Annotated in this window: 59 protein-coding genes (1 of these 59 running past the window's edge); 37 read left to right on the top strand and 22 right to left on the bottom strand. The window is 72.1% G+C overall.

Going from position 1 to position 54,871, the window contains the following annotated elements; translation table 11 throughout:
- Positions 1–203: 203 nt before the first annotated feature.
- Positions 204–1,031: a metalloregulator ArsR/SmtB family transcription factor gene (locus tag AB0C01_RS29400; RefSeq protein WP_357572678.1), complete on the bottom strand. Its 828-nt coding sequence runs from the start codon at positions 1,029–1,031 to the stop codon at positions 204–206.
- 140 nt (positions 1,032–1,171) lie between these two features.
- Here AB0C01_RS29400 and AB0C01_RS29395 point away from each other — a divergent pair, with 140 nt between their 5' ends.
- Genes AB0C01_RS29395 through rnhA form a run of 3 tightly spaced genes read left to right on the top strand, consistent with a single transcriptional unit; the run spans position 1,172 to position 4,262 of the window.
- Positions 1,172–2,443, top strand: coding sequence for an MFS transporter (locus tag AB0C01_RS29395; RefSeq protein WP_357239299.1), 1,272 nt, complete (start codon positions 1,172–1,174; stop codon positions 2,441–2,443).
- 54 nt (positions 2,444–2,497) lie between these two features.
- Entirely contained in the window at positions 2,498–3,778 is a 1,281-nt protein-coding gene (locus AB0C01_RS29390; RefSeq protein ID WP_357239296.1) for a lycopene cyclase family protein, read from the top strand.
- Between the two features lie 10 nt (positions 3,779–3,788).
- On the top strand, positions 3,789–4,262 hold the full coding sequence (gene rnhA / locus AB0C01_RS29385; RefSeq protein WP_357572677.1) for a ribonuclease HI: 474 nt from the start codon (positions 3,789–3,791) through the stop codon (positions 4,260–4,262).
- 7 nt (positions 4,263–4,269) lie between these two features.
- On the opposite strand, the gene AB0C01_RS29380 is transcribed toward rnhA, so the two are convergent.
- The 3 genes from AB0C01_RS29380 to AB0C01_RS29370 form a co-directional block, all read right to left on the bottom strand.
- On the bottom strand, positions 4,270–4,506 hold the full coding sequence (locus AB0C01_RS29380; protein ID WP_357239292.1) for a preprotein translocase YidC: 237 nt from the start codon (positions 4,504–4,506) through the stop codon (positions 4,270–4,272).
- Positions 4,507–4,578: 72 nt separating this feature from the next.
- Complete coding sequence (locus tag AB0C01_RS29375; RefSeq protein ID WP_357572676.1) at positions 4,579–5,463, bottom strand: pentapeptide repeat-containing protein; 885 nt, start codon at positions 5,461–5,463, stop codon at positions 4,579–4,581.
- Positions 5,464–5,536: 73 nt separating this feature from the next.
- Positions 5,537–6,634, bottom strand: a complete 1,098-nt coding sequence (locus AB0C01_RS29370; protein ID WP_357572675.1) for a DUF5919 domain-containing protein — start codon at positions 6,632–6,634, stop codon at positions 5,537–5,539.
- A 179-nt stretch (positions 6,635–6,813) separates the two neighbouring features.
- On the opposite strand from AB0C01_RS29370, the gene AB0C01_RS29365 reads away from it, so the two are divergent.
- Positions 6,814–7,422 (top strand): hypothetical protein, encoded by a 609-nt coding sequence (locus AB0C01_RS29365; protein WP_357572674.1) that lies wholly within the window; start codon positions 6,814–6,816, stop codon positions 7,420–7,422.
- A gap of 15 nt (positions 7,423–7,437) precedes the next feature.
- On the opposite strand, the gene AB0C01_RS29360 is transcribed toward AB0C01_RS29365, so the two are convergent.
- Positions 7,438–8,244, bottom strand: coding sequence for an SDR family oxidoreductase (locus AB0C01_RS29360; protein WP_357239280.1), 807 nt, complete (start codon positions 8,242–8,244; stop codon positions 7,438–7,440).
- Positions 8,245–8,324: 80 nt separating this feature from the next.
- On the opposite strand from AB0C01_RS29360, the gene AB0C01_RS29355 reads away from it, so the two are divergent.
- Positions 8,325–8,927, top strand: a complete 603-nt coding sequence (locus tag AB0C01_RS29355; RefSeq protein WP_357572673.1) for an MBL fold metallo-hydrolase — start codon at positions 8,325–8,327, stop codon at positions 8,925–8,927.
- Here the strand turns inward: AB0C01_RS29355 and AB0C01_RS29350 are convergent.
- The gene (locus AB0C01_RS29350; protein WP_357572672.1) at positions 8,900–9,640 is read right to left on the bottom strand and encodes a phenylalanine--tRNA ligase beta subunit-related protein; all 741 of its coding nucleotides are present in this window, start codon (positions 9,638–9,640) and stop codon (positions 8,900–8,902) included. The two genes, AB0C01_RS29355 and AB0C01_RS29350, sit on opposite strands and share 28 nt — an antisense overlap.
- Before the next feature lie 7 nt (positions 9,641–9,647).
- Positions 9,648–10,259, bottom strand: a complete 612-nt coding sequence (locus tag AB0C01_RS29345; RefSeq protein WP_357572671.1) for a LysE family translocator — start codon at positions 10,257–10,259, stop codon at positions 9,648–9,650.
- A 64-nt stretch (positions 10,260–10,323) separates the two neighbouring features.
- Between AB0C01_RS29345 and AB0C01_RS29340 the strand changes: the two genes are divergently transcribed.
- From AB0C01_RS29340 to AB0C01_RS29330, 3 genes are all read left to right on the top strand, one after another.
- On the top strand, positions 10,324–11,874 hold the full coding sequence (locus tag AB0C01_RS29340; protein ID WP_357239267.1) for a PLP-dependent aminotransferase family protein: 1,551 nt from the start codon (positions 10,324–10,326) through the stop codon (positions 11,872–11,874).
- A 14-nt stretch (positions 11,875–11,888) separates the two neighbouring features.
- Positions 11,889–12,371, top strand: coding sequence for a MarR family transcriptional regulator (locus AB0C01_RS29335; protein ID WP_357239264.1), 483 nt, complete (start codon positions 11,889–11,891; stop codon positions 12,369–12,371).
- Positions 12,372–12,524: 153 nt separating this feature from the next.
- Complete coding sequence (locus AB0C01_RS29330) at positions 12,525–13,433, top strand: LLM class flavin-dependent oxidoreductase (protein ID WP_357239261.1); 909 nt, start codon at positions 12,525–12,527, stop codon at positions 13,431–13,433.
- Positions 13,434–13,533: 100 nt separating this feature from the next.
- On the opposite strand, the gene AB0C01_RS29325 is transcribed toward AB0C01_RS29330, so the two are convergent.
- The 3 genes from AB0C01_RS29325 to AB0C01_RS29315 are packed head-to-tail and all read right to left on the bottom strand — an operon-like array spanning position 13,534 to position 16,623.
- Positions 13,534–14,955 carry a DUF6297 family protein gene (locus AB0C01_RS29325; RefSeq protein WP_357239258.1) on the bottom strand — a complete coding sequence of 474 codons (1,422 nt, stop codon included), beginning with the start codon at positions 14,953–14,955 and terminating at the stop codon, positions 13,534–13,536.
- Positions 14,952–15,569, bottom strand: a complete 618-nt coding sequence (locus tag AB0C01_RS29320; protein WP_357239255.1) for an ABC transporter ATP-binding protein — start codon at positions 15,567–15,569, stop codon at positions 14,952–14,954. Before AB0C01_RS29320 ends, AB0C01_RS29325 begins: the two co-directional genes overlap by 4 nt.
- A 46-nt stretch (positions 15,570–15,615) precedes the next feature.
- Positions 15,616–16,623: a WYL domain-containing protein gene (locus AB0C01_RS29315; RefSeq protein WP_357572670.1), complete on the bottom strand. Its 1,008-nt coding sequence runs from the start codon at positions 16,621–16,623 to the stop codon at positions 15,616–15,618.
- 44 nt (positions 16,624–16,667) lie between these two features.
- On the opposite strand from AB0C01_RS29315, the gene AB0C01_RS29310 reads away from it, so the two are divergent.
- The 4 genes from AB0C01_RS29310 (at position 16,668) to AB0C01_RS29295 (ending at position 20,102) form a co-directional block, all read left to right on the top strand.
- On the top strand, positions 16,668–17,147 hold the full coding sequence (locus tag AB0C01_RS29310) for a hypothetical protein (protein ID WP_357572669.1): 480 nt from the start codon (positions 16,668–16,670) through the stop codon (positions 17,145–17,147).
- Positions 17,147–17,605, top strand: a complete 459-nt coding sequence (locus AB0C01_RS29305; protein ID WP_357572668.1) for a hypothetical protein — start codon at positions 17,147–17,149, stop codon at positions 17,603–17,605. The genes AB0C01_RS29310 and AB0C01_RS29305 overlap by 1 nt, the downstream gene beginning before the upstream one ends.
- A 65-nt stretch (positions 17,606–17,670) precedes the next feature.
- Positions 17,671–19,173: an NAD(P)/FAD-dependent oxidoreductase gene (locus AB0C01_RS29300; protein ID WP_357572667.1), complete on the top strand. Its 1,503-nt coding sequence runs from the start codon at positions 17,671–17,673 to the stop codon at positions 19,171–19,173.
- 23 nt (positions 19,174–19,196) lie between these two features.
- Positions 19,197–20,102: an SDR family NAD(P)-dependent oxidoreductase gene (locus AB0C01_RS29295; protein WP_357572666.1), complete on the top strand. Its 906-nt coding sequence runs from the start codon at positions 19,197–19,199 to the stop codon at positions 20,100–20,102.
- Positions 20,103–20,114: 12 nt separating this feature from the next.
- On the opposite strand, the gene AB0C01_RS29290 is transcribed toward AB0C01_RS29295, so the two are convergent.
- The 3 genes from AB0C01_RS29290 to AB0C01_RS29280 form a co-directional block, all read right to left on the bottom strand.
- Complete coding sequence (locus AB0C01_RS29290) at positions 20,115–21,566, bottom strand: cryptochrome/photolyase family protein (RefSeq protein ID WP_357239237.1); 1,452 nt, start codon at positions 21,564–21,566, stop codon at positions 20,115–20,117.
- A 78-nt stretch (positions 21,567–21,644) separates the two neighbouring features.
- The gene (locus AB0C01_RS29285; protein ID WP_357239234.1) at positions 21,645–22,823 is read right to left on the bottom strand and encodes a low temperature requirement protein A; all 1,179 of its coding nucleotides are present in this window, start codon (positions 22,821–22,823) and stop codon (positions 21,645–21,647) included.
- 20 nt (positions 22,824–22,843) lie between these two features.
- Positions 22,844–23,263, bottom strand: coding sequence for a hypothetical protein (locus AB0C01_RS29280; protein WP_357239231.1), 420 nt, complete (start codon positions 23,261–23,263; stop codon positions 22,844–22,846).
- A 185-nt stretch (positions 23,264–23,448) separates the two neighbouring features.
- Here AB0C01_RS29280 and AB0C01_RS29275 point away from each other — a divergent pair, with 185 nt between their 5' ends.
- Together AB0C01_RS29275 and AB0C01_RS29270 are read left to right on the top strand one after the other, a co-directional pair.
- Entirely contained in the window at positions 23,449–24,534 is a 1,086-nt protein-coding gene (locus AB0C01_RS29275; protein WP_357239227.1) for an S-(hydroxymethyl)mycothiol dehydrogenase, read from the top strand.
- Complete coding sequence (locus tag AB0C01_RS29270; RefSeq protein WP_357239224.1) at positions 24,534–25,163, top strand: MBL fold metallo-hydrolase; 630 nt, start codon at positions 24,534–24,536, stop codon at positions 25,161–25,163. Before AB0C01_RS29275 ends, AB0C01_RS29270 begins: the two co-directional genes overlap by 1 nt.
- Positions 25,164–25,190: 27 nt before the next feature.
- Here AB0C01_RS29270 and tsaA read toward each other — a convergent pair whose 3' ends face one another.
- Positions 25,191–25,619: a tRNA (N6-threonylcarbamoyladenosine(37)-N6)-methyltransferase TrmO gene (tsaA, locus tag AB0C01_RS29265; protein WP_357239221.1), complete on the bottom strand. Its 429-nt coding sequence runs from the start codon at positions 25,617–25,619 to the stop codon at positions 25,191–25,193.
- A gap of 58 nt (positions 25,620–25,677) precedes the next feature.
- On the opposite strand from tsaA, the gene AB0C01_RS29260 reads away from it, so the two are divergent.
- From AB0C01_RS29260 to AB0C01_RS29250, 3 genes are all read left to right on the top strand, one after another.
- Complete coding sequence (locus AB0C01_RS29260) at positions 25,678–26,133, top strand: VOC family protein (protein WP_357239218.1); 456 nt, start codon at positions 25,678–25,680, stop codon at positions 26,131–26,133.
- Entirely contained in the window at positions 26,117–27,229 is a 1,113-nt protein-coding gene (locus tag AB0C01_RS29255; protein WP_357572665.1) for a DUF3626 domain-containing protein, read from the top strand. The genes AB0C01_RS29260 and AB0C01_RS29255 overlap by 17 nt, the downstream gene beginning before the upstream one ends.
- 232 nt (positions 27,230–27,461) lie before the next feature.
- Complete coding sequence (locus AB0C01_RS29250; protein WP_357572664.1) at positions 27,462–28,181, top strand: hypothetical protein; 720 nt, start codon at positions 27,462–27,464, stop codon at positions 28,179–28,181.
- A gap of 65 nt (positions 28,182–28,246) precedes the next feature.
- On the opposite strand, the gene AB0C01_RS29245 is transcribed toward AB0C01_RS29250, so the two are convergent.
- Together AB0C01_RS29245 and AB0C01_RS29240 are read right to left on the bottom strand one after the other, a co-directional pair.
- Entirely contained in the window at positions 28,247–29,875 is a 1,629-nt protein-coding gene (locus tag AB0C01_RS29245) for an alkaline phosphatase D family protein (RefSeq protein WP_357239210.1), read from the bottom strand.
- Between the two features lie 94 nt (positions 29,876–29,969).
- Positions 29,970–31,340 carry a hypothetical protein gene (locus tag AB0C01_RS29240; protein WP_357572663.1) on the bottom strand — a complete coding sequence of 457 codons (1,371 nt, stop codon included), beginning with the start codon at positions 31,338–31,340 and terminating at the stop codon, positions 29,970–29,972.
- Positions 31,341–31,554: 214 nt separating this feature from the next.
- Between AB0C01_RS29240 and AB0C01_RS29235 the strand changes: the two genes are divergently transcribed.
- From AB0C01_RS29235 to AB0C01_RS29220, 4 genes are all read left to right on the top strand, one after another.
- A complete protein-coding gene (locus AB0C01_RS29235; RefSeq protein ID WP_357239204.1) occupies positions 31,555–31,866 on the top strand; it encodes a MazG-like family protein in 312 nt (103 codons plus the stop codon).
- Positions 31,867–32,488: 622 nt separating this feature from the next.
- Positions 32,489–33,052: a hypothetical protein gene (locus AB0C01_RS29230; RefSeq protein ID WP_357572661.1), complete on the top strand. Its 564-nt coding sequence runs from the start codon at positions 32,489–32,491 to the stop codon at positions 33,050–33,052.
- Between the two features lie 500 nt (positions 33,053–33,552).
- Positions 33,553–34,527 (top strand): pirin family protein, encoded by a 975-nt coding sequence (locus AB0C01_RS29225; protein ID WP_357239198.1) that lies wholly within the window; start codon positions 33,553–33,555, stop codon positions 34,525–34,527.
- Positions 34,528–34,580: 53 nt separating this feature from the next.
- Entirely contained in the window at positions 34,581–35,246 is a 666-nt protein-coding gene (locus AB0C01_RS29220) for a hypothetical protein (protein WP_357572660.1), read from the top strand.
- Positions 35,247–35,516: 270 nt separating this feature from the next.
- Here AB0C01_RS29220 and AB0C01_RS29215 read toward each other — a convergent pair whose 3' ends face one another.
- The gene (locus AB0C01_RS29215; protein ID WP_357572659.1) at positions 35,517–36,197 is read right to left on the bottom strand and encodes a DUF1345 domain-containing protein; all 681 of its coding nucleotides are present in this window, start codon (positions 36,195–36,197) and stop codon (positions 35,517–35,519) included.
- A 42-nt stretch (positions 36,198–36,239) separates the two neighbouring features.
- On the bottom strand, positions 36,240–36,512 hold the full coding sequence (locus AB0C01_RS29210; protein ID WP_328654669.1) for a DUF2795 domain-containing protein: 273 nt from the start codon (positions 36,510–36,512) through the stop codon (positions 36,240–36,242).
- Between the two features lie 156 nt (positions 36,513–36,668).
- Between AB0C01_RS29210 and AB0C01_RS29205 the strand changes: the two genes are divergently transcribed.
- From AB0C01_RS29205 to AB0C01_RS29185, 5 genes are all read left to right on the top strand, one after another.
- Entirely contained in the window at positions 36,669–37,079 is a 411-nt protein-coding gene (locus AB0C01_RS29205; RefSeq protein ID WP_357239188.1) for a DUF2267 domain-containing protein, read from the top strand.
- A 204-nt stretch (positions 37,080–37,283) separates the two neighbouring features.
- Positions 37,284–38,309, top strand: coding sequence for a TerC/Alx family metal homeostasis membrane protein (locus AB0C01_RS29200; protein ID WP_357572658.1), 1,026 nt, complete (start codon positions 37,284–37,286; stop codon positions 38,307–38,309).
- 76 nt (positions 38,310–38,385) lie between these two features.
- Positions 38,386–38,985 (top strand): sulfite oxidase-like oxidoreductase, encoded by a 600-nt coding sequence (locus AB0C01_RS29195; RefSeq protein WP_357572657.1) that lies wholly within the window; start codon positions 38,386–38,388, stop codon positions 38,983–38,985.
- A gap of 7 nt (positions 38,986–38,992) precedes the next feature.
- A complete protein-coding gene (locus tag AB0C01_RS29190; RefSeq protein WP_357240634.1) occupies positions 38,993–39,757 on the top strand; it encodes a ferredoxin reductase in 765 nt (254 codons plus the stop codon).
- A gap of 35 nt (positions 39,758–39,792) precedes the next feature.
- Positions 39,793–40,086: a DUF6510 family protein gene (locus AB0C01_RS29185; protein ID WP_357239179.1), complete on the top strand. Its 294-nt coding sequence runs from the start codon at positions 39,793–39,795 to the stop codon at positions 40,084–40,086.
- 18 nt (positions 40,087–40,104) lie between these two features.
- Here AB0C01_RS29185 and AB0C01_RS29180 read toward each other — a convergent pair whose 3' ends face one another.
- Positions 40,105–40,821: an MBL fold metallo-hydrolase gene (locus AB0C01_RS29180; protein WP_357239176.1), complete on the bottom strand. Its 717-nt coding sequence runs from the start codon at positions 40,819–40,821 to the stop codon at positions 40,105–40,107.
- Positions 40,822–40,931: 110 nt separating this feature from the next.
- Here AB0C01_RS29180 and AB0C01_RS29175 point away from each other — a divergent pair, with 110 nt between their 5' ends.
- Positions 40,932–41,486, top strand: a complete 555-nt coding sequence (locus AB0C01_RS29175) for a WHG domain-containing protein (protein ID WP_357239174.1) — start codon at positions 40,932–40,934, stop codon at positions 41,484–41,486.
- Positions 41,483–41,905, top strand: a complete 423-nt coding sequence (locus AB0C01_RS29170; protein ID WP_357572656.1) for a hypothetical protein — start codon at positions 41,483–41,485, stop codon at positions 41,903–41,905. The genes AB0C01_RS29175 and AB0C01_RS29170 overlap by 4 nt, the downstream gene beginning before the upstream one ends.
- Before the next feature lie 66 nt (positions 41,906–41,971).
- On the opposite strand, the gene AB0C01_RS29165 is transcribed toward AB0C01_RS29170, so the two are convergent.
- Positions 41,972–42,721: an SDR family oxidoreductase gene (locus AB0C01_RS29165; RefSeq protein ID WP_357239172.1), complete on the bottom strand. Its 750-nt coding sequence runs from the start codon at positions 42,719–42,721 to the stop codon at positions 41,972–41,974.
- Positions 42,722–42,759: 38 nt separating this feature from the next.
- Positions 42,760–43,677, bottom strand: a complete 918-nt coding sequence (locus tag AB0C01_RS29160; RefSeq protein ID WP_357239169.1) for a TIGR03620 family F420-dependent LLM class oxidoreductase — start codon at positions 43,675–43,677, stop codon at positions 42,760–42,762.
- A gap of 132 nt (positions 43,678–43,809) precedes the next feature.
- Here AB0C01_RS29160 and AB0C01_RS29155 point away from each other — a divergent pair, with 132 nt between their 5' ends.
- Entirely contained in the window at positions 43,810–44,418 is a 609-nt protein-coding gene (locus AB0C01_RS29155; RefSeq protein ID WP_357572655.1) for a TetR/AcrR family transcriptional regulator, read from the top strand.
- A gap of 108 nt (positions 44,419–44,526) precedes the next feature.
- Positions 44,527–45,264: a VOC family protein gene (locus AB0C01_RS29150; RefSeq protein ID WP_357572654.1), complete on the top strand. Its 738-nt coding sequence runs from the start codon at positions 44,527–44,529 to the stop codon at positions 45,262–45,264.
- 52 nt (positions 45,265–45,316) lie between these two features.
- On the opposite strand, the gene AB0C01_RS29145 is transcribed toward AB0C01_RS29150, so the two are convergent.
- Positions 45,317–45,991: an NAD(P)H-binding protein gene (locus AB0C01_RS29145; RefSeq protein WP_357239160.1), complete on the bottom strand. Its 675-nt coding sequence runs from the start codon at positions 45,989–45,991 to the stop codon at positions 45,317–45,319.
- Between the two features lie 97 nt (positions 45,992–46,088).
- Between AB0C01_RS29145 and AB0C01_RS29140 the strand changes: the two genes are divergently transcribed.
- The 7 genes in view from AB0C01_RS29140 to AB0C01_RS29110 are tightly spaced (at most 43 nt apart) and all read left to right on the top strand, a layout consistent with a single transcriptional unit that may run on beyond the window.
- Complete coding sequence (locus AB0C01_RS29140; RefSeq protein ID WP_357239157.1) at positions 46,089–46,478, top strand: helix-turn-helix domain-containing protein; 390 nt, start codon at positions 46,089–46,091, stop codon at positions 46,476–46,478.
- On the top strand, positions 46,475–46,996 hold the full coding sequence (locus tag AB0C01_RS29135) for a GNAT family protein (RefSeq protein WP_357572653.1): 522 nt from the start codon (positions 46,475–46,477) through the stop codon (positions 46,994–46,996). Before AB0C01_RS29140 ends, AB0C01_RS29135 begins: the two co-directional genes overlap by 4 nt.
- 43 nt (positions 46,997–47,039) lie before the next feature.
- On the top strand, positions 47,040–48,716 hold the full coding sequence (locus tag AB0C01_RS29130; protein ID WP_357572652.1) for a serine protease: 1,677 nt from the start codon (positions 47,040–47,042) through the stop codon (positions 48,714–48,716).
- Complete coding sequence (locus AB0C01_RS29125; RefSeq protein ID WP_357572651.1) at positions 48,713–50,989, top strand: tetratricopeptide repeat protein; 2,277 nt, start codon at positions 48,713–48,715, stop codon at positions 50,987–50,989. The genes AB0C01_RS29130 and AB0C01_RS29125 overlap by 4 nt, the downstream gene beginning before the upstream one ends.
- 30 nt (positions 50,990–51,019) lie before the next feature.
- Positions 51,020–52,444 carry a vWA domain-containing protein gene (locus AB0C01_RS29120; RefSeq protein WP_357572650.1) on the top strand — a complete coding sequence of 475 codons (1,425 nt, stop codon included), beginning with the start codon at positions 51,020–51,022 and terminating at the stop codon, positions 52,442–52,444.
- Complete coding sequence (locus AB0C01_RS29115; protein WP_357572649.1) at positions 52,441–53,595, top strand: hypothetical protein; 1,155 nt, start codon at positions 52,441–52,443, stop codon at positions 53,593–53,595. The genes AB0C01_RS29120 and AB0C01_RS29115 overlap by 4 nt, the downstream gene beginning before the upstream one ends.
- A 2-nt stretch (positions 53,596–53,597) precedes the next feature.
- A protein-coding gene (locus tag AB0C01_RS29110; protein WP_357572648.1) for an extracellular solute-binding protein crosses the window boundary here: on the top strand, positions 53,598–54,871 show its 5' portion. Its footprint extends 127 nt past the window's final position; only the first 1,274 of its 1,401 coding nucleotides appear in the window; the start codon lies at positions 53,598–53,600; its stop codon lies beyond the right edge, outside the window.

Raw genomic sequence — 54,871 nt, 5'->3', positions numbered from 1 at the left:
CCCCACGATCAGGTGAAAATGAGAATTCTTCGTTGCCGTCACGTGTCCACCCGAAGGCGGGGAGAGCTGCGCAAAGGCCCGGACGGGCCGACCGGCACCGGTGCTCCGATCGATGTCCGCTGCGGCCGGGCTGTCGTCGCTGGGCCGATGGCGAGGTATTTCCGGCCACGGCGGAAATGCACCCCCTGGCCGGTGGGTCAGGGTCAGTGGGCCTGGGACGGGTCGGGCATCGGCTCGCCAGTCTCCAGCAGGGTTTTGAGGCTGGCCAGCAACTCCGGCCAGCCTCCGCTGCCGTCGAGCTGGCCGCTGATCGCCCGGTGCATCTCGCTGTCCGGGGAGAAGCCGTCATGGATGACGGTCAGCCGGACGGTCGACCCGCTGTGCGGCTCGATCTCGAAGGTCACCGTCGACCGGCGCTCGCCGAGCCGGGCGGCCAGCTCCTCGGCGGACCAGCCGAAGTGCTCGGCGTGCTCGGGTTGGAAGCCGTGCCAGCTGTACGACAGGCGACGGTACGGCTCGGCGACGAGCACCCGCTGACCGAGATCACGTGGCTCGCCGTCCGGCGTGTCCTGCCACAGCACCGGAGACCCGACCTGCCAGTCGGACGCCAGGGCGACCCCGCCCCAGTAGCGGCGGGTGAAGGCCGGTTCGGTGAGCGCGGCCCAGAGCCGCTGCGGGGTGGTCCTGACGTAGGTGGTGTAGACGAACGCGGGACTCTCCATGGGCTGTCGCTCCAATGCGGTGCTCAGGTCGGCGAGCGCGGCGGCTCGCTCGCGGTCGTATCGGCTGAGCCATCTGTCGGCGATGGCGTTGATCGGCGCGGCGTTCAGGTAGTGCACCTTCTCCCGCCCGCGCCGAATGCTCGTGACGAGGTGGGCCGCCTCCAGCACCGCGAGGTGCTTGCTGACCGCCTGTCGACTCGTCGCCAGCCCGTCACAGAGTTCCCGCAGGGTCTGGCCATTGCGGTCGTTGAGCCGGTCGAGCAGTCGACGCCGGCTGGGATCGGCCAGCGCCCGGAACGCGTCGTCCATCGGCCCTCCGTAAAAAAGCAACCAAGCGGTTGCCTGTCAACATAGGCAACCCGGCGGTTGCCTGTCAACGCGGGGTCGGGCTTCTGTCGCTGGGATGAATCCGGATGGAGCCGGGGGAGGCGCTGATAGGTTCGCTCGCCGTGACACAGGACAGCACGACGGCCGGTCTGGGCACGACGTTCGCCCGACTCTGGGCGGCGACGACCCTGTCGGCCCTGGGCAGCGGTCTGGCCACCGTCGCCGCTCCGCTCTTCGTCGCGTCGCGTACCGACGACCCGCTCGTGGTCGCCGGGGCGTCCGCCGTGGCGTGGCTGCCGTGGCTGCTCTTCGCCCTGCCCGGCGGCGTGCTGGTGGACCGGATGGACCGACGACGGCTGATGATCATCATCGACCTGGTCCGGGTGGTCGCGCTCGCCGTCCTGGCCACGGCGATCCTCACCGGCCACGGCGGCGTGGCGCTGCTGTACGCGGTGTTGTTCCTGGTCAACACGGGTGAGATCGTGTTCCGTGCGGCGAGCCAGGCCATGGTGCCGAGCGTGGTGCCGCGACACCGCCTGGAGCGCGCCAACGGGTGGCTCAGCGGTGGCGCCACCCTTATGCACAGCATGCTCGCCGGCCCGCTCGGCGGCTTCCTGTTCGCGCTCTCGGCGGGCAGCCCGTTCCTGGTCAACGCGGTCACGTACGCCCTCAGCGCCGTCCTGGCGGCACTCATCGGCGGAGACTTCCGGGCCTCCGCCGGCGACCCGCACGAACGCCGTACCCGCTCGATGGGTGGCGAGATCGTCGAGGGGCTGCGGTGGTTGGCGAACCAGCGGTTGCTGCGCACGATGGCCGTGCTGATCGGTCTGCTCAACGTGACCCTCACCGCCGCGCTCGCGGTGCTGGTGCTGCTCGCCGACGAGCGGCTGCGACTCTCCTCCGTCGGCTACGGTCTGCTGTTCACCTGCATGGCCGCCGGTGGGGTGCTCGGCGCGTTCCTCGGCGACCGGATCATCGCCCGGATCAGCGCCACCTGGACGATCCGGATCGGCCTGCTCGTCGAGGCGGGCCTGCACCTGGCGTTGGCCGCGTCGCGCAGCACCATCGTGGTCGGGTTCGCGCTCTTCGCCTTCGGCGTGCACGGCGCGCTGTGGAACATCGTGGCGAACTCCCTGCGCCAACGACTCACCCCGCCGACGTTGCAGGGGCGGGTGGCCAGCACGACCCTCTTCGTGGCCGCCGGTGGCAACTGCGTGGGCGCGCTGCTGGGCGGGCTGCTCGCCGCCTGGTACGGCATCACCACGCCGTACTGGGTCGGGTTGGTGGTGGCCGTCGGCGTCGCCGCCGCCACCTGGCGGGTCTTCAACCGCGCGACGGTCGCACGCGCCTACGCCGACCCGCCCCCGATCGAGTCGCCCGCCCCGGTGGCCTGAGCGCCGATACGCCCCATCGGTGGTGGTGGGCGACGGTGTGGCAGCGTGGTGCGGGTGACCGATTCCGCGCCGCTCGACGTCGACCTCGCGCTGCTCGGCGGTGGTGGCGCGGCGTCGTTGCTGCTCGCCGCACTGGACCGGCACGGCGTCCGGGGGCTGCGCATCGCCGTCGTCGACCCGGTCCGCCGGCGCGGTCAGGACCGCACCTGGGCGTTCTGGGGCCACCCCGGCACCGACCTGGACCCGCTGCTCAGCGCGAGCTGGCAGCAGGTCGAGGTGGCCACGACGGCCCGCCGCCGCGTCCTGGACCTGACCCCGCTGCGGTACGCCATGCTCCGCTCCGGCCCGGTCTACGACCGGGCTGCCGCGGCCGAAAGCCGGCTGGACGCCACCCGGATCGTCGCGCCCGCCGAGACGGTGACCGACGACGGTTCGCGGGTGCTGGTGCGCACCGGTGACGGGCGGACCGTACGGGCCGGTTGGGTGCTCGACTCCCGTCCCCGCCCGCCGGCGCGAGCGGGGCGGACCACCTGGTTGCAGCACTTCCGCGGCTGGTGGTTGGAGGCCGAGCGGCCCGTCTTCGACCCGGCGCGCGCGGTGCTGATGGACTTCCGCACCCCGCAGCCGCCCCGGGGCGTCTCGTTCGGGTACGTGCTGCCGGTGAGCGACAGGTACGCCCTGGTCGAGTACACCGAGTTCTCCCCCGACCTGCTCACCGACGCCGGTTACGACGCGGCGCTGGCCGGCTACCGGGACCTGCTCGGCCTCGACCCGGCCGGACTGCGGGTGCGCGAGGTGGAGAACGGGGTGATCCCGATGACCGACGCGCCGTTTCCGGCCCGGCCCTCACCCCGGGTGGTCCGGCTCGGCACGGCCGGCGGCGCGACCCGACCCTCCACCGGCTTCACCTTCTCCGCCATGTACCGCCAGGCCGACCAGGTGGCCCGCGCCCTCGCGGCGGGACGGGCGCCGGTGCCGCGGGCGGCGTACCCGCGTCGGCACCGGTGGATGGACGCGGTGGCCCTGCGGGCGCTGGACCGGGGCGGGGTCGGTGGCCCGGACTTCTTCGACCGGCTCTTCGACCGCAACCCGGCCGAGCGGGTGCTGCGCTTCCTCGACGGGGTCACCACCCCGGCCGAGGAGGTCGCGATCATGAACTCGACCCGGCTGCTGCCGATGATCGCCGCCACCGCCGGCGACGCGGCGCACCGCGTCCGCGACCGGCTGCGCCCGACCCGGCCCGCGCCGGCCGTCCCACCCGCGGTGGTGGGTCCGGCGCCGACGGCGCGGCGCGCCGGCCCCCCGAGCGGGGAGGACGACGTGCGCTGCCGGTAGGTTGCCGGGCATGGTGGACGCGACGGCCGGCAGGGGCGTGCAGATCTGGACCGACGGGGCGTGCAGTGGCAACCCCGGGCCGGGCGGTTGGGGCGCCCTGTTGCGCTACGGCGACCACGAGCGGGAGCTGTGCGGGGGCGAGGCCACGCCGACCACCAACAACCGGATGGAGCTGATGGCGGCCATCCAGGCGCTGGAGAGCCTGAACCGGCCGGTCACCGTCGAACTGCACACCGACAGCACGTACGTGCGCAACGGCATCACCAGTTGGCTGGCGTCCTGGAAGCGCAACGGTTGGCGGACGGCGGCGAAGCAGCCGGTGAAGAACGCCGACCTGTGGCAGCGGCTGGAGGCGGCCTGTGAACGGCACGAGGTCACCTGGCTGTGGGTGAAGGGGCACAACGGTCACCCGGAGAACGAGCGGGCCGACGGGCTGGCCAACAAGGGCATGACCGAGGCGCGGGCCGCGCTGACCAGTCGCTGAGGCGGGGTCAGCGGGTCGCGTCGGGGTGCCCGGGCATGCTCGACCCGCCGCCGCTGCTGCCGGACGAGCCACCGGCGACACCTGAGTTGTCGGGCTCGGTCACGATGTCCGGTCGGACGTCGGTGTCGACCGGCGCGGGCACCTCGGTGTCCGCCTCGACCTGCACCAGCGGCACCTGGCCGGCCTCGTCCTCGCTGTGCTGCGGGTCGCCCGGCAACTCACCGTCGCGCTTTCGGTAGCCCACGCCGTGCCCCCCGTCGATGCCGGTCCGCGTCGGCGCTGGCTACCCGGCGTCGTCCGGGCCGAAACCTCGCGGTCAGCGCCGTCGGCGGCGGCCGGCGGAGGAGGTGGACGGGGACGACCGGCGGACCGGGGTGAGCGGCAGCGCCGTCCAGTGCGCCGGTCGGGTGCGGGTCGCCGGCAGGCCGGTACGGACGTCGCCGCGGGCGGCGTCGAGCTGGGACTGGTGCAGGAAGAGCGTGCTCCGCAGGTCGGCGCCGCGCAGGTCGGCCCCGCGCAGGTCCGCGCCGGTGACGTCGGCCAGACCCAGGTCGACGCCGCGCAGGTCGGCGCCGATCAGCAGCGCACCGCGCAGGTTGGCCCGGCGCAGGTCGGCCCGGCGCAGGTCGACGCCGGGCAGGTGCGCTCCCCGGTGGTCCGCGCCCCCGGGGGAGCGGACCGCGTCGCTGGCCCGGGACAGCAGCGGGTTGACCCGGTCCCGGTGCGCGGCGACGTCCACCGTCCGCAGGTGTCTGGGGTCACCCTCGGTGAGCGCTGTCGTCTCGGCGCGGGCGCGGGTCAGCTCGTCGCGCAGGTCGGCCGGCGGGTGCAGCGCCAGCGCCTCGGTGACGTACCAGAGCAGTTCGTGCAGGGGGCGCAGCACGGCGAACGCCTCCGCCATCGCCGGCAGCGTCTCCGGCGCGTCCCGCCAGTCCCGCCCGCCGAAGGTGACCTGGGCGACCTGCTGCCCGGCTCCGAAACAGTCGAACACGGTGCAGCCGGGAAACCCGCGTTGCCGCAGCTCGGTGTGGATGCCGCAGCGGTGGTCCGGACCCAGGTTGGGGCAGGCCCGCCCGGCCGGTTTGTCGATGGCGAAGTCCGTCGACCGGGCGAACGCGGGCACCACGCAGCACAGGCCGAAGCAGCGTCCGCAGTCGGCGCGAAGCTGCGCCGACCCGGTCGGCGGTGCGGTGCTGGACACGTGGCGGGTCCTCCGGGCGTTCGGGGCGGGACCACCATTGTTTCGCGCGCCGAGCGAACCGGTCGGGCCGGGGTCACCGTCCGTGGGTGTCGCCGGCCGCCGCCGCGCGGGGCGCCGGGGGACGGGAGGCGCCCGGTGGCGGCACCAACCGGTAGATCGCCCGATCCCCGTCGTCGTGCCCGTACTTCTGGTCGAAGTGCCGTTTCACGCTGTCGGCAGGTGTGCGGTCCCCGTCGGCGGGCTCCGCCAGCGCGAACATCGCGGGGGACGCCCCGGGTGCGCGGGGCGGCAGCATGGCGCGCGCGGTCAGCTGCCCGGTCACCCGGAACCCACGGCAGTCGACGTAGTGCTGCCCGTCCACCGTCACGTACGGCACGCGTACCTCGGCCACGTCCGAGTCGTCGTGCAGCAGGGTGACCATGACCGACCAGTACCGCTCCAGGTTGAGGGTGGCCTGTTCGTGCTCCCACAACTCCTCGAAGCGGGCGTGCACGAACCCGCCCCACGGGCTGTCCATGTCCACCTCGAGCTGGGGGACGTTGAACGACAGCTTTCCGATCGGGAAGAACGAGATCAACGCCCGCCCGTCCCACTGGTAGAGCTGGATCGACGGGGACGCGTCGTAGAGCCGGACCTGTAGGCGCTGCCGTAGCCGGGCGTCGAGGGCGTCGGTGAAGACGGCCAGGTGGCGCAGGTTGGTGCGGATCTGCCGGGGTACGTCCACCCGCTGCCGCTCCAACTCCTCGGAGCGTTGCTGCGCCGCGGTGCAGTCCGGGTCGAGCAGGAGCAACTGCACCTGGGCGCCGTTGGCGAGCGCCGCCCGGATCGCGCTCAGCGTCTCCTCGCGGTGCCGCTGTTCCAGCAGGATCGTCCAGGTGTCGAGGATGCGCACCCGGCGGCCGGAGCGGTGCAGCCGGGCCACGAACGCCTGCTGGTCGAAGCTCAGGTGCTCCTGCACCCGCGCCTTGCGGGCCTCCTCGAACAGCGGGTCGAAGATGACGTACGAGATGGCCGCGAGTACGACGCTGGCACCGAGGTTGAGCAGCAGGTCGCTCAGGAAGCCGGTGCTGCGCCAGGCGCCCACCAGCATGACGACGGCGACACCGAGCAGTGCCCCACCGACGACGAAGGCGCGTCGTTGCCGTCCGCCCCGACCAGCCCACTCGGGCATCCGGTCCCCTTCCGCCGTCGGTCGGCCCACTACCGCTTGCTGATCACCGGAATTCGGAGGATACGTGCCCGCTGTGCTGGGCGCTGGCCCGTTCGCCGAGCGGTCGGTTCGCCGCTCGGACCCGGCTCGCCGCTCATAGGGTGACGGTAACGGAGTCGTGCGACCACGGAGGGTGGCGGGTGGACGAGAGTGAACGCGAGCAGGCGCTTCTCACCGTCCTGACCACCGAGCACTACGCGTTGCAGACGTCCCGCGCCGGCACCATCGCCGAGGCCACCGGCCGCGCCACCATCTTCCTGTCCGTCCTGTCGGCGGCGCTGATCGGCCTCGGCTTCGTGGCCAGCAACGACAAGCTGGTCCGGCCGTACCTGGCCGCGGTGCTGCCGACCCTGGTCATCATCGGGGTGCTGACGTTCCTGCGGCTGGTGGAGACCACCGTGGAGAACTCGCTGGACCTGCGGCGGATCCAACGCATCCGGGCCTACTACCAGCACAAGCTCGCCGGGGAGCACGACTTCTTCGCCGACGCGGTGGTGGCCGACGATGCCATGAGCACAGCCTGGAACCTGGTCGGCACGCGACCGGGGCGGTGGGAGTTCCTGCTGACCACCGCCGCACTCGTGGGCGCGGTCAACGCCGTGCTGGGCGGGCTCGGCATCGCGTTGGCAACCACGACCGTCGGGGCCGGGGGAGAGGTGACGGTCCTGGTCGGGGTGCTGGTCGCGGTGGTGGCGTTCGGTGTGCAGTTCGCGTACATCGTCCGGGCGTCGGCCGCGCCGATGCGTTGACGACGCCCGCGGTGGTCAGACCGACCGCCAGTCGTCGTTCGGCAACGCCGCCGCCTGGGGGCCCATCAGCAACATGCCCCCGTCGACCGGCCAGGACGCGCCGGTGACGTAGCCGGCGTCGGGGGAGGCGAGCAACGCGACCACGGCGGCCACCTCCCGGGCGTCGCCGGGCCGCCCCAGCGGCACACCGGGCCGTTCCTGGGTGTACGGGTCGACGTCCTCCTGACCGGTCATCGGCGTGGCGATCTCGCCCGGGGCGACGGCGTTGACGGTGATCCCGTCGGCGGCCAACTCCTGGGCCATCACCCGGGTCAGCAGCCCGAGCCCGCCCTTCGCGGCGCAGTACGCGGCGGAGCCCACCCGGGGCGCGTGCTCGTGCACGCTGGTGATGTTGATGATCCGCCCGCCCGCGCCGGTGGCCCGCATCCGTCGTGCGGCCCGCTGGGCGCACAGGAAGGGCGCGTCCAGGTCGACGGCGAGCACCTCGCGCCACTGCTCCCACCCGGTGTCGACGAACGGCGTCGAGGCCCCGGTGCCGGCGTTGTTGACCAGTACCCCGATGCCGCCCAGCCGATCGGCCAACTCGTCCACCACCCCCGCCGCATCCGGCAGTCGGGTCAGGTCCACCTCGGCGACCTCGCAGCGCCGACCCGTCGCGCGGACCTCGGTGGCCGTCCGCTGCGCGCCGTCGGGATCGCCGTACCAGGTGATGCCGATCTCGAAGCCGGCCTTGGCCAGCGCGACCGCGCAGGCCTTGCCGATGCCGGAGTCCGCGCCGGTGACGACGGCGATCCTCGGGTAGTTCTCGTATCGCTGCGGCATGCTGCCGCACTACCCCGGCAGGGCCGACCCAACCACCACGGGGACCGTGACCTGTCTGCCGACCGCGTACCGTCGCCGGGGTGCGGATCACGCGATTCACCCACTCGTGCGTACGCGTGGAACACGAGGGTGGGGTGCTCGTCGTCGACCCGGGGACGTGGAGTGAGCCGCGCGCCCTGGTCGGCGCGGACGCCGTCCTGGTCACCCACGAACACACCGACCACGTGGACGTGCTGCGCCTGGCCGGCCTGGGCGTCCCCGTGTACGCCCCGGAGGGCGCCCGACTGCCGGATCTCGTCCCGCTGTCGGTGACCCGGGTCCGCGCCGGGCAACGCTTCACGGCGGCCGGCATCGAGGTCAGCGCCCACGGTGGCCGGCACGCCGCCATCCACGGGGGTCAACCGGACTGCCCCAACCTCGGCTACCTGATCGGCGACGGGCTCTACCATCCCGGCGACGCGCTGCACGTGCCCGACGAGCCGGTGCGCACCCTGCTCGTCCCGGCCCAGGGGTCCTGGTTGCGCCTCGACGAGGCGATCCGGTTCGCCGGCGCGGTGGGCGCCGCCGCCGCGTACCCGATCCACGACGCGCAGCTCAACGAGCGCGGCCTGGCCAGCGTCGCCGGCTGGTTCGGCGAGACGATCTCCGGCTACCGTCACCTCGTCCCCGGCGACACCGCCTGACCGAGATCGCCACCGGAGGGCGTGGCGGTGAAGCGGGGCGCGGCGGCGGTCAGCACCGCACTGGCCGTCGGCGTGGACCACCCGTCGGTCACCTCGCTGACCAGCGCGGCGACCAGGCGGGTCAGGGTCGGTTCGGCCTCGGCGTGCAGCGCCTCGGCGACGATCAGCACCGACGACGTGTCGGCCCGCACGGCGGACCAACCGCTCTGCCGGTTCGTCCAGCGCCGGGCGTGTGCCCGCCCGGCGGTGTCGACGAAGGTCACCTCACCCGGGTCGGGATGCTCGGTGTCGCCGGCGAAGGTCTGGTACTCCTCGTCGCCGTGCGCGGGTCGGACCACCAGGTCACCGTCGATCCGGTCCAGGTCGAGCGCGGCGATCGGGATGGCGTACGCGGCCGAGACGGCGTTGCAGAGATCGACAAGCGGGTGGAGCCGGGGCAACTCGCCGTCCAGGCGCAGCCGACGCAGCAGCGCCTCCGCCGCGCACCGGTAGCGGGTGGGTGGCAACCCCATCGCCGCGTACGCCCGCCGCCACGCCTGGATCTCCGGGAAGCCGCTCTCCGGTCCGCCGGCCAGCCGACTGCGGGCGACGGCCAGGTAGCCGGCCGTGCGCCGCGCCACGTCGGCCGTGGCGGTGATGCCGGTGGCGTGGACCACGCCGGCGACCAGATCGGGGTACGCGGCGCGCAGTTGCGCCGAATGTTCGAACCGCACGGCACTCCTATCGTTGGGTGAGGGCGAGGGTCACGCCGAGCGCGACGAACGTGCCGGCGACGGATCGGCGCAGCCAGTCGGTGATGCGGGGGCGGGTGAGCACCCGGTCCCGCACCCGGGCGGCGAAGATGCCGTAGCCGCTGAACACCACGAAGGTGAACAGCATGAACACCGCGCCGCAGGCGAGCATCGCCTGGGTCGAGCCGACGGTGGCGGTGTCGACGAACTGGGGCAGGAACGCGACGAAGAACAGCGTCGGCTTCGGGTTGAGCAGGTTGACCACCACGCCGGAGATGATCACGCGAGTCGCCGAGCGGGGCGCGGCGTCGGTCGTCGCCGTGAAGGCGTCGCGGTCGCGTGCGGTGGACCAGGCCAGATAGAGCAGGTACCCGACGCCGAGGTACCGGACGACGTCGAACGCCACGGCGCTGGTCTGCATCAGCGCGGCCAGCCCGGTCATCGCCGCCAGCAGGTGCGGCAGGGTGCCCAGCGTGCAGGCGAACGCGGCCAGCACGCCGGCTCGGGCGCCCCGGGACAGCCCGGCGGAGAGGGTGAAGAACACCCCCGTGCCCGGGGTGACCACCACGACCAGCGTGGTGACCAGGAAGGCAATGGTCACGGTCGTCCTCCGATGGGTTCGGTGGGGTGGGTCCCCGTGTCCACTCTGCTGCCAAGATGGTCCGGTGAGCAGAGCCAAACCGAGGGCATCCGACAGGTCCATAACGGCGGGGTCGGACTTTCTGCACCTGGCCATCGCCGACGCGCCGCCGGGCGGCCGGGCCGACTGGTTGACCAACCGGTTGCGTCAGGCCATCGCCGACGGGCGGGTGCCGACCGGTGAGCGGCTGCCCCCGACCCGGGTGCTCGCCGCCGACCTCGGCGTCTCCCGGGGTGTGGTCACCGAGGCGTACCAGCGGTTGACCGAGGAGGGTCACGTGGCCGGCCGGGGCCGGGCCGGCACGGTCGTCGTCGCCGCGCCCGCCGCGCCGGTGACCGCCCCGGCCGCCGTGCCGCCCCCGGCCGCACTGTTCCCGCCGGCGCCGGGCAGCGACATCTTCGACGCGGTACGCGCGGCGAGCGCGACGATCGACCTGACGCCCGGCGTACCCGACCTGGCCGCCTTTCCCCGCACCGACTGGCTACGCGCCGAGCGGACCGTGCTGCGTCGCCTCGCCGCGTCCGACCTCGGCTACGGCGACCCGTGCGGCGCGCCGACACTGCGACAGGCCGTCGCCGCCTGGTTGGCCCGCAACCGGGGCATCAGCGTCGACCCCACCGAGGTGATCATCGTGGCCGGCGTCTCCCAGGCGCTCGGGCTCCTCGCCCAGGCACTCACCGCAGCCGGCGTCGACCGGATCGCGGTCGAGGACCCGGGTTCGCTCGGCGTACGTCAGCACCTGAACAACTGGCGGATGGGCACCCCGCCGATCACCGTCGACGACGCCGGGCTGCGCGTCGACGAGTTGGCCGCCAGTGGTGTGCCGGCCGTGATGCTCACCCCCGCACACCAGTTCCCGACCGGCGTCGTGCTCGACGGTGACCGCCGCCGCCACCTCGTCGCCTGGGCGCGGGCCGGCGGTCTGATCATCGAGGACGACTACGACGCCGAGCACCGCTACGACCGTTCACCGGTGCCGGCGCTGCGGGGCCTGCTGCCCGAGCAGGTCTGCTATGCCGGCAGCGTCTCCAAGCTGCTCGCCCCCGCCCTGCGGGTCGGTTGGCTGCTCGTGCCGCCGCGACTGCGTGCGGCGGTGGTGACCGCCAAACGCAACGCCGACCTGGGCAACGCCGTACTCCCGCAACTGGTGTTGGCGGAGTTGCTGACCTCTGGCGCCTTCGAGCGGCATCTGCGGCTGTTGCGCCGCCGACACATCCGCCGACGGGACGCCATGATCGCCGCGCTGGCCCGCGAGTTGCCATCGGCGACGGTGCACGGCGCGGCGGCCGGTCTGCACCTGATGATCACGCTGGACGACGACGTGGTCGACACCGACCTGGCGGCGGCGACGCTGGCGCGGGGGGTCAAGGTGCAACCGCTGTCCTGGCACTGCCAGCGTCCCTACCGGCCGGGCCTCGTGCTCGGCTACGCGGCCCGTACGACGACCGAGATCGAGGAGGGCATCGCGCAGATCGCCCTCGCGGTCGGCCACCGCCAAGCGTCCTGGCCGCGTTCAGCGGCGATTGAGGATGCACAACGCCCGACAGTTCGTCTCCCGAATTATCAGGTGCGCTGATGTACCCTGGTTGAGTGGGCAAGCGTGATGATGACCAGATCGGTATTGTGGCCGCGCTGGTGCGGTCCACGTTCTTGGTGAATGCCGTGTACGCCGAGTCGGCCCAGCGGTACGGCCTGACGCAGCAGCAGGGACAGTTGCTGTGTGTGCTGATGGCGCGTCCATACGGCATGGGTGAATTGGGTGCGGTGCTGAGGCTGGCCAAGTCGAGCCTTACCGGCCTGGTGGACCGCAGTGAGCGCAACGGCCTGGTCCGGCGCGAACCAGACCCGCAGGACGCGCGTGCGGTGCGGGTCGCGCTCACTCCGCACGGCGACCGGCTCGCCGAGGAATTCTATGCCGAGACCTGTCGGCGGATCGGCAACCTGCCGGTGGGGCTCGGTGCCGCCGAACGCGCCACACTCGCCGGTCTGCTCGGCCGCGTCGTGCTGGACAACGAGGTTCCGGTGGTGTTTCTGGAGCCGGGCGACGGAGCCTTCACCGCTCGCAAGCCCTGAGACCGGGATCCCGTGCTCATGAGAGGCTGCTTGCAGTTCGTGTTGCGAACCAATATGGTTCGTGCAGCGAACTGAATTGCCGGCGCTGTCGGGCGGCTGCCCTCTCCCGACGGTCCGTTCGCTGCCCCGGCCCCTCGAATGAAAGGCAGTGCATTGTCGGTACACGAGGTCGTCTTCGGCTTTGGCGCGCACAGCGGCATCGATGAGGGGCCGGAGTTGCTGCGTATGGCCCAACAGGCCGACCAGGACGGACTGGACATCTTCTCGCTGTCGGACCATCCCTACCTCGGCGGGCGCCTGGACGCGTACGCCACCGTCGGATTCATCCTCGGCCGCACGCAGCGCATCTCGGGCTTCGCCAACGTCACCAACCTGCCGACCCGGCCCGCTCCCATGCTGGCGCGGACGGTCACGTCGCTGTCGGCGCTCTCCGGCGGCCGGATCGTGCTCGGCATGGGAGCGGGCGGGCTGTGGGACCGAATCGTCGACATGGGAGTGCCGAAGCTGTCACCGGCCGACGCCGTCGTTGCCTTCGAGGAGGCGATCATCCTGGTCAAGATGCTGTCCGGCGGCGGTCCGCCGGTCACCTACCGGGGACGCCAATACCAGGTGAACCAGATCGAGCCGGCTTCGGTGGCCGCGCCCCCCGTCTGGACCGGATCGGTCGGCCAGAAATCCCTGGCCGCCACCGGCCGGGTGGCCGACGGCTGGATCCCTGGCCACGCTGCGGATTGGCTCAGCGAGCGATACAGGGTGTCGCGGCCGGTCATCGACGAAGCGGCAACGGCCGTGGGCCGCCATCCGCGAGAGATCCGTACGGTCTTCAACTTTCCCGGACGCATCACCGACCGGCCGATGGCTGCCACCCGTGACCGCGACGGCCGCTGGACCGGTGGTTCGGTCGGACAGTGGATCGAGGAGCTGACCGGGGCCGTACTGGAGCACGGGGCGTCCGGCTTCACGCTCTTCTCACCGAGCGGTGGCACGCCGGACATCGTCTCCCTCAGTCGCTGGGCCAGAGAGATCGCCCCGGCCGTACGCGAAGCGATCGAAAGAGGATGACGACCGGGGCCGTGTATCGCAGATCGAGACTCTCCTGACCATGGTCCGCTGGTTGGACGGCCCAGCAGGCTCGGGCTGAGCGGGCCGAGAACGGAATCGCTCAGCCCAGGAAGAGCTGCACCAGCACCAGCACGGCGAGCAGCGCCGGCCCACGTGAGCCCTGCCGCAGCAGGTCGACCGGGATCATGCCGAACGGCGTGTTGACAGTCGCGCCACCGTAGTTGATCGGCGGGCGGGTGCCCGCTCGGAACGCGGCGGCCACCACTCCCAGCGCCAGCGTCGGCGCGAGCCAGGACGGCCCCGGCTCCACGGTCGGCAGGGTCAGCAACCACCACAGGCCCGCTCCGACGGCCGGCACCACCAGGTGGACCCCGCGCAGCAGGTCGTCGCTGCCGCCCAGCGCCCGGCGCAGTCCGGGTGACCGGCTGATCGACCGCAGGCCACCGGTCAACCGGTTGGCGGCGAGGTAGGCGAACACCACCTGCGCGGCCCCGGCCAACCCGGGCAGGGCGAGCGCGGCGGCGTACTGCACGCCGATCAGCGTCGCCCAGATCAGCAGGGCGCTCGGGTGGCGGCGCAACCGGCGCACGTCCGCCTGGAGGAACGCCCACCAGCCGGGGCCGGGCAGGAACCGGCGGCTGTGGACCCGGCCGATCCGACGCCACCGTCGGCTCTCCACCAGGCCGGTGAGCAGGCTCGGATCGAGCAGGATCGTCGCCGTGGCGGCGGCGTTGGCGAACTGCGCGCCGGTGGTCAGCGTGGCCCGGTCGACCCGGGGCAGCGCGCGGACCGCGCGGATCGTGCCCAGCCCGGCGAGGGGCAGCGCGAGGGCGAACAGCGCGACGGTCGGCGTCGCCGCCGGCCGGGGCAGCCCGTCACCGAGGTGACCGAGGAGCACCACCGCGGTGGTGACGACGGCAGCCGCCACCATCGGCGCCGCGCCGGCCACCGCCGGCCACCGCCGACCCGCCCGGCTGCTCTGGGCGACGACGCTGAGCGCCAGCGCCGCAGCCCCCCACCCCGCGCCGGCCGCGGCCGCCCAGCCCAGCGCCACCGGATCGCTGACCCCGCCGAGCGCCGCCACGGCCAGCCCGAGCGTCGCCGTGCCCGCCGCGGCGCCGACCAGCAGAAGGACGAACCGCGGCGCCAGCCACGCCCGCCGGTCGACCGGCGCGCTCGTCGCCCAGCTCTGCGTGGCCGGGGTGACCAGCAGCGGGCCGAGCGCGCGCAGGCCACGCCAGGCCAGGCCGGCGCCGGCCAGCAGCGCGGCGAGCGCCAGCCACCAGCGCACCCCCGGCTCCGCCTGCCCCACGGTCGGGGAATCCAGCAGGTCGCGGCTGGCGCTGATCGCGAACCAGCCGTACATGCCGGTGAACAGGACGATGACGTACGCGTCGCCCAGCACGTCGCCGAAGGAGTGATCGTGGTGTCGGCTGCGCGCCCGGCGCAGGTGGGTACGCAGTTGCCGGGCGGTGGGCACCCCGGTCGGCGTGTCGGCGATGGTGGCCGGTGGGGCGCTCACCGGCCGATCTCGATGCGCTCGTCGACCACCGCGTCGATCAGCTCCGGGTCGTGTGAGGCCAGCAGCACGGCGGTGCCCGCTGCCCGTTCCCGGAGCAGTCGGTCGGCGAGCCACTGTCGCCCGCGTACGTCGAGGCGCTGCTCCGGCTCGTCGAGGATCAGCACCCGGCGTGGCCGGACGAAACAGGACGCCAGCGCCAATCGGCGGCGCTGCCCGCTGGACAGGGTCACCGGCAGCTGGTCGCGGGCCGGCTCCAGACCCAACTCGGCCAGGACCTCCTCGACCGGCTCGGCGTTGCTCCCGTGGGCGTACGCGACCAGCTCCAGATGCTCGACCACGGACAGGTCGGGGAAGAAGTCGATGTCGTCCAGGGCGGCCGCCACCAGCGCCCGCACCTGCGGATCGGTCTCGTCGGCCCGGCGGCCCTGCACCAGCACCTCGCCCGCGTCCGGCCGGTCCGCGCCCACCACACAACGCAGCAGGGTGGTCTTGCCGCTGCCGTTGGGGCCCAGCACCACGGCGATCCGGCCCGCCGGGAGCGTGAAGCTCACGTCGTCGAGCACGACCAGGTCGCCGAAGTTGCGGCTGAGTCCCCGTACCGAGAGTGCGTCCACGATGCCAGAGTCTCCCAGACCGGTGCCGCCGACCAACGCGAGCGACCTACGTCACGCCGTTGGCGGGGTCGTCCTGTCGGTGAGTCTCGTAGAGGGCGGCGAGCCCGGCGGCGGTGGCCGCCAGGCGTTCGCGCAGCGCGACCGGGGTCAGCACCTCGACGTCGGCGCCGAGGCGGAGCAACTCGCCGTGGGCGTGGGTGAGCGACTCGATCGGCAGCACCGCGGTCACCCAGCCCCGCGCGTCCGGCGGCTGGGCGCTGGCGTCCATCGCGGTCACCACCGGATCGCTGCCGATCTCGCGCAGCCGTTGCCGGCCGGCGGGGGAGAGCCGGACGGTGGCCTCGTCGCGGTGCAGGCGGGCCCGGAACTGCACCACGTGTGCCTGCCACCAGGCCGGCAGGTCGAAGTCGGCCGGTCGGACGAACTCCTGCGGCAGCGGGGTCAGCGCGAGGATCTGGTTGACCCGGTAGGTCGCCGGAGCGCCTCGGCCGGGCTGGTCGGCCACCACATACCAGCGGCCGCCCTTGAGCACCAGGCCGTACGGCTCCAGCACCCGGGTCACCTCGCCGTTCCACCCGCGGTAGCGCACCTCGACGCGGTGCTGCTGCCAGACCGCCTCGGCCGTGCGGGTCAGCTCGGGGGAGGCGTCGCCGTCGGCGTACCAGCCGGGGGTGTCCAGGTGGAAGCGTTGCTGGAGCTGGGTCGCCCGGTCGCGCAGGGGAGCGGGAAGCGCGGCGTGCAGCTTCAGTCGCAGCGCGTCCACCACGTCGCCGTAGCCCAGCTCGTCGGCCGGACCGGGCAACCCGGCCAGGAACAACCGTTCGGCCTCCCCGGCGGTGAGCCCGGTCAGCCGGGTTCGCCAGCCGTCGACCAGTTGGTAGCCGCCGGCGTGCCCGGCCTCCCCATAGAGCGGGATGCCGGCGGCGTGCAGCGAGTCCACGTCCCGGTAGATCGTGCGGGGAGAGACGGTCAGCCGCTCGGCGAGCTGTGCGGCGGTCAACCGGCCGTGCTGCTGGAGCAGCAGGAGCAACGAGAGAAGTCGAGAAGCCCGCACTTCACTGACACTAGTTGTCAGGGGACCGGTCCTACCGTCCCGGCATGGCATTTCGCGACAAGGAACTTCGCACCCCCGGACCGGTGACCGTGGGCGGCAGACAATTCAAGCGCTACCACATCGACCAGCCGGAGCAGCCGATCGAACCGGAGGTGGAGAAGGCCGCGTACGAGCAGATGCCGTTGCTGCTCGTCGACCTCGTCGACGACGGCACCCCGGCCGCCGGCTGGGTGGTGCTGCACCGGGGCGCGGACAGCGGCGCCTACCTGCTGGCGTACTCCTGGGTGTGGGACAACGCGGTGGAGGTCCGGGTCGCCGCGGCCGGGCAGCCGGCGCTGGACTGCCCGGACGAGGACCCGACCCACTTCGTGAAGGTCCATCGACCCGCGATCGGGTGCGTGTGGGAGTTGGCGGTGCTGGAACACGAGCGGGCCGCCTGGGTTCGGCACGTGCTTGCGCCGGAGGCCCCCGACCTGACTGGATATCTCAACGACACGCGAGCAGAAGGGCCGGTGGGCCGCTGATGGGCGACTTCGACTTCTTTGTGGGCACCTGGAACGTGGTGAACCGGCGGCTGCGCAAGCGGCTGGTGGGCTCCGACGAGTGGGAGGAGTTTCCCGGGGTGTCCGTCGCGCACGGCTTCTTCGGCGGCGGCGGCCACTTCGACGAGATCACCTTCCCGACCAAGGGTTCCGCAGGCGCCACCGTCCGGGTCTTCGACCCGGCCCGGCAGGAGTGGTCGATCTACTGGGTGAGCAGTGTCGACGGGGTGCTGGGGTTGCCGCCGATGGTGGGCCGCTTCGTCGACGGGGTGGGGCACTTCTACGCCGACGACCAGCACGAGGGCCGACCGGTGCGGTGCCGGTTCATCTGGTCGGACATCAGCGCGACCACGGCCCGCTGGGAGCAGGCGTTCTCCGTCGACGGTGAGCAGACCTGGGAAACCAACTGGATCATGATCTTCAGCAAGGCGTCCGACTAGCGACGGTTTCCGGCCATCCGGGCGCGGTGTTAGTGTCCGTCCACCGCCCCGGATGGAGGAACTCGATGGCCTCCGACCACGTCGACGTGCTGATCATCGGCGCCGGCCTGTCCGGCATCGGCGCCGCCTGCCACCTGCGCCGGGACTGCCCCGACAAGACGTACGCGGTGCTGGAGGCGCGCGACGCCGTCGGCGGCACCTGGGACCTGTTCCGCTACCCGGGCATCCGCTCCGACTCGGACATGTTCACCCTCGGTTACTCGTTCAAGCCGTGGACCGCCCCGAAGGCCATCGCCGACGGCGCCACCATCCGGGAGTACGTGCGGGAGACCGCCCGCGAGTACGACGTGCGGCGGCACATCCGCTTCCGACACCGGGTGGTGCGCGCCGAGTGGGACAGCGGCGCCGCCCGCTGGACGGTGTACGCGCACCGCACCGACACCGCCGAAACCGTCGTGCTGACCTGCTCGTTCCTGTTCGCCTGCACCGGCTACTACCGCTACGACGAGGGATACACCCCGGCCCTGCCCGGCGTCGACGCGTACGCCGGGCGGCTGGTGCACCCGCAGCACTGGCCCGACGACCTTGACCACACCGGCGCTCGGGTGGTGGTGATCGGCAGCGGCGCGACCGCGGTCACCCTGGTGCCGGCCCTGGCGGAGCGGGCCGCCCACGTGACCATGCTCCAGCGCTCACCGACGTACGTCCTGGCCCGGCCCTCGCGCGACCGGCTGGCCGACGCGCTACGGCGGCGGCTGCCGGCGACCGTCGCGTACCCGGTGGTGCGCTGGAAGAACGTGCTGCTGTCCACCGCCACCTTCCAGCTCAGCCGGCGCGCCCCCGGTCTGGTGAGGCGGGCGCTGCGGCGGACCGCGACCGGCCTGCTGCCGGTGGGCTACGACGTCGACCGGCACTTCTCGCCCCGGTACGACCCGTGGGACCAGCGGCTCTGCGTGGCGCCCGACGGTGACCTGTTCACGGCCGTGCGTGCGGGCAGGGCGTCGGTGGTGACCGACACCATCGACACGTTCACCGCGCACGGTGTCCGGTTGACCTCCGGTGCGGAGTTGCCCGCCGACATCGTGGTCACCGCGACCGGGCTCAACCTGCTCGCCCTGGGTGGCCTGACCCTGCGCGTGGACGGCACCGAGGTCAACCTCCCGGGCACCGTCGCCTACAAGGGCATGATGCTGTCCGGGGTGCCGAACTTCGCGCTGACCCTCGGCTACACCAACGCGTCGTGGACGCTCAAGGCCGACCTGGTCGCCGGGTACGTCTGCCGGTTGCTGCGCCACCTGGACCGCACCGGCCAGCAGGTCGTCACCCCGCTGCCACCCGCCGACGACGGGCGCGTGCCGCTGATCGACCTGCGCTCCTCCTACGTGCTGCGCGGTGTCGACGCGCTGCCCCGCCAGGGTGTGCGCGCACCCTGGCGGCTGCACCAGAACTACGCCCGCGACGTGCTGCTGATGCGCCACGGTCGGCTCACCGACGAGGGGGTGCGGTTCTCCCGCGCCACCGCGCCCACCCACCGTCCCGTACCGACCCGTCCGGCTGCTCGCCGGTGACCGTCAGCGGAGGAGCAGCGACCGTGCGGAGATTCGACTTCACCGGCGCGACAGCCGTGGTCACCGGGGCGGCCAGCGGCATCGGCGCGGCGCTGGCGCACGCGCTGGCAGGCAGGGGCACCGACCTGGTCCTGGTGGACCGCGACGCCGAGCGGCTGGACGCGGTCGCCGCCGTGATCCGTGCCGACCACCCGGACCGGCAGGCGCACACGTACCTGGTGGACCTCGCCGACGTGGACTCCACCGCCCGGGTGGCCGCCGAGATCGGCAGGCGGCACCCGCGCGTACGCCTGTTGGTGAACAATGCCGGCGTCGGCCTGGGCGGCCGGTTCGACCAGGTGACGTTCGACGAGTTCAACTGGGTGATCGACGTCAACTTCCGGGCCGTGGTGCAGCTGACCCACGCGCTGCTGCCGACGCTGAAGGCAGAGCCGGGCGCGCACCTGGTCAACATCTCCAGCCTGTTCGGGCTGATCGCGCCGGCCGGGCAGACCGCGTACTCGGCGAGCAAGTTCGCGGTGCGCGGCTTCACCGAGGCGCTGCGCCACGAGCTGGTCGACGACGGCATCGGGGTGACCTCGGTGCACCCCGGCGGGATCCGCACCCGGATCACGGCGAACGCCCGGATCGGCAGCGGCGTCTCACCCGAGGAGTACGCGGCCGGCCGGGCACAGTTCGAGAAGCTGCTCACCATCGCGCCGGAGCGGGCCGCCGAGGTGATCCTGCGCGGCGTCGAGCGGCGGCGGGGCCGGGTGCTGATCGGCTGGTCGGCGAAGCTGCCGGACCTGCTGGCCCGGGTCCTGCCGGGCTCGTACAACCGGCTGCTGGTCGCCGGTCTGAACCGGGGCGTCGTCCGCCGGGCGGCCGCCACCCCCGGTGTGCCGGCGCAACGCCCCGGCGACACCGACGCGGTCCGCGACGTGGCCTGACCGGCGGCGCGGTCACGGCGGTGTGCTGCCCCGCTTCTCCTCCTGGGCCAGCACCGCCTCGCGGTGCTCCGGGTCGTCGCGACGCTCCAGCTCGGCGGCGAGGCGCGCATCGGTCGCCAGCCGCACCCGGTTGCGGTGCAGGAAACTCTCGAAACCCCCGGTGTACGGGCAGGCCAGGTCGCCGAGCGCCCGCTCCGGGGTGTAGCGGCAGCCGGCGCAGTAGTCGCTGATCTCGTCGATGTCGGTGCCGTCCACCGCGTACGGGCGGGTGTCCACCCGGGCCAGGTCGGCGTACTGGCTCATGCCGATCACCGTCGCGTTCATCACCCAGTCGGTGCCGTCGACGAAGCAGCGCTGGAACCAGTCCGCCACCTCGGTGGGACGCCAGCCGCGTTGCAACGCGTAGTTCGCCAGCACCAGCAGCCGGGGCGTGTGGTGTGTCCAGGCCCGATCCCGGACGGCGGCGAGGACGTCGGCCAGGCAGCGCGCCTCCACCGCGTCGGCGTCCAGCTCGGCGAACCACTGCGGGATCGGCTCGGTCGCGGCCAACCAGTTCGCCCCCCGGTAGCGCGGCTCGAAGTACCAGTAGAGCTGCCAGAGGAACTCCCGCCAGCCGAGCAGCCCTCGGATGAACGGCTCCACCGCCGCGCGGGGGGCCGTGCCGTCCCGCCACGCCTGCTCGGCGGCGCGTACCGCCGGCTCCGGGTGCAGCAACCCCAGGTTGAACGAGGACGAGAGCGTCGAGTGGGCGAGCAACGGATCCGTACCGCTCATCACGTCGGCGTAGCGGCCGTACGCGGGGAGCCGGTGGGTCAGGAAGTGCGCGAGTCGGGCCTGCGCCTCGGTGTGGGTGGCCGGGTGCCGCCGGGGACCGTCCCGGCCGACGAACCGCACCCCGTCGGCGGCCCACCGGTCCAGGTCGCGGCGCACCTCCGCGTCGATGTCATCCTCGACGATCGGCGGCGGTGGGGTTGGTGCGACAGGCGCGGCGCGACTCTCGGTGCGCGGCCGCCGTCCCGGCCCGGTCGCGGTGGTCAGCACGCCGTGGCGGCGGCGGGCGTCCCGGTAGAAGTCGGTCATCCGCAACGAGCCGCGTCGCGGGCGGTCCGCCCAGCCGGCGAAGTCGGTCTGGCTGGTGATGAAGCCGCGCGGTGGCAGCACGGTCAGGCCCGGCACCGACCGGGCGAAGCGCAGCGCCGCCCGGGAGTGCGGATGGCACACCTCCAGTGGCTCACCGACCCGCGCGAACGCCTGCCGGAACGTGTCGGTCCGCAGCAGCAGCGCCCGGTCACCCAGCTCGGCGGCACGGTGACGCAGCGCGGACAGGATCAGGTGCGCCTTCTGTCGGTGCAGCGGTCGGCGGCGGAAGAGGTCCCGGACCTCCACCAGCAACACCGGCTGGTCAGGGTCGTCGAGGAAGTGCGGCCCGAGCTGATCGGCCAGCAACCATCGGCGGCGAGGCATGCCGCAATTCTGCCTACCTTCGGGCCGTCGCGCCCGGTGCCGCACCGGAAGTCGGGCACCGAGATGTCCGCCGGCGAGTCAGGACGGGTGGATCCCGGCGCTCGGCCCGACGTCGCGGCCGCGCAACAGCACGGTCAGCGTCACGAGGGCGACGAGCAGCGCCGCGAGCACGTACACCGGGGCCGGGCCGAGCGGCGCGAGCAGTGCCAACAGCGCGACGACGGGGAAGGCGACGACCACCGCGCCGTGCTGCTGCCGGCGTACGTGCAGCACCCAGACCGTGAGCAGGAAGACGGCGATCGGAATGGCCACCGCGTACCCGGCGGTGCTCCCGGAGACGTGCGCGAGGTGCCGCTCGACGTCCACCGACACCGCCAGGCCGGCGCCGATCGCGGCGATCGCGGCGAAGATCAGGTAGTGGCCGTAGCCCCAGATCAGGGAGTACGGCATCCGGTCGGGCGCCTCGATGGGCCGGTCGAAGTAGAGCCACCAGAGCGCGAACACGATGACCGCGCCGGCCGCCGCGAGCGACCAGAGGTCGTGCTCGCCGGCGTCGAGCCCGGTCTGGATCGCGATCGAGATGGCCAGGACGGCCTCGCCGAGCACGATCAGGGTGAACAGCCCGTACCGTTCGGCGATGTGTCCGGGATGCCAGGGGGTCATCCCGGGGCGTTCGGCCACCGCCGGCACCAGCAGGTCGGCAAGTGCCAGCAGCACGAACGTCGCGATGCCCCACTCGGCGGGCAGCGTGAGCCGCAGCAGCCAGCCGATCTGCACCACGGTCACGCCGATCGCGTAACGGGTCGCCGCCGCGCGGTGCCGAGGGTCTCCGGCGGCGGCTCGGGTCCAGTGCACGACGGCGGCCAGTCGCATCACCACGTACCCGTAGGTGATGACGGCGAAGTCGCCGTCGGCGAACGCGCGTGGCACGCCGGCCGCCAGGATCAGCGCTCCGGAGATCTGCACCAGGGTGGTGATCCGGTAGACGTCGTCGTCGGTGTCGTACGCCGAGGCGAACCAGGTGAAGTTCACCCACGACCACCAGATCGCGAAGAACACCATGGCGTAGCTGGCCGCGGCGTGGCCGAGGTGGCCCTCGGCGACGTCGTGGTGCAGGCTGCTGGCCGCCTGCGCGACGGCCACCACGAAACAGAGGTCGAAGAGGAGTTCCAGCGGGGTGGCCGCGCGGTGTGGCTCGTCGCGACGATGGGGCCGCATCGGCCGGTAGAACGGCCGCACCGAACGGGAGTTCGTCACCGCCGCTCCTCAGGCGGGGCTCACCGGCGTCGGCGGCCGTGGGTCAGCCCCTCCACCACCAGGGTCAGCCCGGCGCCGACGAGCCAGACGTCCTTGGCGAGCCCGGCACCCTGCTGGGTCGGTCGGATGCTGCCGGGCTCGCGCATCCCCGGCGTCTTCAGGTAGAGCTGCACCAGACCCGCGCCGAACGCGGTCAGGCCGAGGCCGACCAGGGGGGTCGGGACGAACGGCGCGAGCAACGCGGCCCCCAGGGCGATCTCCGAGTACGACAGCAGCTTCGCGAAGCGCGGTGGGTCGAACTGACCGAGTTGCGGCATGGCGGCGACCGCCATCCCGTGCATGCCCTCGGCGGCGGCGCCCTCCAGGTTGCGCTTGCCCAGACCCGAGTTGAGAAAGTACGCGCCGATGCTGACTCGAAGCGGCAGGTGCGCGAGCTTCATGATCACTCCCCATTGGCCGTGGTCGAATGCGGCAGGCGTACCCCGGACCGCCCGCGATAACCCGTCCGGCCGGCTGGGCTGGCCGTGGTGGTCGCGGTAGGTTCGCCGGGGGCCCACCGCCGAGCCCGTGGCACACCTGCCCACCCGGCGCCCGGCCCTGCCGCACACCACCAGCAGGAGGCGAAGTGAGCCAGGAAGTCCGGGGAGTCATCTCCCGCAGCAAGGGCGCGCCGGTCGAGGTGACCACCATCGTGGTGCCCGATCCCGGCCCCGGCGAGGCGATCGTCCGGATCCAGTCCTGCGGTGTCTGCCACACCGACCTGCACTACCGCGAGGGTGGCATCAACGACGAGTACCCGTTCCTGCTCGGCCACGAGGCGGCGGGCATCGTCGAGCAGGTGGGCGACGGCGTCACCGACGTGGCCCCCGGTGATTTCGTGGTCCTCAACTGGCGTGCGGTCTGCGGGGTCTGCCGCGCCTGCCGCCGGGGCCGCCCCTGGTACTGCTTCAACACCCACAACGCGAAGCAGCGGATGACCCTGACCGACGGCACCGAACTGGCCCCGGCGCTGGGTATCGGCGCGTTCGCCGAGAAGACCCTGGTGCACGCCGGGCAGTGCACGAAGGTCGACCCGGCCGCCCGACCGGCCGCCGTGGGCCTGCTCGGCTGCGGGGTGATGGCCGGGCTGGGCGCCGCGATGAACACCGGCAACGTCACCCGGGGCGACTCGGTCGCGGTGATCGGCTGCGGCGGCGTCGGAGACGCGGCGGTCGCCGGTGCGGTCCTCGCCGGCGCCACGACGATCGTCGCGGTGGACACCGACAGCCGCAAACTGGACTGGGCCCGCAAGTTCGGCGCCACCCACACCGTCAACGCCTCCGAGACCGACCCGGTCGAGGCGATCCGGGCCGCCACCGGCGGCTTCGGTGCCGACGTGGTGATCGACGCGGTGGGCCGACCGGAGACGTGGAAGCAGGCGTTCTACGCCCGGGACCTGGCCGGCACGGTGGTGCTGGTCGGCGTACCGACCCCGCAGATGCAGATCGAGCTGCCGCTGCTGGACGTCTTCGGGCGCGGCGGTGCGCTGAAGTCCAGCTGGTACGGCGACTGCCTGCCCAGTCGGGACTTCCCGATGCTCACCGAGCTGTACCTGCAGGGCCGCCTCGACCTGGACGCGTTCGTCACCGAGGAGATCGCGCTCGACCAGGTCGAGACCGCCTTCGCCCGGATGCACCAGGGCGACGTGCTGCGTTCGGTGGTGGTGTTCTGATGACCGCCCGCGTCGACCACGCGGTCACCGCCGGCACGTTCTCCCTGGACGGGCAGACGTTCGACGTGGACAACAACGTCTGGGTGATCGGTGACGACAGCGAGTGTGTCGTCCTGGACGCGCCGCACGACGTGGCCGCGATCCTCGCCCTGGTGGGTGACCGGCGGGTTCGGGCGATCCTGGCCACCCACGCCCACGACGACCACGTACGGGTCGCGCCCGAGCTGGCCGAGGCGACCGGCGCGCCGGTGCTGCTGCACGCCGCCGACCGGGTCCTCTGGGACATGGTCCACCCGCACCTGCCGCCGCACGGCGAGCTGCACGACGGGCAGGGCATCGAGGTGGCCGGCACCACGCTGCGGGTGCTGCACACCCCCGGGCACAGCCCCGGCGCGTGCAGTTTCCACGCCCCCGAGCTGGGTGCGGTGTTCACCGGAGACACGCTCTTCGCCGGCGGTCCGGGCGCGACCGGCCGCTCGTACAGCGACTTCGACACCATCGTTGAGTCGATCCGGACCCGTCTGCTCACCCTGCCGGCGGAGACGGTCGTGCACACCGGCCACGGTGCCGACACGACGATCGGCGCGGAGGCGCCACACCTTGACGAATGGCTCGCCCGGGGCCACTGAGACCCGGTGTGCGGCGCGGTCGACGGCTCAGCGCTCGTCGACCGCGCCCAGCACCGGCTTGACGTCCAGGATCGGGGTGCCGTCGAGGGCCTCCAGATCGGCCACCTGGACCCGCAGGCCGTCCACCGTCAGGACCCGCACCCGGTGCAGCCCGATCGGGTTGGGTCGGTGCGGGGATCGGGTGCTGAACACACCGGTCTCGGGCCGGCTCTCGTCGCCCCGCGGATGCACCGCGAGCACGTCGCGGCGTGCCCGGTCCAACCAGGTCAGCACCAACAGTTCCGCGCCGGCGCGCAGGTCCCGTAGCGCCGGCGCGACGTGCGCGTCGAAGACCAGCCAGGCGGCCGGCGCACCCTCGTCACCCTGCCGTGGCGCGCTCCCCGCGTCGGTCAGCGGCGAGGCGACCCGCCCGACCGGGTGCAGCAGGTACGCGTCACCGCTCGCCGCCTCGACCACTGTCGCTCCCCTCTGGACGCTCCCAACCTAACCCCTTCGTGGCGCTAGGATCCCGGACATGGCCGCCGACCCGCCCGCCCCTGTTGTCCGCCAGCTGCGACTCGTGGTGGAGGCCGCCGACCACGACGCTGCCGTGGCGTTCTTCCGCGACGCGCTCGGCCTGCCGGAGGAGGCGTCGTTCAGCGGCGACGACGACGCCCGGGTGGTGATCCTGGACGCCGGCCGCGCCACCCTGGAGATCGCCAACCCGGCGCAGAAGCGCATGATCGACGAGGTCGAGGTGGGTCGACAGGTGGCGCCCCGCCTCCGGGTGGCCTTCGAGGTGGACGACGCCGAGGCGACCACGGCCCGGTTGGTCGCCGCCGGGGCGAGCGAGGTCGCTCCGCCCACCCGCACGCCGTGGCAGTCGCTCAACTCCCGCCTCGACGCCCCGGCCGATCTGCACATCACCATCTTCCAGGAGCTGCGCACCGGGTCGGACGACGATGGCCCTGGACGTGACGGCGACGTCTGAGCGGGACGGCCTGCGCGCCGCTGCTCTCACCCCGGCGCAGGCGGCCGCCGTCGCGTACGTACGGTCGGTGGCCGTGGTCGAGCGCCCCGCCGCGCTGGCCACCATCGTCCGGCACCTCGCCGCCGCGGACGTCGACCGCCGACCGGAGCACCTGCTGGCGGCCATCCGGTCCGGGCAGCTGACCGTCAACTTCCACCCCGACCGGCTCTGTGCCGACGGCCGAACCGTCGCCGACGCCCTGGCCGAGGACGGGGCGTACCGCAGCCAGTTCGTCACGGGGATCTCCAACGGTGGGCTCACCGCGTACCCCGGTGGCGACCGGGACCGCTGGGAGCGCCGGAGGTTCGACGGCGCGTACCAGCGACCCGGCGTGACACCGGCGCAGCGGCCCACGTACGGCGGCCTGAACCTGCTCGACCACGCGGACGGTGCCTGCCCACGCTTCGGCTCCTGCCACCTGCGGCTGCGCCCGGCGGTGCTGGCCCGAGCGACCTTCTGCCTCGGCGACAGCCATCTCGACCCTGGCGTGGTGGGCACGGCCGACGCCTTCGAGGCGGTGCTCGCCGGGCTGCTGGCCGGCGTCGCCAGCACGGGCGAGTGCCTGGGCCGGGCCGGAACGGACATCGCCACCCTGGCGCGGACGCTGCTGGACCCGCCGAGCGCGCAGGGCACGGTCGGGCGCGCGCTCGACGACTACGTGGAGGCCCAGATCCACGGCCCGCTCGACCTCGCGCACGACGTCGAGGCACTGGTGGTGGACCCGTCCTTCGCCGGCACGCCGACCGGCGCGACGCTGGAATCGATCGCCCAGCGGTACGGTTTTCCGCTGCGGTGGCACCCCGGCTTCGCGCTGGACGTCGACCGGGTCGACGCCGAGTTCCGGGGTCCGGCCATCCCGGTGCTGGCGGCGCGCCTGCACCGGGAGTTTGCCCGACCGGGCGCCCCGGTGGACGCGGCGCTGATCGGCCGGGCGGCTGCCTCGGTGGTCGCCGAACCGCACCGGTGGGCGGACCGCGGCCCGATCGCGGACACCCTTCAGCATCTGAAGCAGCTCTGGCACGTGCTGGTCCGTTACGGCACGCCGTACGGCACCTGATCTGCCCGCTGCGCCGATCGTCCGTTTCGGGCCGACCTGTCCTCGGTCGCGTCGACCGTCGCACGTCCCCAGGTGACGGGCACCACCCCGGACCCCCGCCCCGGCATTTCCGGAATGCCCGACACGTGAACCTGGTTGTGTCCCCGTACCGCCGGAGCACCAAACCCTCTTCCGCGGTCATCTCCCGAGGAGCGTTCACCCTGGAGCGTTCCGACGATCGAAAGGAACCATCGTGAAGGCCGACTTCACTCGATGGCTCCCCGCCATCGCCAAGGACTCGTACCGCAAGACCGCGCTGAGCGTGGCGGGTGTGGCTGCCCTCGGCGGTCTGGCACTCGCGCCGACCGCGGCCGCCGCCCCGGTCACCTCCGGCCCCCACGAGGGCGCCGTGGCCGCCATCGACCTGGCCACCGGCAAGGCCAAGGCCGCTGCCCCCGTGCACCAGGAGGAGCAGCCCGTCGAGTCGGGGCTGACCACCGGCTCCGCCACCGGCAGGCCGCCGGCCGGCAAGCCCAGCCGCGACCAGCTCATTCCGCACGGCATCGAGGGCGCGCAGTCGCGTATCCCGCTCGACGACGCGCAGCTCGACAACGCCCGCAGGATCGTGGACGCGGCCAAGAAGACCGGCGTCGGCGACCGGGGCGCGGTGATCGGCGTCGCCACCTCGTTGCAGGAGTCGAAGCTCTACAACCTCGGCCACCTCGGCGCGTACAACGACCACGACTCGCAGGGACTGTTCCAGCAGCGCCCGTCGTCCGGTTGGGGCACGCCCGAGCAGATCACCGACCCGGAGTACGCCGCCACGGCGTTCTTCACCGCACTCCGTAACGTCGGCGGCTGGCAGGACCTGCCGCTGACCGCCGCCGCGCAGACCGTCCAGGTCTCCGCCTTCCCCTACGCGTACGCGCAGTGGGAGGAGCAGGCGGCGGACATCGTCCAGCAGATGTGGTGACACCCGCGACACACACGCCGGCCGGCCCCCCGTGCAGGGGGCCGGCCGGCGTCGTCGTACCGGTCTCAGGCCAGCGGCGCGCCTTCCTTGCGCAGTTTCGCCGACCCGGCACCCACCGACCAGCCGGCGACCCACCGGCTGGTGCTGGCCGCGCGGGTGCGGTCGGCCAGGTGATACCAGTCCATCCGGCACCGCTCGCGGGTCACCTCCAGTACGCCGTAACCGTGCCCGTCCAGTTCGGTCCAGCGAACGTGCGGATTCGTCGAACGCAGCAGGCCGGCACCCAGCGCGCTGAGCGCGTTGCCGGCGGGCAGGCCGAGGAAGTCGTTGACGTTGTCGCTGGTCACCGATGGCACCACGAACTCGGCAGCGGCCGGGTTGTTCGGCCCGGTGGATCGGGTGGTCACCTCGTTGGCCCACGAGGTGTGGATGTCCCCGGTGAGAAACACGACGTCACGGGTGCCGGTGGCACGCACGTAGTCGACCAGCTCGTTGCGGTCGGCGTTGTACCCGTCCCACTGGTCGGTGTTGAGCGCCGCGCCGTTCTGCGGGATGCCGAGCAGGGCACCCAGTGGGCCGAGCAGCCAGGCGGGCAGAGCCCCGACGTCCACCCGCGCGATCATCACCGGGTTGCCGACCAGCTTCCACCGTGCGCTGGACGTGGCCAGCCCAGCCTTGAGCCAGGACATCTGCGTGTCACCGGTGATGGTGCGTCCCGGGTCGTCGACCGCGGTCCCGGACGCCTGCTGTGAGCGGTACGTGCGAAGGTCCAGCATGGACAACTCAGCGAGCCGGCCGAAACGCAGCCGACGGTAGATCGCGCCGTTCACCCCGACCCGCACCGGCATCCATTCCAGGTACGCCTGGCGCGCCGCGGCGAGCCGATCCGTGAACGGGCCCTCGGTGCCCGGCGTGTGGTTCTCCGCGCCGCCGGACCACTGGTCGTTGGCCACCTCGTGGTCGTCCCAGGTGATCACCCACGGCACTGCGGCATGCAACGCCTGCAGGTCCGGGTCGGTCTTGTAGAGCGCGTGCCGGATCCGGTAGTCGGCGAGGGTGAGCACCTCGTGCGCGGGTCGCACCGGCCGGACCACCGTGCCGCCCGCGTCGAACTCCCCGCTGCCGTACTCGTAGAGGTAGTCGCCCAGGTGCACCACCAGGTTGAGGTCGCCTCGCTCGGCCAGATGCCGGTACGCCGCGAAGAAGCCGGCTTCCCAGTTCGCACAGGACACCACGCCGAGGCGCAGCCGGTCGATCTCCGCCTCCACCGGTGGCGCCGTCATGGTCCGGCCAGCCGGCGACCAGCCGCCGTTGTGGCCGAAGCGATACCAGTAGGTGGTGGCCGGTGCCAGGCCGTCCACCACCACCTTCACCGTGTGGTCCGATGCCGGTCCGGTGTGCTGTGTCCCCACGGCCACCACCGTGGTGAAGTCCGGGTCGGCGGCGACCTGCCAGGTCACGCCCACCTCGGGGCCGAGGCCGGAGCCGGGCTGCGCCTCGGCGGTCGGGGTCAACCGGGTCCAGAGCAGGACGCCGTCCGGTAGCGGGTCACCGGAGGCGACGCCGTGCTGGAAGGCGCCGTCGGCCGCGTGGGCCGGCGCGCCACCGGCGAGGGTGACGCCGGCCAGCGCGGCGGTGCCAGCCGATGCGCCGGCCACCCGCAGGAGAGTACGACGGTCAAGGGTGTTCGTCATGGTCTATGTGTCTACCGTCGATGGTGGCTCGTGCGCTGCCCCCGTCGACGAGTGTTCGCCGACCCGTCGACGGGGGTTCCCGTTACCCCGCCGCTCAGCAGGCGGGGTAGAGGCGGCGGGTGCCAACCCCGGCGGCGTACGCGTCCCGGTCGCTGAACCGGCAGCCGTAGTCGGGCCGCGCCACCACGGCCGGGTCCGTCACGGTGTCGCCGGCCGGGCGCTTGCCGGTGCGTACCCACGACACCAGGTCGTCCCAGGCGGCGCCGGCCTCGGCCGGGGTGAACTCGCAGTGCTGCGTGGCCCGGATCGCCCGCTGCACCACCAGCCTGCCGCGACCGTTGCGTGCCACGTCGGTGGCGTACGCCTGCTCCATGCTGAACGGAACGAACAGGTCACCGAGGCCGTGCAGGCTGAGCACCGGCGCGGTGGGCCGACCGGCGATCCGCGGCACCTCGGTCAGCGTCGGCAGGAGCCGCTGCACGACGTTCTCCGGGGGGACCCGCCGCACGGTGGCGTTGACGTTCACCGAGCTGTTCGGGGTGTACCGGGTGAGCAGGTTCGTGGACAGCTGACCGGGTCGCTGGGCGGGGGAGTTGCCGCTGCTGGTGGGCACGCTGATCGAGAAGAGGAAGTCCTTCCAGACCGCGAACGCGGCGTCAGCTCCCGGACGCGGCCCGCCCGAACGGTTCACCGTGATCGCCCGCAGTTGCCTGCCCCGCTCGGTGGTGGTGTCCGGCCCGGTGGGGGTCAGTCCCGTCAGGCCGAGCGCCGCCTGGATGCGGGGCACCGCGTTGGTCAGGTAGTCGGCCGGGGCGGGATGGGCCGGCACCTCGGCGAGCGCCTGTGCGACCAGGTTGTAGTCCAGGTAGAAGTCGAGCAGCGTCTGATCGCCGAGCACCCCGCACATCGGCAGCGCCCCGTCGTAGTAGCCCGGGTACTGCTCCAGCGAACGACCGATGACGTACCCGCCCATCGACACCCCGGCCAGGTAGGTGTGGTGCGGTCGGCGAACCGTCCGTCCGAAGTGGTCGGCGAGGTCTTTGGTGCCCAGCACGCCGGAGCGGATGTCGAAGCCGTTGCGGTCGTACGACGACGACGCCCAGGCGTACCCCTGCTCCACGAGACGCTCGCGCAACCCGAAGGCGGGCGGCTCCGGCGAGAGCACCGTGCCCTGGCCCCGGTAACCGTGCGCCCACAACACCAGGTTGCCGTTCCACCGGGCGGGGACCTCGATGATGTAGCCGGCGTGGCGGTGCACGCCCTGGCGTACCGTCGTGGACCTGCCGCCCACGACCAGCGGAGCCAACGGCGGGTTCTCGATGGTGTAGCCGGGCAGCGGTTGGCCGCCGCCCGGGTCGCGACCGGTGGCGCTGGCCGGCGCGGCACCGGCCAACCCGACCGCCAGGGTCAGCGTCACGGTCGCGGCGAGCAGCCGGCGGAGGGTACGAACGGGTGCGGACAGCATCGATGCTCCCCATCGGACGGATGTCGCCCTGGGGGCGACCAGGCGGGACGGTTGCCTACCGGCCGGTAGCGCCCTGAACCTAGGACCGCCGTCGACACGTGTCAATGGCTGTGCTGATCGGCTGGTCAAGCGGTATGCGCCGCGTGCTGGTGGATGGTCGGCCGGACGTACCCGGTTGTCGGTGGGGGTGGGCCGGTCAGGTTGACTTGTCGGCGTGGACGAGTTGATCTGGGAGGCGGCCCGAGCGTCGCGCACGTGGCTGGACACGGCGAACGGCACCGGGCAGACCGAACTGACCTGCCGCATCCTCAAGCTGACCGAGGAGGCGGGGGAGGCGTCCGCCGCCTGGATCGGTCTGCTCGGGCAGAATCCTCGCAAAGGTGTCACCCACACCCGCGAGGACGTCGCGGCGGAGTTGGCGGACGTCGCCTTTACGGCCTTGGTGGCCATCGAGAGCCTGGGGTTGGACGCGCAGACCGTCCTGGACGCCTGCGCCGCGAAGGTGCGCTCCCGCCTCGCCGGGTGAACCCGCCCCGGCCGAGGCCCCCGTACGCCGCGCGCGGCGTGGCCGGAGGCCGTGCGCGCCTAGGCGGGCATGATCGACTCGGTTCTCTTGATATCGGGGTGACTGTGGGTCCGGGATAGCCCGATTTTCTTGAAGTCGAGTGGATCGTGCTCGTTTGGTGGCTCAAGGTCATGGGCGCGAGATGATGTGGGTGTCTTGTCCGGTCAGGGTGGGTTCTGGGCTGTGGCCGGGCGCACCCGTGGGGCGGAATCGTGGCGGGGTCGGGGTCGTTACACACCCTGATGATCGCAGGACCACCGCCCGGCCGCCCGGCCCGCCGGGGGTGGGAATGCGGGACCCGGTCGGGTCGTTGTAGTCCCCACGAACGACCGTAGGCATCGCCTTCACGTGGGTGCCGATGGATGGGCCGCCCCCCGGAATGACCCTGGCCCCCCGGTCGTTACATCTGGACCCCGGCGCCCTGAGCCCTCCGCTCGGTAGGTCGCCGACCCGACGCCCGCGAGGGTGTTACCCCTCAGACTTCCCCCTTGTGAACGTGCAGCGCCGGACGAGGTGCTCACACCCTGCCGCCGTTCCCCCCTTTTGGCGGTCGGGGTGTCCTACCCCCGAAGGAGCTACCCCCATGAACACGATCATGCGTAAGAGTGTGCTGTCCGTTGCTGGTCTGGCGTTCGCCGGTGGTGTGTTCGCCGGCCCGATCGCCGCCCACGCCGCCAACCCGGTTGAGGGCAAGCCCGTCGCGGCGGCCGTGCAGACCACCGCGCCGAAGCCGCAGGGCGAGCAGTCGCACATCGACCTCAACGAGGAGAAGACCGCCAACGTCAAGGCGATCATCGCCGCCACGAAGAAGGCCGGCCTGCCCGAGCGGGCTGCGGTGATCTCGATCGCGACGAGCCTGCAGGAGTCGAAGCTGGACAACCTGGGCCACCTGGGTGACATGAACGACCACGACTCGTTGGGTCTGTTCCAGCAGCGCCCGAGTTCGGGTTGGGGCACGCCGGAGCAGATCACCGACCCGGCCTACTCCACCACCGTGTTCCTCAAGGGCCTCAAGCAGGTCGACGGCTGGCAGGACATGCCCCTGACCGAGGCCGCGCAGACCGTCCAGGTGTCCGCCTACCCCGACGCCTACGCCCAGTGGGAGCAGCAGGCCACCGACCTCGTCAGCCAGCACTGGAACAGCTGACCCACCGCACTACCGCACTACCGCACTACACGGACCGCTGGCCGGCACCCCGCAAACCGGGTGCCGGCCAGCGGCGTATCCGCCGCCTGGTCGGGGCTGGCGGGCTGGGCGGTGAGGTGCCCGACGCACCCTCGGGCGTGCCGGGGAGCTGATTACCCCGACCTGATCGGTGGTTGTTCGCCGATCTTGGACAGTTTCCGTTCGCGCGAAACGGTAACTGTCCAAGATCTCCGTTCCTGCGGCGGTGAAGTGCGCGATCGGCACCGCGGGCGGCGGTGACAAGCATGACCCGCACCGCCAGCGGCGGGGAGCGCGATTGACAGCGCCGGCGGAGGTGGGGAGTGCGCGACTGGCACCGAGTGATTCGGCCGTCCCGGCGGATGCGGTACCTGCCGGCGCGAACTCGACCTGGGCGCGGCGGGAACTGTCGTCCGGCTCTCGGCGAGCTCTTGACCAGGAAGCGCCGCGACGGTCCGAGGGCGTGAGCGTACAGTCGGGCGGTGGAGCGTACCGAATCGATGCTGGCGCAGACCCGGCCACCTGGCGTGGCCGACGTGGATCCCGGCAGTGTGCTGTTGCCCGGCCACGACGTGCCGTTGGGTCGGTACACCACGGTGCGGCGGTTGTTGCCGCAGCGGGTCCGTCGGATGGTCGGCGCCTGGTGTTTCGTGGACCATTTCGGCCCGGACGATGTGGCGCAGCGGCCCGGCATGGAGGTGCCGCCGCACCCGCACACCGGTCTGCAGACGGTGACGTGGCTCCTCGACGGTGAGATCCTGCACCGCGACAGCCTCGGCAACGTGCAGCCGATCCGGCCCGGTCAACTCAATGTGATGACCTCGGGCAACGGCATCGCCCACTCCGAGCGGTCGCCGGCCGTCCACCCGCCGGTGATGCACGGCGTGCAGCTCTGGGTGGCGCTGCCGGACCCGGCGCGGGCCGGGGCGGCCGACTTCGCGCACCACGCCGACCTGCCGCGGTGGCGCGACGGCGATCTTGATCTCACCCTGCTGGTGGGCGAGTTCGCCGGGCAGCGGTCACCGGCGGTGGTGCACACCCCGCTGGTCGGCGTGCAGTTGGAGTTGAGCGGTGAGGCGCCGACGACGTTGACGCTGCGGCCCGACTTCGAGTACGCCCTGCTGGCGATGTCCGGCGCCGCCGAGGCGGCCGAGGTGGGATTCGAGCCGGGGGAGTTGCTGTATCTGGGCTCCGGTCGCCGCGAGCTGACCGTGCGCGGTGGGGCCGGGGCCCGCTTGCTGTTGCTGGGCGGTGCGCCCTTCGAGGAGCCGCTGGTCATGTGGTGGAACTTCGTCGGCCGCTCGCACGAGGAGATCGCGGCAGCCCGCGCGGACTGGATGGCTGGGGACGGACGGTTCGGCGTGGTCGCCGACGATTCGGCGCCTCCGCTGCCGGCTCCCGCCCTGCCCACCACCCGCCTCAAGGCCCGCGACCGCACCGGCGGCCTGCACAGCTGACGCGGCCCGACGCGGGCCGGGTGTGACCGAGGGTCGCGCGGGTAGTCGCCGGCATGCCGACCACTCTGATCACGCCCCTGGCGGACCGGAAGCGTCTGGCGCGCCGCCTCGCCGGCAGCGGACGGGGCTTCGCCGAGCAGTACGGCTTTCGGGTGACCAACAACCCGGCGAGCCTGTTCCAGGTGCTCTACCTGGCGGTGCTCCTGGCGCGTCGGGGCGACTTCCGCCGGGCGTTGGACGGGGCGCGGGCGTTGCGCGACGAGGGCTGGGACAGCGCCGCCCGGCTGGCCCGGTCACTGCACGAGGACCGGGCCCGGGTGCTGCGCGCGAGTGGCCAGCGCGGCGACGTGGACGCGCTCGCCGACGTGTTGGGTGACCTGGCCCGCACGGTGGTCGAGCGGTACCGGGGGGATCTGCGCCGTTTGCGGGCGGTGGCGCGGCACGACCCGGACCGGGAGCGGACGCTCCTCACCGAGCTTCCGGGCGTGGATGGTCAGGTCGTCGAGTTGTTTCTCCGTGAGGCGCAGGCGCTGTGGCGGGAGGTGGCGCCGGTCGCCGACCGCCGGGCGTTGGCGGCGGCCCGTCGGCTCGGTCTGGGCAGGTCGGCGGACGACCTGGCCGGCCTTGCCAGCGAGTCGGAGCAGCTGGCCTGGCTGGTGGGGGCGCTGGCCCGGGTCGACTTGGAGCACCGGTACGCGGAGGTGACTGGTCGGCCGTGACGTGCCCTGGCCCACACTTCGTCAAAATCTGACCAAACGGAGGATGTTCTGTCGTATGGTTGGACCCGGCAGTGCTGACCGCTCGGTTCGGGCGGGCATCCACCGCTTGGTGACCCGCGACCGGTTCGGACGCGGTTCACCGCCTGGGCAGGCTTGCGTGGCGCCCTGGGTCGCGGTTCGTGACCAGGGGCGCCCGCCTGTCCCGGCCCTTCCTTTCGCGCCGCTCCGTGCCACCTCCGGGCCAGCGCGGCCCCCTCCATCGCAGCCCGCTCAGTTGGCCAGGCCGGCCAGCAGATTCACGGTCACGGCGATGATGAAGGCACCGAACAGGTACGACACCATCGAGTGCCGTAGCACCGTGCGACGCATCTCGTTGCTGGTCAGGTTGGTGTCGGAGATCTGGAACGTCGTCCCGATGGTGAATGCGACGTACGCGAAGTCGGAGTAGCACGGCGGCTCGGACTGGTTGAAGTTCACCCCGCCGTCCGGGCCGGTGTAGTAGATCCGGGCGTACCGGGCGGCGAACACGGTGTGCACCACGAACCAGGACAGCAGCACGCTGAGGACGCCGAGGGCGCCGTGCGCCTCCCGGCCGAGCCCGGGTGGCGCGCTCTGGGCGCTGGCCACCACCAGTCCCACGGCCAGCAGGCTGGCCAGGCAGGCGACGAGCAGCAGCGCGTCGCGGATCGCCCGATTCGGGTCCTCGTGTACGGCCAGCCGCGCGGTCCGCTCGGCGTCCATCGGCCAGAGCTTGTGCCAGACCAGGGCGAGCCAGCTCAGCGCGCCCACGTCCCAGCCCGCGAGCGCGGCGAGCGGTAGGGGTAGCAGCAGCGCGAAGAGGCAGCCGGCGATGACACCGACCACGGCCACCACGGCGAGTTGCACTGCGGCCGGGAAGCGCACGTCCGGCGGTCGGGACGACGGTCGGGGTGCGGGGCCGGGGTGGGTCATCGGCGACGCCCCGGTGTCGGAGCCGTGGCCGCCACCGCCGGGTCAGATGCCGCGCAGATGCTGCGAGACCCGGTTGTGCGTCTTGTCCCGGGCCTGTTCGGCGCGCTGCGCGGGACCCACCTCGGGCGCGGCCTCGATGCCGGCCGACCGGGCCACCTCGGTGCCGTTGGCGTAGTCCACCGGCGGCAGGGCCCGCAACGCCTTCAGTACGTCCGGCGGGGCGCCCTCCCGTTCGGCCTCGCGGACCACGTCGTCCTTCTCGGCCGGGTAGTCCAGGCTCGACAGGTACTGCAGGACGTCGGCGTAGCTCGCCATGGCGTGGGCTCCCTCGGGGCATCGATGTGGTCACGACCGGCGGCGGTTACCCACCCGCCGGCCCCTCACGCCCGACCGGCGCAGGAATCCCGGGCCGTTTCCGCTCCGCCGCCGCGGGTACCCGCAGGCGCCGACGCGAGCCCAAGGGAGTACGCGATGAACTACGACACCTTCATCGACCAGGTTTCCCACCGCACCGCGACGTCCTCGGAGCGCGCGGTCGAGGTGACCCGCGCCGTCCTGGAGACGTTCGCCGAGCGGCTGACCGGCGGCGAGGTCCTGGACCTGGCCGCCCAACTGCCGCAGCCGTTGCAACTGGTGCTCAAGCCGAGCCCGAGCACGGAGCAGGCGGACCGGTTCGGGGCGGCCGAGTTCGTCGCCCGGGTGGCGTTGCGCGCGGGGGTGCAGGAGCCGGCCGCCGGGGACGCGACGCGGGCGGTCTTCACCACCCTGCGGGAGGCGATCACCGGTGGTGAGTTCGATGACGTCGTCACTCAGTTGCCGCGCGACTATCGGGGCCTGGTGGAGCAGGCGATGGCTCCGGGGGCGACGCTGCGCCGTGCCTGATCGCGGTGCACACAGCTGTTTACCAGGGCAACCATTGATGTCCCGCTTGGCGTGGGGATTCAGCCTGGCCTAACCTTGTCGTGCGAGGGGAGTACTTCCCACGAACCATTCCGGTCAGTACGGCACGCCCGGCGTGCCTCGGGTGGTTGCCCATCAGGTGATGGGTGAAGGAGACCTCGAACATGACGGTGTTCGAGGAGAGCCATGACCGAAGTGTCTTATTTGTCCGCCGCCAGTGACCTGTCGTCGGTGGGCACGCCCACGCTGTGGGCGGTCACCATCATCGGCGTCCTTCTGCTGTTGGTGCTGGACTTCCTGGTCACCCGTCGCCCGCACGAGGTGTCCATGCGGGAGGCCCTCGGCTGGTCGGCCTTCTATATCGCGCTGCCGCTGGCGTTCGGCGGTTGGATCTGGTCCCGCTTCGGCTCCCAGCAGGGTGTGGAGTACCTGACCGGTTACCTGGTGGAGAAGTCGCTCTCGGTCGACAACCTCTTCGTCTTCATGCTGCTGCTGGCCGCGTTCGCGGTGCCGGCGGTGCTCGCCCAGCGGGTGCTGCTCTACGGCATCGCTGGCGCGCTGGTGTTGCGGGCCATCTTCATCGCGCTCGGCGCGGCGGCGTTGCAGACCCTCGACTTCGCCTTCCTGCTCTTCGCGATCATCCTCATCGCCACCGCGGTGAAGCTGTTGCGCGACGCCCTCTCCGGGCACCAGCAGGAAGTCGACATCAACAAGATGCGCTCCGTGAAACTGCTGCGCAAGGTCATGCCGGTGGTCGACGACTACCACGGCACGAAGATGACCGTCCGGCAGGGCGCGAAGCGGGCACTCACCCCGTTCGCCCTGGTGGTGGTGGCGGTGCTGGCCACCGACATCGTCTTCGCTGTCGACTCGGTGCCGGCGGTCTACGGCATCACCGAGGACCCGTACCTGGTCTTCGCCACCAACGCGTTCGCCCTGCTCGGCCTGCGGGCGCTCTACTTCGTCCTGCACGCGGCGCTGAGCCGGCTGGTGCACCTCAGCTACGGCCTGGCCATCATCCTGGCGTTCATCGGCCTCAAGCTGGGTCTGCACTGGGCGCACGGCATCTGGGACAGCGTGCCGCAGATCCCCACCCTGGCCTCCCTCGGCGTGATCATCGGCGTCCTGGCGGTGGTCACCCTGACCAGCCTGCGCGCCACCCGGGGCGGCGACGTGCCCGAGGAGCGCGAGGTCGTCGCGGAGCGGCACTGACCGCACCGCGCCGGTACGACCAGGAGGTACGCGGGAAAGCTCCCGGCCGGGCCGGCGCGGGTGGTACGACTGTGCAATGGGAATCGTGTCACCGGGCTTTCAGGGTCGGCCCCGAACGCAGGAGCCGGCCCTGCCACCCGGCCAGTACCTGACCGAGGACTTCCCGGTGCTCTCGGCCGGCCCGACGCCCCGGGTGTCCCTGGACACCTGGGAGTTCGTCATCGCCGCCGAGAACGGCAGCGAGCACCGGTGGTCGTGGCAGGAGTTGATGGCCCTGCCGCAGGAGACGCCACAGGTGGACATCCACTGCGTCACCCGCTGGTCCAAGCTCGGCACCACGTGGCAGGGCGTCTCCCTGGACACGCTGCTCGCCGACGTCGACACCGGCGCGCACTTCGCGCTGGCGCACTCCTACGGCGGGTACACCACGAACCTGCCGTTGGACGACCTGCGCGGTGGCCAGGCCTGGGTGGTGCACACCTTCGACGGCGCCCCGCTGCCCGCCGAGCACGGTGGGCCGGCCCGGCTGCTGGTGCCGCACCTGTACTTCTGGAAGTCCGCCAAGTGGGTGCGCGGCCTCCGGCTCAAGACGATGGACGAGCCGGGGTTCTGGGAGACCGCCGGCTATCACGACTACGGCGACCCGTGGCGCGAACAGCGGTACCAGGGTGACTGAGCGCGCCGTGGCGACGAGCACCCAGCGCCGGACGCCCAACCGGTGGCAGGTCGGCCGGCTGGTGGAGCGCCGGGTGGAGACACCCAGCGCGCAGACCCTGGTGCTGGAGGTGCCGGACTGGCCGGGGCACCTGCCGGGGCAGCACGTCGACCTGCGACTCACCGCGCCGGACGGCTACCAGGCCGCACGGTCGTACTCGATCGCCGGGCCCGTGGTGGACGGCCCGGGTGGCCCGCGCATCGAGGTGACCGTCCAGCGGGTGCACGACGGCGAGGTGTCGCCGTACCTCATCGATGTCTTTGGCGCCGGCGACCCGGTGGAGGTCCGCGGACCGCTCGGTGGCTGGTTCATCTGGCGGCCCGAGGAGACCGCGCCGGTGCAGCTGGTCGCCGGTGGTTCCGGCATCGTGCCGTTGATGGCGATGATCCGTGCGCGGCGGGCGACCGGCAGCAAGGCGCCGTTCCGGCTGATCTACTCGGTGCGCACCCCGGGCGACGTGATCTACGCCGACGAGCTGCGCCGCCGGGTCCGCGACGACTTCGGCCTGGACATCGCGTACGTCTACACCCGCGAGGCGCCCGAGGGCTGGCGCGGCGAGCCGCACCGGATCGGCTTGGCCGACGTCAACACGCACGGCTGGCCGCCGGACCTGGAACCGCTCACCTACGTGTGCGGTCCGACCGCGTTCGTGGAGACCGTGGCCGACCTGCTGGTGGGGCTGGGTCATCCGTCGCGGCGGGTCAAGACCGAACGCTTCGGCCCCACCGGCTGACCGCCCGCCCGCTCCCGTTACGCCGAGGAGATCCGATGACCGAGATGTCGTACCTGGACGGCAACATGCTCGACGGCCCGATGCGTGAGCTGTTCACCGTGGACCTGAGCACCGCGATGGGCCGTTGCGAGAACTGCGGGACGACCGGCTCGATGGCCAGCCTGCACGTCTACTCGCACGCCCCGGGTCTGGTCGCCCGCTGCCCCTCCTGCGAGGAGGTGATGGTGCGACTGGTCCGTGGACCGGACCGGGCCTGGCTGGACCTACGCGGCACCACGTACCTCCAGGTGCCGATGCCGATGGAACAGACGTTTCCCGGCCCGCTCTGACGGATCGCCCCGGCCGGGTCAGGCGTCGGCGACCGTCCTGATCGCGCGGATCGCCTCGGCGACCCCACCGGACCACGGCGTGCCGTGGCCCGGTAACACCCACGACGCCTGAACGTCCTCGAGGTGGCGCAGCGACGCCAGCGCCTGGTGGGGGTCGTCGGTGAAGGGCGCGGGTTGTGGACCCCGCTGGCCGGTCAGCACGTGCCGGGTGGTCAGGGCGTCGCCGACGAAGACGGCGTCGGCGATCGGCACGTGGATGGCGATGCTGCCCGCCGAGTGCCCGGGGACCGCGATGACGCGTGGCGCGCCGGGCAGGTCGAGCACCTGGCCGTCGTGCACGGCGACGACCTCGGTGAGGTGAGTGGTGCGAAGTCCGCCCTTGCGCATCGCGTACCAGAAGAAGCCGGCCGTCGCGCCGAGCTTCATCGTGCCCCACGACATGTCGGCCTTGACCTCGCCTCGCGCGCGGGCGGCGTCCGCCTCGTGCACGTAGATCGGGACACCGTGGTCGCGCCGAAGCCGTTCGGCGAACCCGAGGTGGTCGGTGTCGCCGTGGGTGAGGACGACGCCGCGGATGTCGTCCACCGAGCGGCCCAGGTCCGACAGCTCGGCCCGCAGCTCGCGCCAGTGCCCGGCCAGGCCCGCGTCGATGACTGTCACACCCTCGTCCGTGTCGACGAGGTAGACGGCCACGATGTCGTTGCCGATGCGGCGCAGGTGCGGGGCGAGCCTCATCGCCGCACCCGTGTCGGGATTGCTATCGTCTGCATGTGGCTATGGTACGTAGCCATCATGGCTATGGTCAATAGCCATCGAATCCGACCCCCGATCCGGAGGGAAGCGGCATGCCGACGCCCGATCGGACCTCCGTCGACGCCATCGTCCGCGCCGGGCAGGACATCCTGGAATCAGCGGGTATCGCCGGCCTGACCATGCAGGCCGTCGCCGACCGGGTCGGCGTGCGCGCGCCGTCGCTGTACAAGCGGGTGCGAAACCGCGACGACCTGGTGCGCCTCATCACCGAAGCCACCATTCGCGACCTCGGGGAACGGCTCGCGGTGATCGTCGCCGGCACCGACCCACGCCGCGAGTTGGCCGAGCTGGCCCGAGCCTTTCGCGCGTTCGCGCACGCCCGACCGCGGGGCTACCAGCTGATCTTCGCGCCGCGATCCGACCTCGCCGGCCCCAGCATCGTCCTGACCCACGCCGTCGAACCCGTACTGCGGGTGACCGCGAACCTCGCCGGCGAGGACCACGCCCTGGACGCCGCACGCACGCTCACCGCGTGGGCGAACGGATTCGTCAGCATGGAACTGGCCGGGGCCTTCAAGCTGGGCGGCGATGTGGACCAGGCATACGAGTACGGCATCGCCCGTCTCGCCGACGCGCTGGCCCGATGAACACCGCCCGATGGCGGGACGCGCCGCTCGCGGTCCGGCTGGTCGTGTCGGTCGCGGTGCTGGTCTTCGCCTACGGCGGCCTGGCGCATGTCGCCCAGTTGCTCGTACCGACGCTCCGGCCACAGCTCGCCCTGCCGGGGTGGCTCACGGTCTACTTCGTGTCCCTGACGCTGTGGGATCCCGTGGCCGCGCTGCTCCTGGCGGCCCGCCGGGTGGAGGGGCTCGCGCTGGGCTGCGCGGTGCTGGTGACGGATGCGGCCGCCAACTGGTACGCCAACTACGTGCTGGACCCGGCGGTCGGCGTCACCCCGGGCCGGATCGGGCAGGCGGTCATCACCGCCCTCGCCGTCGCCCTGGTGGCGCTCACCCCGTGGTTGGGCCGGTGGTTCGCCGCGGCCGGCCACCCGGATCGCCCGTGATGCGTTGGCCGGTGCCGGCCGACGTCGCGCCGCCGGCCGGCACCGTGCTCGTGGGCAACGCCTCGATCAGACCTGGTTCGCGCCACCGTCGACGAAGATCTCGCCGCCGGTCATGAAGCTGCTCTGGTCGGAGGCCAGGAACAGCGCGGCGTTCGCGATCTCCTCCGGCTGGCCCATCCGGCCCAGCGGCACCGTGGCGGCGAGCATCTGCAGCAGCGCGGGTGCCTCCTCCGGGCTGGCGGCCAGCCCGGTGATGCCCGGAGTCTCGGTCGGGCCCGGGACGAGGGTGTTGACCCTGATCCCGCGACCAGCCAGCTCGGCGGCCCAGGTGCGACCGAACGATCGGATGGCGGCCTTGGAGGCGGCGTAGACGCCGAAGGCGGGGCCGCCCTTCGTCGCCGCGGTCGAGCCGGTCAGGATGACCGACGCGCCGTCGTTGAGCACCGGCAGGGCTTTCTGGACGGTGAACAGGGTGCCGCGCACGTTGCTGTCGAACGCGTCCGAGTAGTGCTCCACGGTGATGGTGCCCAGGGCGGCGAACTCCCCACCACCGGCGTTGGCGAACAGCACGTCCAGTCCGTTGCCGTGGGTCGTGATCGCGTCGAAGAGGCGGTCGAGGTCGTCGAGATCGCTGACGTCGCTGCGGATCCCGGTGGCATTCGGGCCGATGGCCGCGACGGCCTCGTCCAGCTGCTGCTGGCGGCGGCCGGTGACGAAGACGTGTGCGCCTTCGGCCGCGAAGCGGCGGGCCGCGGCCAGGCCGATGCCGGTGGTGCCACCGGTGACCAGTGCGGTCTTGCCATTGAGCTGAGCCATGAGTCGTACTCCTTGGTGTGGGTGGTGGGGCACAACGGTCAGTTGGTGCCTGGTGTGCGGGTGGTGAAGTGGGGCAGCAGCGTGGCGAGTTCCCGCCAGTGCCGCCGCGGCGGACCGTCGCCGTCGCCGGCGTCGGGCCGGAGGACGTGCAGGGTGACGTGGTCGGCGCCCGCGTCCAGGTGGGCCTGGATGCGGTCGGCGACGTCGTCGAGGTCTCCCCAGGCGACGAGGGCGTCGATCAGGCGGTCGCTGCCGCCCGGGACCAGGTCCTCCGCACCGAAGCCGAGGCGGCCGAGGTTGGCGCGGTAGGCGGGGAAACCGATGAACATCCCGATGCCGGCGCGGGCGGTCGCCCGCGCCCGGGTGGGATCGCGGTCCAGGACGACCGCGAGGTGCGGGGCGATGAGTGGGGCGTCGCCCACGCGTGCCCGATGCGCCGCCGAGTATTCGGGAGTCACGAGGAACGGGTGCCAACCGGAGGTACGCGTGCTGGCCAGATCGACCATTTTTGGACCCAGCGCGCCGAGAAGGCGCCGGTCGGCCGGAATCGGGTGGGGTGCGGCGTCGAGCCCGTCGAGGAAGCGACGCATCGACACCGTCGGTGTGCCGTAGTCCTGGCCGGCGTTGGCGGCGGAGTGGGCGTTGCTGACGCCGAGGCCCAGAACAGCGCGCGGGCCGTACGTCGCGTCCAGCGCGGACCAGCGGCTCCCCAGGGCGGCCGGGTCCTGGCCCCACATGGACAGCACGCCCAGGGCGACAGTGGCGTGTGGCGCGGCGGCCAGCAGGTGCTCGACGTCGTCCACCGCCCCCGGGCCGTCGAGGCCGGGGATCCAGAGCGCCGGAAAGCCCAGTTGGTCCAACTCGGCCGCGGCCTCGCGGACCTCGGGCCGGGCCGCTCCGCGCAGCTCCGTGCTCCAGATCCCGACCGGGCCGAGCGTGTGCCTCACGTGCTCCATGGCGAACCCCCTCCACACATCTGTACCGCTCGGTATGGAAAGAACCTAGCAGGGTCCACGGTCATTCCCCAAACTTTTGTACCGATCGGTTTCCGCGGGCGGTAGAGTGGGCGCGGCAAGGGGGTGGAGGAGATGGCCCAGACCGGACGACCGCGTGGTTTCGACACCGACGAAGCCCTGGATCGGGCGATGGAGGTGTTCTGGCGACACGGCTACGAGGGCGCCTCACTGACCGAGCTCACCGGGGCCATGGGCATCAACAAGCCCAGCCTCTACGCGGCGTTCGGCAATAAAGAGGGCCTGTTCCGCACAGTGGTGGCCCGGTACGCGGACGTCGAGATGGCCTACGCGCGCGACGCGCTGGACCAGCCGACCGCCCGGGACGTGGCCGCGGTGCTGCTCCGGGAGAACGTGGTGGCGCTGACCCGCCCCGACCGTCCCGCCGGCTGCCTCTCGATCCAGGGCGGCACCGCCTGCGGCACCGACAACGCGGCCATCTCCGACTTCCTGGCGGCCAGCCGGCGAACGGGGGAGAACGCCCTGGCGGCCCGCTTCACCCGCGCCGTCGAGGAGGGTGACCTCCCCGCGGAGGTCGACCCCACCGCCCTGGCCCGCTTCCTGAGCGTCGTCACCGAGGGCCACGCCGTCCATGCGGCAGCCGGCGCCCGACGTGACCAACTGGAACAGTCGGCCGAGATCGCCCTGCACGCCTTCACCGCCGCGGCGTATCCCGTCCGGTGACCGGACGCTCGGCGCCCCGGTCGAGGCGCGGAAAGTCGGGTGCGGGTGACTCGGCCCGCCCTTAGGCTCCCGCTCCAACGGCCGGCGCGGCGTCCGGTCGGAGGGGAGATGGGCGAGGCGATGACTGCACACCTGTTCGCGATCTGCTTCGACGCACGCGAGCCGCTGCGACTCGCGCGGTTCTGGTCCGGGCTCCTCGGCCGAGAGATCGTCGACGATCCACGTGACGGCGTTCTGCTGCTGCCCGCCGGCGACCCCGACTTCCGGATCCGCTTCCCCCAGCACCAGCAGCCAAAGGTCGTCCAGAACCGGATGCACTTCGACCTGACGAGCAGCTCGCTGGACGACCAGCAGCGGTCGGTGGCCAGGGCCCTCGAGCTCGGCGGACGACACATCGACATCGGTCAGGACCCGAACGACGATCACGTGGTGCTCGCCGACCCCGAGGGCAACGAGTTCGACGTGATCGGGCCGGGCAACAAATTCCTCGCCGACACCGGGCCGATCGGCGCGCTCGCCTGCGACGGATCGCCGCAGGTCGGCTACTTCTGGAGCGCCGCGCTGGGGTGGCCGCTGGTCTGGGACCAGGACGAGGAGACCGTCATCCAGTCGCCCCGCGGGGGCACGAAGATCTCCTGGGGCGGTCCGCCGTACATGCCGAACGGGGGCCGGGACCGGGTCCGATTCGACGTCGCCGTGGGCGTCGACACCGACCGGCCGGCGGAGATCGACCGCCTGCTGTCGCTCGGCGCGACAGTCCTCGACGCCGACGGCGGCGATATCGGCGGGCGGGTGTTGATGGCCGACCCGGACGGCGGCGAGTTCTGGCTCCGGACGGCACGCTAGCGCGGGTCCGAGCCGTGTTCGGCGGCTCTGCGGCCGGCGCGGACGGACAGGGTCAGTCGAAGACCGAGACGCGGGTGCGGTGGTGCCGAGGGGATTCGATCTCGTCGAGCACCGCGACCGCGAGGTCGGCGTACGACAGGGTGGTCGATCCGGACCGGGGCACGGTGTCCCCGCCAACCCGGTAGCGGCCCCGTGGTGGTGCCGCCACGTCCAGCATCGCCGGTGGGGTGAGCATCAGCCAGTCGACCGGGGTGTCCGCCGTACGGAGCCGCTCCAGGCCGGCGGTGTGCGACAGGGCGAACGGGCGGAGCTCACTCGGGAACGCCGTGGGGTCGTCCAGGATCAGGCGGCCGTGCTCGTCGTGGAGGTTGGCGAAGAGTCCGATGAGGACGAGGCGACGGACTCCGGTCTCGGTCATGCCGTGCAGGAGCGCGTCGACGGCGTTGACGAAGAACTGGTCGTCGAGTCGGCCGAGGGCGGCCAGGGCCTCGGGTCCGGATGCGGGGCTGACCGCGCTGACCACCGCGTCGTGACCGTGCAGGATCGTGGACGTCGAGCGCGGGTCCGTGACGTCCCCGCGGACCACCGAGACGCCGTCCGCGGCGATGTCGTTGCTCGGGTCCGGATTCCGGACGACGGCGGTGACCCGATGTCCACGGGCGCGGGCCTCGGCGGTGATGGCCCGTCCCGCTCTGCCACCGGCACCGAAGATGGCGATGCTGTTCATGGATTCGTCCCCCGTCTGGCTGTCGCTGTGGACCACGGGAACGGTATCTACGAGATACTGGTTACTACAAGGAAACCGGGATGGATGGGGGCATACCGTGGCGGAGCTGGATCCCGAGATGTTCGACCCGATGTGCCCCTCCGGTGCCCTGCCCTTCCAGATCGGTGACAAGTGGACCGGGATGGTCGTGCTCTGTCTACAGGGCGGTCGGCGTCGCTTCACCGAGATCCGAGTGCCCCTTCGTGGCGTCACACCCAAGGTGCTGACGCAGACCCTGCGGGCGATGGAACGCGACGGCCTGGTGGTGCGCACCGCGTACCCGGAAAATCCGCCGCGCGTCGAGTACGAACTCACCGACCTGGGGCGCACGCTGTTGAGCCTGATCGAGGCGGCGCGTGCCTGGAGCAAGGACCACCTCCCCGCCCTGCTCGACGCTCGGGAGGCGTGGACACGAGCGGCCTCGGCCGCTCCGAGTGGTCGGCCGTGAGATATCTGCGTACCGGTGGTCCCGCCGCGATCCGGCGGCCCCGGCCCACCGACTCCGACGAGTTCGTCGCCGCCGCCCGGCGCAGTCGGGACCTGCACCACCCGTGGTTGGTCGCGCCGTCCAGCCCGCAGGAGTACGACAACTACCTGAGGCGGATCCGCCGCCGCGACGGGGCCGGTTACCTGATCTGTGACCGGGCCAGCGGTGCGATCGCCGGCTACGTGAACATCAGCGGGATCGTGCTGGGTGCGCTGCGCGGCGGTTACCTGGGATACGCGGCGTTCCAGCCGTACAGCGGGACCGGGCACGCCTCGGCGGGCGTGGCGCTGGTGATCGACCACGCGTTCCACACGGTCGGACTGCATCGCCTGGAGGCGAACATCCAACCGGGCAACGAACCGTCGCGCCGGGTCGCCCGCAAGCTCGGTTTCCGGCTGGAGGGCTTCTCGCCGGACTACCTGTTCGTCGATGGCGCCTGGCGCGACCACGAACGCTGGGCGATCACCGCGCCGCACTGACCGGGGTCAACGGAAATGGTCCAGCTCCGTTACCCTCAGCGAAGTGGCGGTCAGTCCTGGCAACGAGCGATGGCTGGTCCGCGTCCGCAGTACGGATGGCCGGGTGCTGGGCGCCGGCCTGGCGTTGGATGCTCGCCGAGTCCTGACCTGCGCCCACGTCGTCAGCGGCGGCGGCGGCGGCGACAGCAGTTCGTCCGGCAGCGAGCCGTCCTGGGATGTTCTTCTCGACCTTGTCGGCCAACCGGTCAGCCGGACGGTGTCGGCCCGGGTCGTGCCCGGCTGCTGGTGGCCACTGACCGACGATGAACGGGACGACATCGCGGTGCTCGAGCTTGCCGAGCCGATGGCGCAGGGACCGTTCGCACCGCTGCGCCGCACGAAGACTCTGGACCGCCGCGTCGTCATGTACGGCTTCCCGACAACAGTCGAACACGGCGTACGTGTCGAGGCCACGCTCAAGGGCCGGTCCGGGGCGAGATGGGAACGGATTCAGATGGTCTCGGGGCCGACCGATCTCCGGGTCAGCAAGGGCTTCAGCGGCACGGCGGTCGTCGACGCGCGGAGCGGGCACGTCGTCGGGATGGTGGTCAGCACGTACGAGGATGCCGACCGCGACGGCGATGTGGTCGGCGGTGCCACCCAGGGCCTGTCGTGGATGATCCCGGTCGAGACGATCCTGAATCGCCTTCCGTGGCTTCGTCCCCGGGTGCCCGGTGAGCCCGCGGTCGATCCGCGTCTGCGGTCGCCCGACGGCATTCCGGCGAACCTCAAGGTCCTCCGCCAACTCGCGGACTTCTTCGGTCGCCTCTCGCCCGACAACGTGCTGGTCATCGTCGTCAACCACCGTGAGTCCGACGTCGCCGAGGCGGTTCGCCAGGCCGCCGTGTTCTCCAGTCGGGAGCTTCGATCGTTGAGCGACCCGGAGCAGAGCCCGGACGCTCCACCCATCGGCAGCATCGACCTCGCGGTGGACGCGACGGACCGGAGCACGAAGGACGTGTCCCAGCGGATCGCCGACTGGGCTGGCGAATCCGACGTCGCGAGCACGGCGCCGGACAACGACCGGGCCGTCGAGGCGACGCCGCGCTCGATCATCATCAACAACATCGACGAGGCCGCGGACCCCGAGACGCTGCTGTCCGAGGTGGTGCTTCCCCTGGTCGACCAGGCTCCCGCCCAAGATCTGCGGATGCTGCTGACCTTCCGTGGAGAGTCGGTCCCGCTGCGCACCACACTGCTGGCGCGTCGCGTCGCGAGCCTCCAGGCCACCGAGGAGGCCACCCGCCGGGCATACCGCCAGGCCGCCGCCGTGGTCGCCGACGTACCCCGGCTCCAGCCCAGGGCGATCGAGCTGCGCATCCAGTTGACCAAGCTGCGGGCCGCGGCGGCCAGCACCGACGGCGACACCCTGGCCGCCCTGCTCGCCTCGACCGAGCGGGCCACCGACCGGGCACTCCGCACGGCGGAGTCGATCCGGCGGGAGATCGTGGCGCGGGAGGATCTCTGGTCGGAGCTGCGCGGCCGGCTGGGCGCCTATCGCGCGCGGGCCGTACGACACGGGTTCGCCGAGGACGCCGTTCTCGGCATGTCGTACCGTGGCGCGCACGACCTGCTCATGGCCGCGCCGTGCGATCTGGTGACCGCCGAGGCGGCGGTCCGCGACTACACCGAGGCGGTCGCGGACCGGGTCGGTGGCCACCGCGGCGGGGGTGGGTCGTGACACCTTGCAACTGGCCGGGCTGCACCGGCACCGTCGACGAGACCGGGTTCTGCGACGTCTGCGGCCTGGCGCCACTGCCTCCCGACACGGCCAAACCGACCGCGGCCCCGTCCCGGTCGACCGGTCGAGACATCTGGACGGTGGCCAGCCTCGTCTCCCTGCCGGTGCTGACCTTCTCGCCCGACGGCGCGACGACCCAGCCCCTGCGGGTGCCCGAGGAGTTCCGCTTCTGCCCGAAGGGTCACCCGGTCGGTCGGAGCCGGGGCGGTCGACCCGGTCGGGACAGCGGGTTCTGCCCCTACTGCCCGACCCCGACGCCGTTCAACTTCCGTCCCGGCCTGCAACCCGGTGACCTTGTCGCCGACCGTTACGAGGTGGTCCGCTGTGTGGCGCGTGGCGGCCAGGGCTGGGTCTACCTTGCCCACGACACCCACAACGACCACGTCGACGTCGCGCTGAAGGGCGTGCTGCACGCGGCCGACGAGGCCTCCCTCCGGGCCGCCGTCGAGGAACGACGGTTCCTCAACGCGCTGGACCACCCGAACATCGTGCGGAGCATCGACTTCGCCACCCACGAGGACCCGGTCGCCGGCCCCACCGGTTACATCGTGATGGACTATCTCGACGGCATGTCGCTGCGCAGGTTGCAGAACGCCGCGAAGGACCTGCGACAGCCGGACGTCTCGCTGCCCATCGACCACATCCTCGCCTATGGTCACGAGATCCTCGCCGCACTCGACTACCTGCACCGGCGCGGGCTGCTCTACACGGACATGAAGCCCGACAACGTGATGCGCACCGCCGACCGGATCAAGGTGATCGACCTGGGCGGGGTCCGCAAGGCCGACAGCGGGAGCGAGGGGATCGTCCACTCCGTCGACTTCTCGGTCAGCAGGGCCGAATACCAGAATCGGGGGCCGACCGAGCGCTCCGACCTGTTCGCCCTCGGTCGTACGTTGGAAGACCTGTACCGGCACCGCACGCCCGGCCCGGACACCCCCGGCGCGGCCCCGGACGCCCTCGGCATCGAGTCGTTCAACCGGCTCGTCGCCCGCGCGATCCGCCTGGACTGGGACCGACGGTTCGCCTCCGCCACCGAGATGTCCGAGCAGCTTCTCGGTGTGTTGCGGGAGATCCTGGCGGGCCAGCCGGACCGGCGTCAGCCCGAGCCGATCTCGCTCTTCCAACCCTCCGCCCGGCTGCTGGACGCGGGGCTCGGGCTGGTCCTGCCGCTGCGTACCTGGATCGACGCGGGCGACAGCACCGTCCTGGACGACGGCCGTCCCGCGTCCGTCGACGTGGCCCTCGGTCTGGCGGTGCCCCGACCCGACCCGGACGACCCGGCCGTCGACGTGCTCCGCACGGTCGACGCGTCGGACGCCCAGGCCCTCCTGGGTGAGCTCGCGATGGTGGAGCAGACGTCCGTGGAGATCGAGCTGAGCAGGTGCCGGGCGCACCTCGCGCTGGCCGATCCTGACTCGGCCGCCGTATCGCTGGCCAGCGCCGAGACGTTGATCGGCACCCGAGCCGACGCCGACTGGCGGATCGCCTGGCACCGCGGGCTGCTCGCGCTTGCCGCCGACCGGATCGACGATGCGGGGCAGCGGTTCGACGCGGTCTACAGCGACATCCCGGGGGAGGTCGCCCCGAAGCTCGCGCTCGGCTACTGCGCGGAACGACGCGGCGACCACGTGTCGGCAGCCCGCTACTACGCGGCGGTCTGGCAGCGCGATCCCTTCCAGGCCAGCGCCGCGTTCGGGTTGGCCCGGCTCCGTCTGGCGGCAACCGACCGGGCTGGGGCCGTCGCCGTCCTCGACGAGGTGCCGGCGCTCTCCCGGCACCACGACGCCGCACGGGTCGCCGCGGTGCGGGTGCTGTCGTCCCGGCTGCCCGGTGGGCCACCCGCCGCCGGTGAACTCAACCAGGCCGTCCACCGGCTCGCCGCGCTGGACGTCGGCGGGGAGGAGCGCGACCGACTGATCACGGCGATCCGGGAGATGGCGCTCGAGCTGGCCCGTTCCGGCGACGCCGCCAAGCTGACCGGCGGCCCGGTGCTGGGTGAGCCGCCCACCGAACGCGCCATCCGCACCTTGCTGGAGCGCTCCTACCGCGCCCTGGGCCAGCAGGCGCAACACGCCGCGTTCCCGGACCTGGTGGCGGTGCGCGCGAACCGCATTCGACGGGCCGGTCGCACCGACGACGCTGGCCGGCGTGCCGCCCACGACCTGCTCGTCGACCGGGCGAACGCCGTCCGACCCCGCACGCGATGGTGACCGAACCGACCCGGAACGGAGCGTGAATCGATGGAAACCGCAATGCGGTTCGACCTGGAAGTCAACCAGAACAAGTTCCTGCGGGTTGGCGGTCGGGAGATGCACGCGGTCCTCTCGGTGACCGGACAGGGGGACCCGGCCGAGGACGACCCGACGGCCCCGTCGGATCCGTCCCGGCTGGTCGAGGTGCTGGTGATCGACTGCTCCGGCTCGATGGCGGATCCACCGACCAAGATGGCCGCAGCACAGCAGGCCGCTGCCGCGGCCATCGCCGTGTTGCCGGATGGTGTCCGGTACGCGGTGGTCCAGGGGACCCACGAGGCCACCATGGTCTACCCGGCGACTCCGACGCTCGCGACCGCCACGTCGGCCACCCGGAAGGAGGCCAGAGCCGCCGTGGCCCGCCTCGGCGCCAGCGGCGGTACGGCGATGGGCAGTTGGCTGGCGGCGGCCCGGGACCTGCTGCCGCCGTCGTCGACGATCAACCACGCGCTGCTGCTCACCGACGGCATCAACGAGCACGAGACCGCGGACGAGTTGGAGCGCGTCCTGCACAGCTGCGTCGGTCGGTTCGTCTGCGATCCCCGAGGGATCGGAGAGGGTTGGCGCCCTGCGGACCTGCTCCGGATCGCCGCCGCGCTGCACGGCACCGCCGAGGCGGTACGACGCCCGGCCGACCTGGCGGCGAGCTTCCGCGAGTCGGTTCTCGCCGCGCTGACCAAGCTCCTGCCGGACGGACGGATCCGGCTGCGGACCATGCCGTACGCCGAGCTGGTCTTCTTCAAGCAGACCAGTCCCACCATTCAGGACCTCACCGAGTACGCCGAGCGGGTCGACGAGCGGACGTGGGAGTTCGCCACCGGATCATGGGGTGCCGAGCGCAGGGACTATCACCTGTGTCTGCGGGTGACGGCGCCCGACGACGTCCTGGAGCAGGACCGGTTGGCCGCCCGGGTCAACCTGGTGGTCGACGGCGAGGTACGGTCCGCCACCGCCACGGTTCTCGTCAACTGGACCGTCGACATGGCGAAGTCGGCCCGGATCGATCTCAGCGTCTCCCAGGTGACCGGGCAGGAGGACGTCCGGCAGGCCATCAACGCCGGTTGCGACGCGTTCGACCGGGGTGACCGGATCGAGGCACACGCCCAGTTGGCGCAGGCGGTGGCGCTGGCAACCGCGACGCGGGACGAGGCCGCCCTGGAGCAACTGCGGCACCTGGTGGACATCGAGCCGGACGGCCTCGTGCGGCTCAAGGAAGATCTCAGCCAGGCCGATGTCAGAGTCAGCATCGTCGACTCGGTGCAGAACCCGCTGCAGGTGCCGGCGCCACGGGTGCCGGCGGTGGCGGATGTGATCTGCGGTGTCTGTCTGGAGACCTCACCGGCCGGCTCGGCAAGCTGCGAGGTCTGCGGTGCGCCATTCGGTGCAGGCCCGACGGCCGGGTTGCCGGCATGACGGCGGCCGCGGGGACACCGCCACGGGCCAGCACGACCCGGCAGACCCTCGTGCGTCTGCGGGGGTGGCTGATCGGGCTCACCGCGGTCACCCTGGCGACCAGCCTGGCGGTCTTCCTCGGTGTCGCCGGCAATGCCGACGCGGCCGCCGAGCGATCCGTGCCGGCGATCCTCGCCAGTTACGACGCGCAGGACGCGCTGCGCAACGCGCACCTCGCGGCGGTGGGCAATCTCGGCAGGGGTGGTGTCGTCCTCGGCGGTCCCGGGGCTGATTACCAGCGCCAGATCGCCGCCGCCGGCCAGTACCTCACCCTGTTGGCGGAGAACAACGCGGCCGGTGACGAGGGCACCCAGGACATCCAGACGATCGAGGCGCTGCTGGTGACCTACACCGGGATCATCGGCCAGGCCGACGCGCGCTTCCGGGACGCCGACCTGGGGGCGCTCGGGGTGGCGGCGCTCCGGGACGCGGCGAGCCTGTTGAACGACATCCTGGTCCGGATCCAGGATCTGCGGGGTAAGCAACTGCTCGCCCTGGACGGCCAGGTGGACAACACCTGGACCAACACGCTGACCGCGGCGCTCTGGTTGCTGCCGCTGGTCGCGCTCGGGGTGCTGTTGGCGCGGACGCAGGTGTATCTGGCCCGCCGCTTCCGCCGGACGGTGAATATCCCCCTGCTGGTGGCCTCGGTCGCGGCGGTGGGGATGGTGGCCCTGACCGGGGTGAGCCTCTCCTCCGCGGACCGGTTGGACCAGACCCGCGCGGGAGTCCACGTCGTCGACGGCAGCAGGCGGGCGCAGCTCATGGATGTGGGTTCCCTGGCCGCCTACGGCCTCGTGGGTCAGGTGGAGACGCAGTGTGGCAGGACGGCCTGTGCCGATACCATCGCTGAGCTTCGCGGCTCGTTCCCGTCCCCGTCTCCATCCCCGACTTCGACGTCCGAGGCTGTCGCGACCGACACCGCCGTCACCGACGAGTCCGCCATCATGGACGACGGCGCCGTCGCGGCCGACGACGCCATCACGACCGCCGCCGACGGCGCGGCCAGCAGTTACGCCGGCGAGCTCCTGTTGCCCGTGCTCGCGCTCGTCATCGCGGGGCTGATCCTGTGGGGCTTCCAGCTCCGCCTGGCGGAATATGGGGAGCGGTGACCATGAAGCGCAGCGCACGGATGGCGGTCGCGACGGTCACGGTGCTGCTCGCTGGTGTCGCCCTCGGCGGTTGCTCTGCCGAACCGACTGCGGAGCTGACGGTCTTCGGCTCGTGGACCGGCGTCGAGGAGGCCGCGTTCACGGCGGTGTTGGACGACTTCCAGCAGAGGCACGGTATCCGGGCCCGCTACCAGGGGCACCGGGACGTCAGCCAGGTGCTTCAGGTGGCGATCGAGCGCGGCCGCCCGCCCGACGTCGCGGTCCTGCCCCGCGTCAACGACCTGCAGCGGTACGTCAATGCCGGCCAGTTGGCGTCGCTGGAGGGCGCTGTCACGACCGATCCGGGCGCCGCCGCGCAGCTGATCAAGCTCGCCCCCAAGGTCGGGCCGAACGGCACGCGCAACGGCAGGGACCTCGCCTACGCGGTCGCGATCGCCACCCACCTGAAGAGCGTGGTCTGGTACGACCCGACCGAGTTGAAGAAGTTCGGCCAGGATCCGCCGGCGACGTGGGACGAGCTGGTCAGCCTGACCCAGCGCAGGATCGGCGCCCAACAGGTGCGCTGGTGTCTCGCCATGAGTTCCCAGTCGGTCTCCGGTTGGCCGGGCACCGACTGGATCGAGGACATCCTGTTGCACCAGTCCGGCCAGGCCTTCTACGAGCAGTGGACGCGCGGTGACCTCCGCTGGGATTCCCCGCAGGTCAAGGAGTCCTGGGAAACCTGGGGCACCCTGCTGCGGGCCTCGTCGGAGGGGACGGCCCGGGCCAGCCTCTACACCACCTTCCAGACAGCGGCGAAGGGCTTGTTTCCCCGTAGGACGGACGCGGGGTCGACCGCCCCACGTTGTCACCTGGACCACCAGGGTTCCTTCGCGGTCCGCGAGTACCGTCCGCACCTGCCGGCAACGTCCAGCCCGACGACCACCGGTCCGACTGCCCCGCCGTTCACCTTCTTCCCGACACCGTCGATCGGGGCGGCGGACACGTCGGCGCTGCGCGAGGTCTCCGACGACGTCGCGGTCATGTTCCGTGACCCCAAGGAGCCCAAGGGCACCAGGGACAGCGAGCGGGCCAGGAAGTTGATGACCTACCTCGCCTCCGAGGAGGCTCAGACGGTCTGGCGTCAGCAGACCCAGGACCTGGCGTTCAGTCGGCGCGGCCAGGCACCCGAATACCAGGACGAGGTCCTGGCGGCGGTCGCGCAGCGACTGCGTACCGGCACCCTGTGCTGGGACGCGTCGGACCTGATGCCGGCGACGATGGCCACGGCGTTCGA

Source organism: Micromonospora sp. NPDC048905 (genome assembly GCF_040649655.1).
GTDB lineage: Bacteria > Actinomycetota > Actinomycetes > Mycobacteriales > Micromonosporaceae > Micromonospora.
Note: the sequence above shows the minus strand (reverse complement) of the source record. Positions and strands in the feature narration are given on the sequence as shown.

Excerpts from the sequence above, each read along its gene's own strand:
- AB0C01_RS29400 (WP_357572678.1), bottom strand. The coding sequence starts at position 1,031 with ATGGACGACGCGTTCCGGGCGCTGGCCGATCCCAGCCGGCGTCGACTG.
- rnhA (WP_357572677.1), top strand. The coding sequence starts at position 3,789 with ATGGTGGACGCGACGGCCGGCAGGGGCGTGCAGATCTGGACCGACGGG.
- AB0C01_RS29370 (WP_357572675.1), bottom strand. The coding sequence starts at position 6,634 with ATGCCCGAGTGGGCTGGTCGGGGCGGACGGCAACGACGCGCCTTCGTC.
- AB0C01_RS29360 (WP_357239280.1), bottom strand. The coding sequence starts at position 8,244 with ATGCCGCAGCGATACGAGAACTACCCGAGGATCGCCGTCGTCACCGGC.
- AB0C01_RS29310 (WP_357572669.1), top strand. The coding sequence starts at position 16,668 with ATGGCATTTCGCGACAAGGAACTTCGCACCCCCGGACCGGTGACCGTG.
- AB0C01_RS29305 (WP_357572668.1), top strand. The coding sequence starts at position 17,147 with ATGGGCGACTTCGACTTCTTTGTGGGCACCTGGAACGTGGTGAACCGG.
- AB0C01_RS29300 (WP_357572667.1), top strand. The coding sequence starts at position 17,671 with ATGGCCTCCGACCACGTCGACGTGCTGATCATCGGCGCCGGCCTGTCC.
- AB0C01_RS29290 (WP_357239237.1), bottom strand. The coding sequence starts at position 21,566 with ATGCCTCGCCGCCGATGGTTGCTGGCCGATCAGCTCGGGCCGCACTTC.
- AB0C01_RS29280 (WP_357239231.1), bottom strand. The coding sequence starts at position 23,263 with ATGAAGCTCGCGCACCTGCCGCTTCGAGTCAGCATCGGCGCGTACTTT.
- AB0C01_RS29270 (WP_357239224.1), top strand. The coding sequence starts at position 24,534 with ATGACCGCCCGCGTCGACCACGCGGTCACCGCCGGCACGTTCTCCCTG.
- AB0C01_RS29260 (WP_357239218.1), top strand. The coding sequence starts at position 25,678 with ATGGCCGCCGACCCGCCCGCCCCTGTTGTCCGCCAGCTGCGACTCGTG.
- AB0C01_RS29245 (WP_357239210.1), bottom strand. The coding sequence starts at position 29,875 with ATGACGAACACCCTTGACCGTCGTACTCTCCTGCGGGTGGCCGGCGCA.
- AB0C01_RS29240 (WP_357572663.1), bottom strand. The coding sequence starts at position 31,340 with ATGCTGTCCGCACCCGTTCGTACCCTCCGCCGGCTGCTCGCCGCGACC.
- AB0C01_RS29230 (WP_357572661.1), top strand. The coding sequence starts at position 32,489 with ATGAACACGATCATGCGTAAGAGTGTGCTGTCCGTTGCTGGTCTGGCG.
- AB0C01_RS29220 (WP_357572660.1), top strand. The coding sequence starts at position 34,581 with ATGCCGACCACTCTGATCACGCCCCTGGCGGACCGGAAGCGTCTGGCG.
- AB0C01_RS29215 (WP_357572659.1), bottom strand. The coding sequence starts at position 36,197 with ATGACCCACCCCGGCCCCGCACCCCGACCGTCGTCCCGACCGCCGGAC.
- AB0C01_RS29210 (WP_328654669.1), bottom strand. The coding sequence starts at position 36,512 with ATGGCGAGCTACGCCGACGTCCTGCAGTACCTGTCGAGCCTGGACTAC.
- AB0C01_RS29205 (WP_357239188.1), top strand. The coding sequence starts at position 36,669 with ATGAACTACGACACCTTCATCGACCAGGTTTCCCACCGCACCGCGACG.
- AB0C01_RS29200 (WP_357572658.1), top strand. The coding sequence starts at position 37,284 with ATGACCGAAGTGTCTTATTTGTCCGCCGCCAGTGACCTGTCGTCGGTG.
- AB0C01_RS29195 (WP_357572657.1), top strand. The coding sequence starts at position 38,386 with ATGGGAATCGTGTCACCGGGCTTTCAGGGTCGGCCCCGAACGCAGGAG.
- AB0C01_RS29185 (WP_357239179.1), top strand. The coding sequence starts at position 39,793 with ATGACCGAGATGTCGTACCTGGACGGCAACATGCTCGACGGCCCGATG.
- AB0C01_RS29180 (WP_357239176.1), bottom strand. The coding sequence starts at position 40,821 with ATGAGGCTCGCCCCGCACCTGCGCCGCATCGGCAACGACATCGTGGCC.
- AB0C01_RS29175 (WP_357239174.1), top strand. The coding sequence starts at position 40,932 with ATGCCGACGCCCGATCGGACCTCCGTCGACGCCATCGTCCGCGCCGGG.
- AB0C01_RS29170 (WP_357572656.1), top strand. The coding sequence starts at position 41,483 with ATGAACACCGCCCGATGGCGGGACGCGCCGCTCGCGGTCCGGCTGGTC.
- AB0C01_RS29165 (WP_357239172.1), bottom strand. The coding sequence starts at position 42,721 with ATGGCTCAGCTCAATGGCAAGACCGCACTGGTCACCGGTGGCACCACC.
- AB0C01_RS29160 (WP_357239169.1), bottom strand. The coding sequence starts at position 43,677 with ATGGAGCACGTGAGGCACACGCTCGGCCCGGTCGGGATCTGGAGCACG.
- AB0C01_RS29155 (WP_357572655.1), top strand. The coding sequence starts at position 43,810 with ATGGCCCAGACCGGACGACCGCGTGGTTTCGACACCGACGAAGCCCTG.
- AB0C01_RS29150 (WP_357572654.1), top strand. The coding sequence starts at position 44,527 with ATGGGCGAGGCGATGACTGCACACCTGTTCGCGATCTGCTTCGACGCA.
- AB0C01_RS29145 (WP_357239160.1), bottom strand. The coding sequence starts at position 45,991 with ATGAACAGCATCGCCATCTTCGGTGCCGGTGGCAGAGCGGGACGGGCC.
- AB0C01_RS29120 (WP_357572650.1), top strand. The coding sequence starts at position 51,020 with ATGGAAACCGCAATGCGGTTCGACCTGGAAGTCAACCAGAACAAGTTC.
- AB0C01_RS29115 (WP_357572649.1), top strand. The coding sequence starts at position 52,441 with ATGACGGCGGCCGCGGGGACACCGCCACGGGCCAGCACGACCCGGCAG.